Source organism: Sediminihaliea albiluteola, from assembly GCF_014077625.1.
In the GTDB taxonomy this organism is placed as follows: Bacteria; Pseudomonadota; Gammaproteobacteria; order Pseudomonadales; family Halieaceae; genus Sediminihaliea; species Sediminihaliea albiluteola.
In genome coordinates, this window is record NZ_JACFXU010000013.1 from 692,057 (window position 1) to 749,727 (window position 57,671).

The 57,671-nt window shown below is 49.6% G+C and carries 50 protein-coding genes and 2 pseudogenes (2 of these 52 running past the window's edge); 19 read left to right on the forward strand and 33 right to left on the reverse strand.

Annotated elements, in window-relative coordinates:
• The 16 genes and pseudogenes from H2508_RS14970 to H2508_RS04165 form a co-directional block, all read right to left on the reverse strand.
• A pseudogene (locus H2508_RS14970) lies at window positions 1-865 on the reverse strand (CapA family protein); it reaches 236 nt to the left of the window's first position.
• A gap of 329 nt (window positions 866-1,194) precedes the next feature.
• A complete protein-coding gene (locus H2508_RS04095) occupies window positions 1,195-1,572 on the reverse strand; it encodes a glycosyltransferase (RefSeq protein WP_182169100.1) in 378 nt (125 codons plus the stop codon).
• A 1,455-nt stretch (window positions 1,573-3,027) separates the two neighbouring features.
• The gene (locus tag H2508_RS14865; RefSeq protein WP_220463575.1) at window positions 3,028-3,165 is read right to left on the reverse strand and encodes a hypothetical protein; all 138 of its coding nucleotides are present in this window, start codon (window positions 3,163-3,165) and stop codon (window positions 3,028-3,030) included.
• Between the two features lie 93 nt (window positions 3,166-3,258).
• A pseudogene (locus tag H2508_RS15295) lies at window positions 3,259-3,741 on the reverse strand (UDP-N-acetylglucosamine 2-epimerase).
• A gap of 497 nt (window positions 3,742-4,238) precedes the next feature.
• A complete protein-coding gene (locus tag H2508_RS04110) occupies window positions 4,239-4,565 on the reverse strand; it encodes a glycosyltransferase (protein ID WP_182169102.1) in 327 nt (108 codons plus the stop codon).
• A gap of 1 nt (window position 4,566) precedes the next feature.
• Complete coding sequence (locus H2508_RS04115) at window positions 4,567-5,775, reverse strand: glycosyltransferase (RefSeq protein WP_182169104.1); 1,209 nt, start codon at window positions 5,773-5,775, stop codon at window positions 4,567-4,569.
• Window positions 5,772-6,887 (reverse strand): glycosyltransferase, encoded by a 1,116-nt coding sequence (locus H2508_RS04120; RefSeq protein WP_182169106.1) that lies wholly within the window; start codon window positions 6,885-6,887, stop codon window positions 5,772-5,774. The genes H2508_RS04115 and H2508_RS04120 overlap by 4 nt, the downstream gene beginning before the upstream one ends.
• A 911-nt stretch (window positions 6,888-7,798) precedes the next feature.
• Entirely contained in the window at window positions 7,799-8,638 is an 840-nt protein-coding gene (locus H2508_RS04125; RefSeq protein ID WP_182169108.1) for a glycosyltransferase, read from the reverse strand.
• 14 nt (window positions 8,639-8,652) lie between these two features.
• Window positions 8,653-9,306 (reverse strand): sulfotransferase family 2 domain-containing protein, encoded by a 654-nt coding sequence (locus H2508_RS04130; RefSeq protein ID WP_182169110.1) that lies wholly within the window; start codon window positions 9,304-9,306, stop codon window positions 8,653-8,655.
• 25 nt (window positions 9,307-9,331) lie between these two features.
• The gene (locus H2508_RS04135) at window positions 9,332-10,615 is read right to left on the reverse strand and encodes a flippase (RefSeq protein ID WP_182169112.1); all 1,284 of its coding nucleotides are present in this window, start codon (window positions 10,613-10,615) and stop codon (window positions 9,332-9,334) included.
• 358 nt (window positions 10,616-10,973) lie between these two features.
• Entirely contained in the window at window positions 10,974-12,233 is a 1,260-nt protein-coding gene (tviB, locus tag H2508_RS04140; RefSeq protein WP_182169114.1) for a Vi polysaccharide biosynthesis UDP-N-acetylglucosamine C-6 dehydrogenase TviB, read from the reverse strand.
• A 63-nt stretch (window positions 12,234-12,296) separates the two neighbouring features.
• The gene (locus tag H2508_RS04145) at window positions 12,297-12,638 is read right to left on the reverse strand and encodes a MarR family EPS-associated transcriptional regulator (protein ID WP_182169116.1); all 342 of its coding nucleotides are present in this window, start codon (window positions 12,636-12,638) and stop codon (window positions 12,297-12,299) included.
• 399 nt (window positions 12,639-13,037) lie between these two features.
• Window positions 13,038-13,367 (reverse strand): H-NS histone family protein, encoded by a 330-nt coding sequence (locus tag H2508_RS04150; RefSeq protein WP_182169118.1) that lies wholly within the window; start codon window positions 13,365-13,367, stop codon window positions 13,038-13,040.
• Between the two features lie 956 nt (window positions 13,368-14,323).
• A complete protein-coding gene (locus tag H2508_RS04155) occupies window positions 14,324-15,244 on the reverse strand; it encodes a glycosyltransferase family 2 protein (protein ID WP_182169120.1) in 921 nt (306 codons plus the stop codon).
• Window positions 15,245-15,631: 387 nt separating this feature from the next.
• Window positions 15,632-16,597, reverse strand: a complete 966-nt coding sequence (locus H2508_RS04160; protein WP_182169122.1) for a glycosyltransferase family 2 protein — start codon at window positions 16,595-16,597, stop codon at window positions 15,632-15,634.
• Window positions 16,598-16,661: 64 nt separating this feature from the next.
• A complete protein-coding gene (locus H2508_RS04165; RefSeq protein WP_182169124.1) occupies window positions 16,662-17,597 on the reverse strand; it encodes a glycosyltransferase family 2 protein in 936 nt (311 codons plus the stop codon).
• A 310-nt stretch (window positions 17,598-17,907) separates the two neighbouring features.
• Between H2508_RS04165 and H2508_RS04170 the strand changes: the two genes are divergently transcribed.
• From H2508_RS04170 to H2508_RS04185, 4 genes are read left to right on the forward strand one after another with little or no spacing between them, the layout of a single operon-like run.
• Complete coding sequence (locus H2508_RS04170; RefSeq protein ID WP_182169126.1) at window positions 17,908-18,600, forward strand: glycosyltransferase family 4 protein; 693 nt, start codon at window positions 17,908-17,910, stop codon at window positions 18,598-18,600.
• Between the two features lie 54 nt (window positions 18,601-18,654).
• Entirely contained in the window at window positions 18,655-18,948 is a 294-nt protein-coding gene (locus tag H2508_RS04175) for a hypothetical protein (protein ID WP_182169128.1), read from the forward strand.
• On the forward strand, window positions 18,945-19,445 hold the full coding sequence (rfaH, locus tag H2508_RS04180) for a transcription/translation regulatory transformer protein RfaH (protein ID WP_182169130.1): 501 nt from the start codon (window positions 18,945-18,947) through the stop codon (window positions 19,443-19,445). The genes H2508_RS04175 and rfaH overlap by 4 nt, the downstream gene beginning before the upstream one ends.
• A gap of 4 nt (window positions 19,446-19,449) precedes the next feature.
• The gene (locus tag H2508_RS04185; protein WP_182169132.1) at window positions 19,450-19,887 is read left to right on the forward strand and encodes a VanZ family protein; all 438 of its coding nucleotides are present in this window, start codon (window positions 19,450-19,452) and stop codon (window positions 19,885-19,887) included.
• Here H2508_RS04185 and crcB read toward each other — a convergent pair.
• The 4 genes from crcB to H2508_RS04205 form a co-directional block, all read right to left on the reverse strand.
• Window positions 19,868-20,242, reverse strand: coding sequence for a fluoride efflux transporter CrcB (crcB, locus tag H2508_RS04190; protein ID WP_182169134.1), 375 nt, complete (start codon window positions 20,240-20,242; stop codon window positions 19,868-19,870). The genes H2508_RS04185 and crcB overlap by 20 nt on opposite strands.
• Complete coding sequence (locus tag H2508_RS04195) at window positions 20,239-21,588, reverse strand: replication-associated recombination protein A (protein WP_182169136.1); 1,350 nt, start codon at window positions 21,586-21,588, stop codon at window positions 20,239-20,241. Before H2508_RS04195 ends, crcB begins: the two co-directional genes overlap by 4 nt.
• Before the next feature lie 174 nt (window positions 21,589-21,762).
• Entirely contained in the window at window positions 21,763-23,418 is a 1,656-nt protein-coding gene (locus H2508_RS04200; protein WP_182169138.1) for an FAD-dependent oxidoreductase, read from the reverse strand.
• A gap of 100 nt (window positions 23,419-23,518) precedes the next feature.
• Window positions 23,519-25,819, reverse strand: a complete 2,301-nt coding sequence (locus H2508_RS04205; protein WP_182169140.1) for a TonB-dependent receptor — start codon at window positions 25,817-25,819, stop codon at window positions 23,519-23,521.
• A gap of 243 nt (window positions 25,820-26,062) precedes the next feature.
• On the opposite strand from H2508_RS04205, the gene H2508_RS04210 reads away from it, so the two are divergent.
• Window positions 26,063-27,523 carry an FAD-dependent oxidoreductase gene (locus H2508_RS04210; protein ID WP_182170795.1) on the forward strand — a complete coding sequence of 487 codons (1,461 nt, stop codon included), beginning with the start codon at window positions 26,063-26,065 and terminating at the stop codon, window positions 27,521-27,523.
• A 70-nt stretch (window positions 27,524-27,593) separates the two neighbouring features.
• On the forward strand, window positions 27,594-28,124 hold the full coding sequence (locus tag H2508_RS04215) for a nuclear transport factor 2 family protein (RefSeq protein ID WP_182169142.1): 531 nt from the start codon (window positions 27,594-27,596) through the stop codon (window positions 28,122-28,124).
• A gap of 11 nt (window positions 28,125-28,135) precedes the next feature.
• Here the strand turns inward: H2508_RS04215 and H2508_RS04220 are convergent, their stop codons facing one another.
• Window positions 28,136-29,164 carry a LuxR C-terminal-related transcriptional regulator gene (locus H2508_RS04220; protein ID WP_182169144.1) on the reverse strand — a complete coding sequence of 343 codons (1,029 nt, stop codon included), beginning with the start codon at window positions 29,162-29,164 and terminating at the stop codon, window positions 28,136-28,138.
• A 567-nt stretch (window positions 29,165-29,731) separates the two neighbouring features.
• Between H2508_RS04220 and H2508_RS04225 the strand changes: the two genes are divergently transcribed.
• Window positions 29,732-30,373 (forward strand): SatD family protein, encoded by a 642-nt coding sequence (locus H2508_RS04225; RefSeq protein WP_182169146.1) that lies wholly within the window; start codon window positions 29,732-29,734, stop codon window positions 30,371-30,373.
• Complete coding sequence (locus H2508_RS04230; protein WP_182169148.1) at window positions 30,363-31,109, forward strand: hypothetical protein; 747 nt, start codon at window positions 30,363-30,365, stop codon at window positions 31,107-31,109. The genes H2508_RS04225 and H2508_RS04230 overlap by 11 nt, the downstream gene beginning before the upstream one ends.
• Before the next feature lie 41 nt (window positions 31,110-31,150).
• On the opposite strand, the gene lolA is transcribed toward H2508_RS04230, so the two are convergent.
• Together lolA and H2508_RS04240 are read right to left on the reverse strand one after the other, a co-directional pair.
• Window positions 31,151-31,777 (reverse strand): outer membrane lipoprotein chaperone LolA, encoded by a 627-nt coding sequence (lolA, locus tag H2508_RS04235; RefSeq protein WP_182169150.1) that lies wholly within the window; start codon window positions 31,775-31,777, stop codon window positions 31,151-31,153.
• A 96-nt stretch (window positions 31,778-31,873) separates the two neighbouring features.
• Window positions 31,874-34,189, reverse strand: coding sequence for a DNA translocase FtsK (locus tag H2508_RS04240; RefSeq protein WP_182169159.1), 2,316 nt, complete (start codon window positions 34,187-34,189; stop codon window positions 31,874-31,876).
• A 192-nt stretch (window positions 34,190-34,381) separates the two neighbouring features.
• Here H2508_RS04240 and trxB point away from each other — a divergent pair, with 192 nt between their 5' ends.
• The 4 genes from trxB to infA all read left to right on the forward strand — a co-directional run bounded on the left by trxB (window position 34,382) and on the right by infA (window position 37,099).
• Window positions 34,382-35,329 carry a thioredoxin-disulfide reductase gene (trxB, locus tag H2508_RS04245; protein WP_182169161.1) on the forward strand — a complete coding sequence of 316 codons (948 nt, stop codon included), beginning with the start codon at window positions 34,382-34,384 and terminating at the stop codon, window positions 35,327-35,329.
• Between the two features lie 23 nt (window positions 35,330-35,352).
• Window positions 35,353-36,066 (forward strand): leucyl/phenylalanyl-tRNA--protein transferase, encoded by a 714-nt coding sequence (gene aat / locus H2508_RS04250; protein ID WP_182169163.1) that lies wholly within the window; start codon window positions 35,353-35,355, stop codon window positions 36,064-36,066.
• A complete protein-coding gene (locus H2508_RS04255) occupies window positions 36,063-36,782 on the forward strand; it encodes an arginyltransferase (RefSeq protein ID WP_182169165.1) in 720 nt (239 codons plus the stop codon). Before aat ends, H2508_RS04255 begins: the two co-directional genes overlap by 4 nt.
• Before the next feature lie 98 nt (window positions 36,783-36,880).
• Window positions 36,881-37,099 carry a translation initiation factor IF-1 gene (infA, locus tag H2508_RS04260; RefSeq protein ID WP_007227938.1) on the forward strand — a complete coding sequence of 73 codons (219 nt, stop codon included), beginning with the start codon at window positions 36,881-36,883 and terminating at the stop codon, window positions 37,097-37,099.
• Window positions 37,100-37,167: 68 nt separating this feature from the next.
• On the opposite strand, the gene clpA is transcribed toward infA, so the two are convergent.
• The 4 genes from clpA to icd all read right to left on the reverse strand — a co-directional run bounded on the left by clpA (window position 37,168) and on the right by icd (window position 42,761).
• Window positions 37,168-39,453 carry an ATP-dependent Clp protease ATP-binding subunit ClpA gene (gene clpA, locus H2508_RS04265; RefSeq protein ID WP_182169167.1) on the reverse strand — a complete coding sequence of 762 codons (2,286 nt, stop codon included), beginning with the start codon at window positions 39,451-39,453 and terminating at the stop codon, window positions 37,168-37,170.
• Between the two features lie 19 nt (window positions 39,454-39,472).
• Entirely contained in the window at window positions 39,473-39,829 is a 357-nt protein-coding gene (clpS, locus tag H2508_RS04270) for an ATP-dependent Clp protease adapter ClpS (protein WP_408014914.1), read from the reverse strand.
• A gap of 779 nt (window positions 39,830-40,608) precedes the next feature.
• A complete protein-coding gene (locus tag H2508_RS04275; RefSeq protein ID WP_182169171.1) occupies window positions 40,609-40,815 on the reverse strand; it encodes a hypothetical protein in 207 nt (68 codons plus the stop codon).
• Between the two features lie 692 nt (window positions 40,816-41,507).
• Complete coding sequence (gene icd, locus H2508_RS04280; protein WP_182169173.1) at window positions 41,508-42,761, reverse strand: NADP-dependent isocitrate dehydrogenase; 1,254 nt, start codon at window positions 42,759-42,761, stop codon at window positions 41,508-41,510.
• Between the two features lie 149 nt (window positions 42,762-42,910).
• Between icd and H2508_RS04285 the strand changes: the two genes are divergently transcribed.
• The 6 genes from H2508_RS04285 to H2508_RS04310 all read left to right on the forward strand — a co-directional run bounded on the left by H2508_RS04285 (window position 42,911) and on the right by H2508_RS04310 (window position 48,383).
• Window positions 42,911-43,552, forward strand: coding sequence for a pseudouridine synthase (locus H2508_RS04285; protein ID WP_182169175.1), 642 nt, complete (start codon window positions 42,911-42,913; stop codon window positions 43,550-43,552).
• Between the two features lie 89 nt (window positions 43,553-43,641).
• Window positions 43,642-44,733: a tRNA 2-thiouridine(34) synthase MnmA gene (gene mnmA, locus H2508_RS04290; RefSeq protein ID WP_182169177.1), complete on the forward strand. Its 1,092-nt coding sequence runs from the start codon at window positions 43,642-43,644 to the stop codon at window positions 44,731-44,733.
• Window positions 44,734-45,378 (forward strand): high frequency lysogenization protein HflD, encoded by a 645-nt coding sequence (gene hflD, locus H2508_RS04295; RefSeq protein WP_182169179.1) that lies wholly within the window; start codon window positions 44,734-44,736, stop codon window positions 45,376-45,378.
• 48 nt (window positions 45,379-45,426) lie between these two features.
• A complete protein-coding gene (gene purB / locus H2508_RS04300) occupies window positions 45,427-46,797 on the forward strand; it encodes an adenylosuccinate lyase (protein ID WP_182169181.1) in 1,371 nt (456 codons plus the stop codon).
• A 10-nt stretch (window positions 46,798-46,807) separates the two neighbouring features.
• Window positions 46,808-47,956 carry a JmjC domain-containing protein gene (locus tag H2508_RS04305; protein ID WP_182169183.1) on the forward strand — a complete coding sequence of 383 codons (1,149 nt, stop codon included), beginning with the start codon at window positions 46,808-46,810 and terminating at the stop codon, window positions 47,954-47,956.
• A complete protein-coding gene (locus H2508_RS04310; protein ID WP_182169185.1) occupies window positions 47,940-48,383 on the forward strand; it encodes a GNAT family N-acetyltransferase in 444 nt (147 codons plus the stop codon). The genes H2508_RS04305 and H2508_RS04310 overlap by 17 nt, the downstream gene beginning before the upstream one ends.
• A gap of 89 nt (window positions 48,384-48,472) precedes the next feature.
• Here H2508_RS04310 and H2508_RS04315 read toward each other — a convergent pair whose 3' ends face one another.
• From H2508_RS04315 to H2508_RS04340, 6 genes are all read right to left on the reverse strand, one after another.
• Window positions 48,473-48,802, reverse strand: coding sequence for a Rieske (2Fe-2S) protein (locus H2508_RS04315; protein WP_182169187.1), 330 nt, complete (start codon window positions 48,800-48,802; stop codon window positions 48,473-48,475).
• Window positions 48,803-48,806: 4 nt separating this feature from the next.
• The gene (meaB, locus tag H2508_RS04320; protein ID WP_182169189.1) at window positions 48,807-49,772 is read right to left on the reverse strand and encodes a methylmalonyl Co-A mutase-associated GTPase MeaB; all 966 of its coding nucleotides are present in this window, start codon (window positions 49,770-49,772) and stop codon (window positions 48,807-48,809) included.
• 16 nt (window positions 49,773-49,788) lie between these two features.
• Window positions 49,789-51,948, reverse strand: a complete 2,160-nt coding sequence (scpA, locus tag H2508_RS04325) for a methylmalonyl-CoA mutase (protein ID WP_182169191.1) — start codon at window positions 51,946-51,948, stop codon at window positions 49,789-49,791.
• 81 nt (window positions 51,949-52,029) lie between these two features.
• Window positions 52,030-52,443, reverse strand: coding sequence for a methylmalonyl-CoA epimerase (gene mce / locus H2508_RS04330; protein WP_182169193.1), 414 nt, complete (start codon window positions 52,441-52,443; stop codon window positions 52,030-52,032).
• A 3-nt stretch (window positions 52,444-52,446) separates the two neighbouring features.
• Window positions 52,447-55,266: an ATP-binding protein gene (locus H2508_RS04335; RefSeq protein WP_182169195.1), complete on the reverse strand. Its 2,820-nt coding sequence runs from the start codon at window positions 55,264-55,266 to the stop codon at window positions 52,447-52,449.
• Window positions 55,267-55,319: 53 nt separating this feature from the next.
• Window positions 55,320-57,053 carry an acyl-CoA carboxylase subunit beta gene (locus H2508_RS04340; RefSeq protein WP_182169197.1) on the reverse strand — a complete coding sequence of 578 codons (1,734 nt, stop codon included), beginning with the start codon at window positions 57,051-57,053 and terminating at the stop codon, window positions 55,320-55,322.
• A gap of 312 nt (window positions 57,054-57,365) precedes the next feature.
• On the opposite strand from H2508_RS04340, the gene pabB reads away from it, so the two are divergent.
• On the forward strand, window positions 57,366-57,671 hold the start of the coding sequence (gene pabB / locus H2508_RS04345; RefSeq protein ID WP_182169199.1) for an aminodeoxychorismate synthase component I. The gene runs 1,083 nt beyond the window's last position; 306 of the gene's 1,389 nt are visible here — the first part of the coding sequence; its start codon is at window positions 57,366-57,368; the stop codon falls past the right edge of the window.

A 57,671-nucleotide genomic window follows, 5' to 3' on the forward strand; every position in this document is an offset into this window, starting at 1 on the left:
GAGTTAATAATTCAAAAGCAATATCTCCAATTTTGAACCAAAACAATTCAACCTTGTGTACTAGATTGTTTGTGATATTTAAAATTGGGATTAAACATATTTTATTCTGCTCTGACATTGTTACTAAAGGCTGGGAAGAGACTTGACTGTATACATCATCAAAACAAAAGTTTCCAAGGCTATAAAAAATGTGAGAGTCATCAATAGTTTCGTAGGATTGGGGCACGTGGGGATGATGGCCATAGTGGATATAAGGGACCTTTTTTGAGATTCTCCTAGCAAATAGATAGTCCATTTTACCGGGCAAATGGACATGCTCCAGTCCACTATGAAATGACAGTATATTTAAGAATCCATCCGCGTGATTTTTAGATAAGGCGGACTCTATCTCTGGTACGCATGCTACATTTACCCCTTTTTCCCCAATATCATCATGCATATAAAGATAAACTGGATTTTAATCCATGTTACAATAACCAGAGAGAGCAATCTTGGAATTACCGAACTCTATAAATGCTTGTTTATTAGCAACTCCAAAGTATTCAATACCTAGGTTTTCTAAAAGATCTATTGTCAGGTCATACCCTTCTTCACCATAATCACCAGTATGATTATTGGCTAAATTCACATGGGTTAATTGCAATGATTTTAATTTAAATATGTCTTTTTCATCTGAAAAAATACACGCTGACTTTTCTCTAAATTCCTTCCTTTCCTTTGAGAAAGGAACCTCTAGATTACCTACAACAAAATCGCAGTCATGGATTATATTTAAATACTCACGATAATATTCAGTAAATTGCTCGTCACTCATTTGAGCAAAGCGACCGAATATGCCTATGTCGCCTAGTAATGCAATCCTCATACTACAGTTCTCTTCAAACTTATTGATAAGATTTGGTCTTTAAAATTTCTGTAAGTAAGTGTTTCAGCCATGATTTGCCTATTGTATCGACTACTATCTAACAACATACTATTATTTTCTAAACAATAACGAATTTGATTCTCCATATCATCAAGATCCGAGGGTTTATATAGACGAGCGAAATTTCCTATAACATTAATTTCTTTCACAGAGTCGAACCCCGCGCAAACTAGTGGTCTATTCGAAGCAACCGAATCAAAATATTTTAGGTGTACAATTAAATTAGAATATTCATTGTTTTTATCAGGACAAACGACCACATTGGCCATCTACTGAAGGGTGTATAGCTTTTCATAGGGTTGCCTGCCTAACTGGATCACACTTTCTTTTATATTTAGTTCGTCAACAAGAGTATCAACAGAAACTTGATTGAACCCATCACCAATTAAAACAAGTTGTATGCCAGTGATCTGTTTTCTTAATTTTGAAAAGACATAAATAAGATCATGAACGCCACCAATATCCTTATAACCACCCGCAAAAAATACAATAGGTTTTTCAGTGTCAATTTTATAAAGAGAAATAATCTCCTCATAATAAACTGGATCAAACTTCGAACTCAAGCATCTGGCATTAGCTGCATTGGGAATTACAAATGCGGTTTTATTTTTAAAAGTAGTATAACTTTCATTAAAATAACCCTTCATTGCTTTTGATGCAAAGATGTGTCCACTAGCTGCAGAAAGAACCTTTTCGTCGTGTTTTTTTGCGACAAATAACGACAGAATTTTTATTATTACGCTATTAAATCTTTTGTATTTTAGTTCCAGGGTTGATACGCCATGAATATCATTTATATACGAATCTATTAAGCCTTTTTGAAAAAATAATAACCTAAGCTATTATCAAGATATTCACAAAAAACAAGATCACTTTCTTTCTGTAGTCTATTATTAAGTATATTTTCAATGGCTTTAAGTTTTGTACTAAATAACAGTGTCGTAACGAATAAAGGTAAAAAGGTTAATGTGAACTGAAGCACCCTTTTATCGAATGATGAAAATGCTATTCCTATGTGATGGTGATTTATTCCTGTCAAATATTGGGTGTTTGAAATTACTGTGACTTTCCGATTTTCTTTAAGTATATCAATTAAGCTGTTAATCCTAATTGATCCTCCTCCAGAAGAAGTTAAATCACGTAAAGTAAATATGGTTATTGGATTCACATTCGGCCCGGCGACTACGATAGATTATGGACTATTTAAATGAAAGCAGCTCAAACTTGAGGAGTTGAGTCCTAATGAACTATTAATTATCTAATATGTGTCGATAAACAGCTCTGTAGGAATCAGTACCACTCTCCAGTGAGAAAATATCTTCTGCTACTCTTCTACAACGATCACTTAGCTCTGGGTCTTTCATTAATATGGACAGCTTTTTAAATACCTGATCCAGGTCTTTTTTAGACCGTCTCTTAGCTAAAACTCCAACGTGATATATCCTCAATGATATGAGCTATATCCCTAATTACGCCTTAAGCCACAAAGACTTGCGGCCTCGGCCTGACCAGGCCCCTGAGGTCTTATCAGGGTTACGACACTTAGGCTCAACTTTCTTCTGCCGTAGCAATCTAACTTTATGCTACTGGCTTTTTTCAGGCCCATTAACTCTATTACTGACATACTCACCGAATAAGCAATTTTATCATCCTGCTCACGAGCTTCTTTAATTTTGATTTGCCACTTTTATTCGACCATCGCAGCAGCCTGAGCCTGCGGTTTTTTTAAGCTCTTTAATACTCAGTGATTCGAGATGAATAGTCATAGGGCTCCTGATTTTTGATTGAATGTTAAATATATTAATGAGTTATCAATATATTCTGCCTGCTTTATTTCGTTGAATTCCATTATTGACAAGTGGTTCTGAATTGCGCTCTAGTAACACCAGATATTATACCAAACGACTTTGCGGGATGCCTTCATTTGTAATCCCCCGTTTTTTAAGCCTCCGTTTGAGTAGAGGGTTGTACTGCCTATGGCAACAGGATGGAATACAAGAGATGCCTCGCTCTATTTTGGGCTTGATAGACCAGACATTGGTAGAAAATAATAGCTATTAGAATGGTGACCTTACCACTAAGATGAGACAGACTGTGTTAAATCACTCAATGAGCAATCGCTCAAGATGGGCCACAATGCGTTCCATAGTCTTGTCATCCCACAGTGGAGGGTTGATACCAATTTCCAGCTGGCTTGATAGCAGCACAGGATTGGTACCGATCAGCTCATTGGTGCCCATGGTGATGGTTTCAGGGCGCTCGGTATTATCGCGCAGCGTCCGACAGGGCCCCCATCACAGTAGTTTCCTCAGTGATGCCTCCAGAGTCAGTGATCACCATACGGCCTTTCTGACCAAGTAATTGAACTCCAAGTAGGGCTGTGGATCCACAAGCTGAAAATTTCGTAGGCACCTCACCCAGATTAGGCAGAGTTTTTGCTGTCCGAGGATGAACTGAAATACCACTGGTAAATCACGAGCCGACTCATTAATAGCAGCTAAAGGTTGAGCAAAACTGTCACTCCTATCAACATTGGACGGGCGATGTAGCGTGATCAAAATATACTCACCAGCCTGCAAACCTAGGGGTCAAAAACTCAGGCTTTTGTAAGCGCGGCATATTGACCAGCAAAGTATCAATCATCGTATTGCCTACGAAAAAGATTCGCTCATCCACTACCCCACTTTGCGTAGATTCTCGTTGGCCACCTCACTGGTAGTGTAGAAGCAATTAGTGATGCTATTGGTCACCATTCGGTTGATCTCTTCAGGAATACTCCAGTCACCTGAGCGAATACCCACCTCCACCTGTACCACTGGAATAAAGAGCTATTGGGTTGCAATAGCACAAGCAACTGTCGAAGTAACTTCCCCCACCACCAGGCACAACTGTGTTGGCGCCTCAAGCAGAAGCTGTTCATAACGAGTCATAATCGCGCCGGCCTGTTCTGCCTAGGTCCCTGAGCCCACTTCTAAGTTCTTATCCGGCTGTGGAATCCCCAACTGCTCGAAGGCGAGTTGAAGTGCTGACCTATATGAACAGATCGTAAGCGCAGAGACCCAACATTGGCTTCGTGAGCTTATATTGCCTTGATAATGGCTGCCACCTTGATGAAATTGGGGCGAGCACTGGCAATGATGTCAATTAGCATTTATGAGAAGCAAATGTAATACCAGCTTGCTCCAGAGCAGGTAGATACTGTAGAGAGCGTAAGCGACTACTAGCCCCCATACGGGAGTACTTTGAAAATAGGATTACATTCAAAACTCAATCCCACAAGGAGTTAAAGGCGAAGTAAATCAAAAGAAAGGCATCAGCGTTGTTTAGCACTTAAAATATCATCGTATAGCTTGTGATAAGCCTTAGTACCAGTATGAAGTGAGAATATCTCCTCCGCAGCTCTCCGACAGCGGGATGGGAGATCCGAATCATTTAATAAATCATCTAGCTCTCTTAGAGCCTTCATCATTTGTTCAGGCTTGGGGCCATCAACTATAACACCGACTTTATGACTTCGAATTATCTGAGCCACATCTCCCACACCTTCATTGGCTACAACTGGTAAACCGCTACCAAGTATTTCACCCATACGTGTTGGAGAGCTGCCTAAATAACTCAACATATCAAAAAAACTGACCAAGTTAATCCATAGATATATGAGATAAAGCTCTGTGATAGCTGTCAGCGCTGGCTTGTAGGGAAAAATTAGCTTCACCAATTTCACGGCAGTGTTCACGTAAGCTGGCACGATAAGGTAAAACCTGGTCAACGAACCAATTAGCCACACTTCTCAGTTCATGCTCATCCAAAAACTCTAACAAGAAGCCAGCCTTCTTATCTATTGAGTCAGTATCACCTATTCCATTAGTAGCGACCAATGGTAATCCGCATAAAAGATACTCACCAAGTTTAATTGGAGCTACGCCCTGCATAGAAAAGCTAGTCTTTCTAAATGCTAGGCCTAAATCCGCACAAGCAAGATAAGCTGGCACCTCATTTGCAGCGAAACTTTTTATAGTAATGCTTTCAATTAAATGCGACCAATTCTCCAACTCTTGATGAATGATCTCTGGCGAACCAGTTAAAATTAAGAAATGTGCGGTTGGTTGCTTCTCAAGCACAAGCTCGAAAAGATGAAGCATTGCAGTGACGCAATACTGAGGCCCAATAGAGCCAGCATAGACTAAAAGCGGGACATTAATCTCAATACCTAAACTCTCACGCGTACTCGCACGGGTATCCTGCGTTCCCGGATTAAATAATGACATATCTCGACCATTAGTAACTGCATAGAACTTTTCTTGGCTTGTACCTGCACCTGCTCGAGCTAAAAGAATATCAGCAGCTTTTGTAGATCGAACCAGGACTGTATCTGCTCGCCGTACTGCCTGGGCTTCAATATCGCGTAGCAATCTATAGATAGGACCTGAAGGAGAAAGCCCCGCGAAATCGACTCTCTCATCTAATGCTAAACCATCACTATCAAATACAAACTTAGTCTTGAGCCCCCGCAAAGCAAGCAACGTACTTAATGCTGGCAAGTTACTACGGGGTAAGACCATATCAATATTATTCTTAAGAATAGCTTTCCGAATATGACGGCACCCTGTTATTGCGGTGAATAAACTACCTAATGCCACAGGTTTTCTAAGAATTGATATAGACTCATAACTGCAGCCAGCCTCAAGACTTGCTTTTTTTCTTGTTGAAATAATTGTTTTATCAGCCCAAGTAAACTGTAGGACATGAAAGTGGAAACCAACTTCATTTAGCTTCTTAAAAATTGGAAGAAAAAGCCCCTCCAAATAAGATGACTGAGGGCCATCCCAAGTAACAAAAAGAATATTCAACGCTTGACCTTTTCTAGTTCACTTATATAAAGCTTTTCTAGCTCTACCATATATGACGCTGGATCGAAACGATCTTTAACTGACTCACGCCCTCGAATACCAACCTCAATCAATTTACTCCCTGGCAAGCTGGATAGTTTAATTAACTTACTAGCTAGGGTTACTGAATCAGTTTTATCTACTAACCAACCTGTTTCTCCATCGCGGATTATTTCAGGTGCGCCGCCAACAGCAGTGGCAAGCACAGGAACTGCACACCCCATAGCTTCTACTAGAGCTAAACCAAATCCTTCTGAAATGGAGGGCTGCACGTAAAGATGGCACTGACGTACAAAATGTGCAGGATTATCTTGGAAACCATGAAAAATAACTCGTTCACTAAGACCTAGTCCTGATGCTAACTCTATAAGCGGATTTTTCTGGCTACCATCACCAACAAAGCACAATTCAGCATCTGTACCTTCGTTTACTAGAATAGCTAATGCTTCAACTAAAGCTAAAGGGTTTTTTACTGGCTCCAACCGTCCTACAAAACCAATTCTAAACCTACCCGAGGGTATATCTTCCACGCACCGGGCTTCAGGAATAGCGACTGGATTGTAAACTCTTATCGCCTTGTGTACAGGAACTTCGCCAGTTTCAATAAGCCAATTAGTCACTGCATCAGATATACCAACAACTTTATTAGCAAATAGGTAACATAACTTAAATAACAATTTAGCTCTAAAACTATGATTAGGTATGCCTATTTCCTCGCCGATACGGACAGGCACTCCAGCTAGCCAGGCAGCTATTAAGCCATGAAAGTTAGCTTCAGCTCCTCGTGTATGTACAATATCTGGGCGGATCTTTTTGAACTCTCTATATAAAGATAATATGACTTTAGGTGACGGTATCGTAGGCTTCTGATTTAACAAAATCACTTCATTGCCTTCTAGTTTAATTTTTTTTGCGGCATCACCACCTTGATAAACGGCCAGAAATAAATATTTAACTACACTAGTTTGAGAGTTTCGACTAATTATAACAGCACGACTCTCCACCCCGCCAAAATCTAAGGATGTAAAAACGTTATACACTTTAAAATTTTCTTTCATCATATTTTTTAACATTCTGATCTTTGATCCAAGTCAGCCCACTCTACAAGTGTAATATTGGCTGACAGAGGCTTAACGGGATGAGGTGCAGTGAGGGCAGAATTTGAACTGTAAAAGTCGTTTAGCTATATTCTTGTTTTCACCGTGCAGCCAAAGAACATTTTGATAGCTCGCCCAGAGCAATGATTAGATCACTTCGCATATAAACAGTGTCAGAAACTTATTAACCTTCCGCTTTTTTTTGACAGTTTGATTGTAAGAGTTCGACGGGACATTTACACGCGTGTACTAGGTTTGTTGATTTGTGCTATAGTTTTTTATTCCAATTTACCAGCCGCAATACGAACTACGACTACTTGTTCGAGTCGAGATGGCGTTACAGCTTTCTTATGAACTTGAGTTACAGGAGAGCATCTCAGTAAGCCTCTTTGATCTGAGCTCACTGAGTTGCTTCTCGTATTGTTCGGCAATGCCTATAGGATTACACCTCAGTGCGTTTCCCATGTCTGCCACAATATCGCTCACTGAGCTCTCGATCTCAGCATGTGTGAGATCATATTCCCTAGCTATTTTCGGGACAGCTGTCTATCCACGGTAAACTTGCTTTATTAACTCAGCCTTACGCGTTGCTGTCCATCACCTGATTTCAGGATCTTGAATCATTGTAAATCTCCACAATCGTGGCGAATTTACCATGTGCAGTTATTCACTGGGTCGTTACAAGTAACTTAGCCTTACAATTTATCGTCCGTAGATTCATTTTTGGTTGACTCAACATTAATAATAGCGCAACAATCGAAGCAACTAAGTCATGAGCTGTTATTCAATGAATCGCTAAGATCGACCAAAAATGGTTCGTAACTTCTAAACAATTACCTTCTTAAGAAAGTATGTTCTCTGTCGTTAGTGCTTTTTTGTTATTGATGTTAATCTTTATTTAAGAAGTAATTTTCGATAGAATCATAAGCAATATCATTTCCAATTCGTACTAATTTATAATAATTAAGAGGCTTATCAAGAATATGATATTTAAGCCTAGCTAAAACTCCTTTTACAATAGGCCAATTGTAATTTCCTAAACCATCATTGTGGTGAATGAAATTAATTTCTTCTAAAGCGTCAGGTACAACCAAGACTTTTAAAGCACTCAATTTACATATTTTTGAATACCATAGATCGTCTGCAGTTGGTGCTACTTTTAAATAGTCAAAATTATCAATTAATTCATGAGAGAACCAGTTTCTACAAAGAACAGCACCACCACCATATGTAACAATCCAATCACCATCCATCAACTTTTTTTTTGTAACAATAGGCCAAAAAACATATCCCGTCAGCATATTAAGGGAGTTTTTCTTTTGACCCCTCACCCTAGCAGCATGAATAACTTTTTTAGTTGGGTCAAAGTCTTCTAGCAGTTTTCCAAGCCAATTACTTCCATATAAAATATCATCATCAGCAGTAACAATAATATCAGAGCCATAAGCGTTTTTAAGTGTTGGCATAAGTTTACGGTACGGTCCTGTATTTCTTACCCTTCTTATTTCAACCATTTCCTTATGATAGGAGTCAAAACCTTTCGTTAAAATAGAGAGCAATTCGCTGTCGCTGTAGTTGATACCGTCATCTCTTAAATATGGCTCTTCAGAAATATTCAAAACAACCTTGGTGGGTGATACTTCTTGTGTGACCAAAGAAAAAATTGTCGCTCTACACAAAGATAGACGCTTTGAGGTCGTTGTTAATGTTACTATTATACTTCTCACACTAATCCCTTAATTTATAATCTATCTATCAATATATAATCCTGATAGTAAACTTTTTCAATAATTCCAATTGTATCCTCACTAAAACTAGACTCTAACTTAGCAATAGATTTATTCACATGTGGTAATACACTTTTAATACCAAGCTTATCAGCCACAAACTTAAAGTCTTCATCAATATTTTCATAACTTCCTAAAAAATCTACTTTTATATCTCCAGACCAATCACAAAGATACCAACTTTGCGGTCTAAATATATGATGATTTGTCATAAACCCTGAAAGTATCTCCTGCTCCACAAAAGATTCAAAGTTTTTATACTTTCTCAAGTAATTTGCGACGAGCATGTCATCAGCTTGCTTATTACCGCCATTTCGCAAATATGTATATCCTGAAACCAATCTATCGACAGGGTTCCTGATAAAAGAAAATTTATAATATTTATTATATTTATTCGGGTTAGCTGTTTTATAGACCCACCAAGGCAAATGCTTTCTTCCAGCTTCTGGCTCACCCAAAGCATATCGAATAGATGTTCCCGCAGCTTTGGGAATATGTATAAAAATAAACCTCTTAGAATTTGAAGCCTTTGTAAATGGGTAAATTATTTTATTCTGATAAGCATCATTTAATTTAGCATTAATCTTGTTTAGATAACTCAATTTCATTGCCTGCTTCGCTACTTAATCAAAATTATAAAACTAAGGAAATCACATTAAGTCTTATGTAAACTAAATACGACAAAACACAATTCCAGATCAAAACACTTACACTAATACCAATTGCCGCACCTAGAGCCCCATATTGAGGTATCAATAAACCACACAAAATGATGTTAGATAATAAACCAATAATATGACCTTTTAAAGCATCATTAGCGTAACCACTCATCGAAAGCAAATACCCCACAGACCCAAAAAACACATTAATTAATTGAGCAAGAGCTAAGATAATCATTGGATAATAAGACATAGGGGCATAGTCGGCGCCAAATACTATATCGATCAACCTTTCACCTGCTAATATTAGAATGAAGCATATTGGCAAAGCAATACAAAAGGCTCCTCTTGCTGACTGCTTGGCAAGCCTTTGCAATCCATTTCTATCTTTTGACTGAAACGATCGTACAATATGAGGTGCGATTATAATATTGACGAGCGAAAGCGATAAGGCAACAAAGGTTGCACCTCGATCAGCTATTCTTAGGGCAGCTATTTGATCATCCGAACTTAACAAGCCTAAAACAACAATGCCAATCTGTGAATTAAATGTGCCAACCAAAGCCAATAGTGTAAAAGGTATCAAAGCTGGAACCCATGCTTTTAGCTTATATTTCGCCGATGAAAACTTTTTTTCTAATGGTTGTAGACAATAAAAGATCCAACTTGCTATTAAAAATACGACACCAGCAATTAACACTTGGCTCATAATTGCTGTTTTAACATTAAGAAGGTTAAGACTAGATAATATAAAATAAGTGATAATTACTAGAATAGGTTGGATCAACTGGCTTGGGGTTTCTGAAAATATAGGCTTCCCTAAACCCTTAATTGCACCATCTCTAATCGCCCCTAGCCCCTGAAATAAAATCATAAATATTGCAATACTGAGTAGCTTCCATTTATTTTCTTCTGGAATTACACTTGTAGTTGTATTAATTAAAAAGTATAGGCCAATAATGGCTAAGGAAGATATCAATACCCATAAATGTGCTGTATGCAATACACCACGATAGAGTGCCCAGTTTTTTTGGTTCAAATATGCAGCTATCTCTCTTGTTAACAACTGAGGCAAACCGGCTGAAACCGGCAAAACTATGATGGCGACTAACGACATTATAAATGAATATTGACCAAAACTTTCAGGCCCCAACTCACGAGCCAGAATAACACTGGTCATTAAGCTCAATGGGATAGAAAGAAGCCTAACTGCGCCTAACCCAAAAAAGCTTTTAACTAATGAGCTCTTAATAATCAATCTTTTTTCTTCTCAACATCAGCATATAAAAGGCTTATCTTTATAAGTTTCGCGACGTGAATAATTATCTGTAGATCGTTTTCTGCTGATTGTCTAAGTCGATCACATTAAATACAAAATTAATTAAGTCTTACCAGTAGTCATAATTGACAGTTTAAAATGATGTAGATCAGCTAACAAGCCCTGTCAGACTCACGATTTTTATTTAATCCTGCCACTTTTCGACTCTGTTTTAACATAACTTATAAGATACTAAACCGGATAAAACCAGAAAGCTCTATAATTCAGTAGCCGGTTAACTTTGCTTTTAAAACATGTTGGCTATCTTGTAAATTCAAAGCCATCGAATTAATTTCTCTTAAAGCCGAAGGTCAGATGCCTCAGCCGGCAACAGGTACTTTAGGTCGTATAACACGTGATCTGTCCTACCTAAAGCTCGTATACCTACGGCTCCCATCGCTCTGAACTGCTCGTGGGCCACGGCTAATAGGATACCTTCATAAATACCCTGATCTGGCTCTTCGATAAGCTTGATGCCGTATTCCGCTTCCGCGTCTTGCGGATTCGCCCAGGGGACGTACACATCAACTTCAACGTTGTAAGCTCGTAGCTCTTCGATCACATCTACAACTCGAGTGTTGCGCAGATCTGGGCAGTTTTCCTTAAAGGTCAGGCCGAGTACCAATACTCGAGAGCCTTTCACTGGCAACTCTTGGTTTAGCATGGCCTTAACCAGCTCGCTGGCGACAAACTTGCCCATGCCATCGTTAATACGCCGTCCTGCCAAAATTACATCTGGGTGGTAACCAATGGCCTCGGCCTTGTGAGTTAAGTAGTAAGGATCGACCCCAATACAATGACCGCCCACCAGTCCTGGCCTAAAGGGTAGAAAGTTCCACTTAGTGCCTGCAGCTTGAAGCACTTCTTCAGTGTCGATGCCAAGCTTGCTAAAGATCATCGCTAACTCATTTACTAAGGCGATGTTCAAGTCACGCTGAGTATTTTCAATTACTTTAGCCGCCTCAGCCACGCGAATACTGCTGGCCTTGTGGGTGCCAGCAATGACAATACTGGCATAGAGCTGATCTACAGTCTCGGCTACCTCGTGAGTAGAGCCGGCGGTAACCTTCATGATATTAGTCACCCGGTGCACCTTGTCACCTGGGTTGATGCGCTCGGGACTGTAACCGGCAAAGAAGTCTTGGTTGAAGGTAAGGCCAGATACCCGCTCCAGTACCGGCACGCACTCCTCTTCCGTACAACCGGGATAGACCGTGGACTCGTACACCACAATATCGCCCTGCTTAAGTACCTTGCCAATCGTCTCACTCGCCGCGCGTAATGGACGTAAGTCCGGCTGTTTGTGGCGATCGATAGGAGAAGGCACCGTGACGATATAAATAGTTGCCTGACGCAGATCGTCAGGATCTGAGCTAAAACTTAACTGTGATGCTTGGCTAAGTTCATCAGAACTGACTTCCTGAGTGAGATCGTTCCCAGCTTGCAACTGAGCGATACGCTGAGCATTAATATCAAAGCCGATCACCGGCCGCTGCTTACCAAATTCCAAAGCCAGCGGCAGGCCAACATAGCCAAGGCCGATTATTGCTAAAGTCATGTGATGTACTTGCCTTCTTCTAGCTTGTTCTTGTGCAGCATTCGTATAAACGTAGATACAGGCCTAGCCATTACCGCCTGACTGCCCTACTTCCGTCTGCAATGCCTCAATCTCCGCCTTCAGCGCCTCATACTCCGCCAGCTTGCGCTTCAAAAAACGTGCAGTAAGTACAGTCTTAGCCTTTACCCCACTCGGTGTAAGCAGGTAGCTGTACTTCAGCTTATTCGAGTTGCGACTGAAGTTATCCATCTTCACCCAGCCCTTCTGCACCAAAGCCTTCAGGCAATAGTTTAGCCCACCCAAGCTAATACCCAACTCCCGAGCCATCTGCCGCTGGCTGATATCAGGATTATCCTGCAGCAAACGCAGTACCTTCAGGTGCTGTTCAGAGTCAGTGGTGGACATATCAGAGATGAGAATGGGTTCTATTTACTGGCGAAAACCAGATAATCGTGCAGGCTACCGCACAACATGCACTGAGTTAGTGGACGCCGTGTAGTTAAAAATTGTAGCTTGATGGCGCAAAGCAAGGCCCCGCGTTCAAGACCTGAACACTATAATGATGTCGAGCGATTTTACAAGACTTGAGGCGCGCTTGAGGTAAAGTTAAGGGCTTTGGAAGAAAGGCTGCACTTCTCAGGCTAGATTGTGTTTGAGCCTGACAATTTAGTACCCACGGCGTAGCAGCGCGCTCAGTAAGTAGCCCCAAACTGGCGAATAGCGCTGAGCACTATAGATGAAAAGGTGCTTGCCAGAGAGCAAGCACCTTGTGAAGACTCCAATAGAGTTTATGCTGGCTGTGGCTTAGATAAGAAAGCTTTCCAAGCTCTGCCCTTGATCTAACTTCGCCTGAAGCCACAAAGGCTTACGGCCTCGGCCTGCCCAAGTCTCAGAGGGGTTTTCAGGGTTGCGATACTTAGGCTCTACTTTCTGCCGTGGCGATTTAGCTTTGCCACTGGCCTTTTTTAGGCCCATTAACTCTTCAACTGACATACCCACCGAGTCAGCAATTTGCCGAACCTGCTCACGAGCTTCTTCAATTTTAACTTGCCGCTTTTGCTCAACCATAGCAGCCGCCTGGTCCTGCAGTTTTTTAAGCTCTTTAATACTCAGTGATTCAAGATTAATAGTCATAATGCTCCTGGTTAAAGATTGTATTATAAATACGTTAATGAATTATCAATATACTCTACCTGCTTTATACCGAGGCAGTCATTTATTGATAAATGGTTTCAGATTGCTCTGTAATTACGCTAGATAGTATACCAAACGCCTTTGTCGGATGCTTTCATTCTCAGAGACTATAGCTGTTGTAGCTTTTTTACCCGATAACAAAACACAGTAGTCTCCTGCTGTTACCGGGCTTCCGTGCTTAAGGCATCACCTTTGCATTTGGCACCCAATACTCCACTAGCTTTCACATCAAAAGCAGCGCCGTCAACAGCGTCTTCGCCTTAAACCACTCGACGTGAGTAAATAGCTATATTTCAGCTTATTCGAGTTCGACTGAAGCTATCCACCTTTACCAGCCCTTTTGCACCAGGGCCTTCAGGCAATATAGTTCAGCACACCCAAACTAATATCTAACTCCCAACCATCTGCTACGGCTGATATCAAGATTATCCTGCAGCAAGCGCAATACCTTCAGGTACTGTTCAGAGTCAGTGGTGGACATATCAGAAAAAATAAGAATAGATTTATTTTCTGCCCAAAACCATATAATCATGCAGGCTAGCGCAAGATTTGCAGCGCAATTGGCGCAAATCGTGAGGAGAGTTTAATAAGATAGCTGAACTAAAGGCACAGCGTTCAAGAGGTTAGCACTATAAAGATTTTGGGGGGCTATGCATGGTTGGTCTGCCTTGTTTTTGGTAAAGAGAAATGCTTATTAGGTTAAGCAATACAGTCCACCGAGAGTGAACAGACTGCTAAATCATCAAGTGAATAACTGCACCGCCGAAGTATAACTAGCACCAGCAGTTATTCACAGCGTCATTAAACCCATGTCCAATTCACCACTGGGCCACCACAGATATTAAGATATCATGTTTTTTTTAAAAAATTTAAATCAAAGTTATTTTTAAAACTCATCACTGCTTCCCGAAGAGACATATAAAACATTTTCTTATCATATTGGAACAAATTATATAGACGAATAAACCGATTGAATAGGCCACTCTTATAGTGAATGTTTTTTTATGCCTAAACGTTTTTATATCAAACATTACTAAATTCTTTGCTCGCCCAATGTTTCTTTTCTTTTCTTTAACAGCGCAGCCACTTTCGAGATAAAAGTTTAAAGTGCGTAGCACTTCAAGCATATGTTTAGGGTTATCGACGGCTAAAACAAAGTCACTTTTCCTACTAACATTGTTTTCATGAACCCTACAAAACACTAGAGGCTTAGCTAGATATTTAATACTTCCAAGCAAAATTGCTCGTAGAGGGAGAAGTCTATCTTCATTTATAAATTCGGTTGGATAGAGCCATGGCTGGCTAAAGCACTCTTTTCTATATGAGTATGTTGCACCGGTCCCTACTCCACCACCACCCTTTACAATATCAGATAGTGTAATTGATACATTTTTTATCCAACTTCGGTGTATTATTTTTTTATTTCTACAAAACCTATAGCCCTCAGAAAAAACAGCGTATGTATTAATATCATAACATTGCGCTAAACTAGAGACTCTTTGACTTGAGCTAATATCGTCGCCAGCAGCCATCACAATTATATCACCATTGGAAAGGCTAGAGACCTTCTTAATATGGCCACCGATTCCAAGGTTTCTATCATTTTTATTTAAAATAATACGGTGAGGGCCAGCATAACTCTCAACCATCTCTGTCATTACTTCAAAGGTTCTATCGCCTGAACAATCATCCGACAAAATAATTTCTAAGCTGTCATAATCTTGCCCGAGTGCGCCCTCAACTGCTTCCCTGACAAACCTTTCCTGATTGTAAGCGAAAAGAGCAAAGGTGATTAATGGTTTATTGGTACCTAACATAATTTGAATTCTATGGAAATATTAGGTAAACCATACCATATGAATCTAGTCACTGCTTTGCTAAAAAACTTCGAATAAATTATATGCACTGCCCAACTCATGCAACTACTCGATTAACTTCTACTCCACTAAACTTGCTGTGCAATTAGAGATCGTGTCGAATGAGATAGATAACTTGTGACAAAAGCCTTGAACACTGTCTCGGACATAAACTCCCTCGCTGTCCTGCCGATATATTGGTCATTATTTTGATCATTTATTGTTAAATTTTCATCCTAACAAGCAAGACAGGCTTAGCTAAGAGCTTGCCAACATCGTGGCTCTATTATCAATAGAATGTTCTTTAAATTGCAGTATCAACCTAAAGAGGGGGGATTAACTCATTAACTATACATACTTATTTCTATAACCATTAAGGAGTCGATTTCTCGCATCAATAATTTTTTGAGTAAGTCGAAAACCTAAGAGCGCATAAATTAAGCGATATGAGGTGGACCAGTATCTTCTATAGTCCCTGGACAGACCTTTAGCCATGGCTAGATAGCTCTTATAATCCTCCCCTCGCAAATACTGTTTTCCGGCTATCGACCAATACTTTAATGCTAGGGCAGCTTTTACGTCACCTGTACTTTTCTTTGAAAGCTTTTCTTCTGTCATTTCTAGTTTGGTTACTTCATATAAGTGATTATTAAGCGCCCCTTCTCTTTTGATGGATATTCTATCTAGGGATTGGTGGATCCTATAGTTAAACACCGCAAGAGGTTGATGATGAAAAATAAAACCTTCTGATGATAACCTAATGTGTAGGTTCCACTCTTGACTGCTTTGAAACCTAGTATCAAAACCACCAACATGATCAAGCATCGACCTCCGGTGCAGAGGAGTCGATGTCAAAATGTCATTAATTATCAAGTGCGCTGTTTGATCCCCATCACCAATAAAGGTATTTGTATATTTCTTTTTAGCCTCTCTTAATAAATAATAGTCTCCATATACAATATGCTTATCGCTCAAGGCTTCTGACAACTCAACTTGCTTTGAAATCACGTTCGGCTCAAGAAAATCATCCGAATCTAGAAACTTAATATATTTACCGCTACTACTTATAAAGCCTTTATTTCTTGCGCTGCAAGCACCAGAATTAGGCTGCGTATAAAAATAAATAGTTTTAAACTGCTTTAAAATATTAAGAGTTCCATCTGTTGATCCATCATCAACAGCAATGATTTCAATATTTTCATAATCCTGAGAAAGAACACTATCAATACACTCTGATAGATATTTTTCCGAGTTATAACAAGGAATTATTACAGACACCAAAGGTAACTTTGATAGGCTTCTTTTTTGAATCATTAGTTTTAATCAATAAATAGATATCAAGCTTGAGATAAATCTTTTATAAAAACTTAACGAGTTATTAGTCATATCGGCTTAGGTTTCCAAGTTGATAATAAAATTTCACGAGAAACCCCATATGAACACTTAGAAAAAATAGCGCCAACCTCTTATTGAATGACAAACCTTTGCACTTTGTTAATGCCCTATCTCCAGGCTTAAAATCGTTTACACCGTGTTTAGTTAGTTGCAGCAACTCCAAAACCCTTGATTCACGCTTGACCTCGCAAATAAGGGCATCGGGTACCTCGCCACGATACATGTCACATATTATATTGGTAACTTTTTTAACTGAGTTAATAGATTCCAATGAAAATCTTGATGTAGCCGAATTTTTATGCCGTTGGTAAATATATGTAAGCACAGGCGTGAAAGCGATCTTATATGCACCCCGTCTAAACATCTTAGCTAACAATAGCTTATCTTCCATAAAGTTGATACCTGGCTCGAAGTGAATGCTATTGTACAAGTCCTTTTTAATTAGCTTATTCCATAATCCAGCATGATACTTTCCAGTAAGCACTCCCTGGACAAAGCCCTTGTAGGACTCGTCTAAAGGCGCATTGACTATCAAGTCCGATCTTTTGGTACGTTCCAAATAGCTACCAACGACTATATCTGCACCAGCTTCCATCTGCCTACGAACCAAACTCTCGATTGCATTTTCGGGAAGCAAGTCATCAGAATCAGCATGGATTATCAGTTCACCATTTGCAGCATCAACACCTGCCTGCCTTGCCGATGCCACACCAGAGTTTCTTTGCGTTATCAACAAAGCGTTACGGTGGCGCCTCGAGAAATTTACGGCTAAACGTTTAAACTCTTCACGGGAACCGTCATCAACGAGCACCACTTCGATGTTGGAGTATGTTTGGCTTTCAATGCTCTCCAAAAGCTGTGAGAAGCAAGCATCTGGATTATAAAAAGGCACTATTATAGAAACTAATGGAAAGCTCACTTAGCCCATCCAGTGATGAAGAGTTTCGTCACAGCCATTTTTCCTTTGTTCTCTTCTTTGTGGAACCACCTACTGTGGCGCAATCACGATCTGCTGATATTCAGCCATATATGTGCTCTGATTAAAGCTTAAGCTCATCACTATGCTTCTGGACAGATAATACAGCAGGCTTCTATCCAACTAACAAGTCAAGCACCCAACCCTCCAAAAACAGTACATTTCTGTAACTTAAACAATCCACTCGAGCTTGCTATTATTACATGTTGTCCATGTTGTCCATGTTGTCCAACCCATAGCACTGGAGTAAGGCTTGCTTTTCAACCCACCACTACTTGAGCTGCTGGTTCTAGCTGTATTCTTTAGCTATTTCTCCCTCAAAGCTAGCCATGCCTCGGGGCTGCTGGACAATCCAGACCAGCGCAAGCTGCATGACGGCCTGATTCCCTTGGCTGGTGGGCCGGCGATTTTTCTGACCTTTGCTACGGCTGCCCTGCTCTTTGATATGCCCACAGCAACGACTGGCCTGATACTCTACAGCACGGTGTTTGCAGTGGGCCTGTTTGACGACCACTCCAATGCCTCGGCTATCTTACGCCTGATCATTCATTTAGTCTGCGGGGCCTTGATGGCAGTGCTCTGCGGAATAGTCATTACTAACGTGGGCAACCTGCTGGGCTTTGGCAATATCCCCCTGCTGATGTTTGCCGTGCCTCTGACTGCCTTGGCATTTGCGGGGCTGACCAATGCTTACAATATGATTGATGGCGTAGATGGCTTAGCCAGCGGCTTGGCCTTGGTGCCCTTGGCTATTGTGGTGACACTTATCATCCAACACCAGTCGATGATGCCGATGCCTCTGATCGCCTTGGTGATTGCTCTGTTGGTGTTCATGCTATTTAACTTGGGGCCCAATACTAAGCTGCTATCCAAGATGTTCCTCGGTGATAGCGGCAGCAGTCTGCTGGGCTTTATCATCTGCGCAGTGCTAATTTACCAATCCTAGGGCCCAGATGCCCTAATCCGGCCGGTGGCGGCTTTGTGGTTAGCGGCGGTACCCTTGATCGATATGCTCACCACCGTCCTGCTGCGCCTACGGGCAGGCTTGCACCCGATGAAGCCGGATCGCCGGCATTTGCATCACACCCTGATGGATATCGGGCTCAGTGCACGGCAAGTGACTGCCGCCCTGCTTAGCCTGAGCCTAGTGCTTGGGCTATTTGGTATATGGATCAGTGAGATATCAGAAACCCTGTCCATGCTGCTTTACTGCGTTTTGTTCCTTGCTAACTGTATGTATATCTTTAAGACGCGGCGCAGCCTCGATGCTGGCCCAGACAAGGTGCCCGTATGACTTGGCTGGTGGTCTATACCAAGCCACAAAAAGAACAAGTCGCCGAGCATCAGCTCAGCAATCAAGGCTTTAATACCCTGCTGCCAATGATCACCCAGCGCAAGCGAGTGCGGGGTAAGTGGCAGGATGTGCGCGGCGCCCTCTTCCCGCGCTATTTGTTTATTGAGGTAGCTCTTGGCACCCAGTCCATTGCCTCGGTGCGCTCTACCATTGGCGTGGTGGATGTACTACGCTTCGGCCAGCAGCCGGCCACAGTGCCAGATACAGTAATTAACTACCTCCGGCAGCAGCAAGCGGCACTTGAAGCAGGCAGTGAGGCGAATGCTTGGCCGCATAAACCAGGCGACCGAGTAGAAATTTTTGATGGGCCCTTTGCAGGCCTGCAGGGCGTCTATAAGATGGCCAAGAATCAAGACCGCGCAGCACTGTTAATCGAGCTGCTTGGCCGTCAAAATGAAGTTGTGATTGAGCAACAATTTATAGGGCAAGCTGTATAAGCCTATGCGTTTAAAACCTTTACCCCTTGGCTTTTACAAAGTATTAGCCATTCTCTCCCCCTTGGCTATTTTGATTCTGCTAGCCACGCCCGGCGACATCATCTCAGCCGCTATCCGCTGGCTCAGCGACTTACTCTCCCTCAAGCAGGTCGTGAGCAGCTCGCAATTTAGCAACAGCGATAAAGTAGTGCATGCCTTGCTGTTTTTCTTCTGTAGCTATTTTGTGATTCGGGCACAGTTCTTTGACCGCCTACATTGGCGCTGGATTTTTGCACTACTGGTGTTCTACGCCGGCTTTACTGAGCTGCTGCAGTTTCCGATTGCGACCCGCGGCGCCAGTTGGGGGGATTTCGTCGCCGATACCCTGGGCATCGTCCTTGGTATGCTGTGGACCCTAGCGATTCGGCCTAATCAAGTGGTGTTCAAAGCAAGCTCCGCATAAGCCAGAGCCCGCTGCCCGCGGCTAATACGCAAAGCACAGCGCTGGCTAGCATATAGCCCAAGGCGTTAGCGTATTCCCCTGCTTCGATCAGTGTCACCGCCTCCAGTGAGAAGGTAGAGAAGGTGGTAAAGGCGCCGAGAAAGCCCACCATCAACACGCCGCGCCAGTCTGAGTGAATCTGCTGGCGCTCAATAAGCACAAAAATCAAACCAATCGCGAATGAGCCCAGCAGGTTAACGAGCAGCGTACCGATAGGCCAGCGGCCTTCCCAGAGGCTGTGCACCCAGGTGGAGACCAAGTAGCGTGCAGTGGAGCCAGCGGCGCCGCCTAGGGCAATAAACAAAAGATACTTCATGATGGGTAGCGCTTATTGGGGCTTTGGGCATCGAGTTCTTTCAGGTAAGCCAGTTTAGCGCGGATTTTCTGCTCAAGGCCACGCTCGACGGGCTGGTAGTACTGCCGGTCTTGCAGCTCTTCCGGTAAATAGTTTTCCCCGGCGGCATAGGCCTCTGGCTCATCGTGGGCGTAGCGATACTCTGCGCCATAGTTTTCCGCTTTCATCAGTTGAGTCGGTGCATTGCGCAAGTGCAGGGGCACTTCGTAGCTAGGGCTGGCGGCCACTTCAGCGCTAGCTTTGTTGTAAGCTATGTAGACTGCGTTACTTTTGGGGGCGCTGGCCAGGTAAGTGATGGCTTGCGCGATAGCCAGCTCGCCTTCTGGGCTACCTAAGCGTTCCTGTACCTGCCAGGCATCAAGGCACAAGCCCAGCGCCCTTGGGTCGGCATTGCCAATATCCTCACTGGCCATACGCACCACGCGCCGAGCGATATACAGCGGGTCACAGCCGCCATCGAGCATGCGGCAAAACCAATACAAGGCGCCATCGGGTGAGCTGCCGCGTACGGCTTTGTGCAAGGCGCTGATTTGGTCATAGAACAAGTCACCGCCCTTATCGAAGCGGCGCAGTGAAGCCTGTAAGACTTCCGCTAATGTCTCTTCAGTGATCTGACGAGCGCCCTTAGCCTTAGCACCCTCTTCGGGCTCTTCAGCTAAATCGGCAGCAAGCTCCAACAAGTTTAATGCTCGCCTGGCGTCACCATCAGCTTGCTGGGCGATCAAGTGCAGGCAGTCATCATCGGCAGTCGCTGACGGCTCCAGCGCTGCTAGGCCACGGCGCAGCACGCCCAAGAGCTCATCTGCCTCTAGGGAGCGGAGCTTATACACACGCGCCCGGGATAAGAGCGCGTTATTCAGCTCAAAGGAAGGGTTTTCGGTAGTGGCGCCGATAAATATTAAGGTGCCATCTTCGACGTAGGGCAGAAAGGCATCCTGCTGGGATTTATTAAAGCGGTGTACCTCGTCCACAAAGAGCACGGTATCGCGGCCATGGCTTTTGTGTTGCTTGGCCTGAGCAATGGCATCGCGGATTTCTTTAACCCCAGAGAGCACCGCCGAGATTTGCAGAAAATGGGCATCGGCATTGGCCGCAACAATGCGCGCCAAAGTGGTTTTACCCACCCCGGGCGGCCCCCAAAAAACCATCGAGTGCAGCTGGCGCTTGTCGATGGCCTGGCGCAGTGGCTTACCGGGGCCTAGGATATGGGATTGTCCGGCATAGGCTTCGAGATTGTCGGGGCGCAGTCGCGCAGCTAGGGGCTGATAGCCAGCATCGCTTTGCGCGGCAAATAGATCAGTGGTCATGGGTCCTGCAGGCACTTTGCTTCAATTTGCTGGCAAAGGTATCACAAAGGCGCTTTGAGTGACCAAGCATCACAGCAACCAAGACATTCAGTGCGCCATTTACAATTAATCTATTTGGTTGAATTTCTTATTTTTAACCTGATTGGTTTAAACAGGTAAGCCTAAAAAAAGCAACTAGCTCTTTGCCAGACTCTTTCCAGCTATATATGCAAAGGTCATTGCAGGGCCAATGGTGCCACCTCCACCACCATAGAGTGAGCCTGGTGAACCTACTCCAGCACAATTTCCCGATGCATAAAGTCCTTTGATAGGGTTTCCAAATACATCTATCACCTGTGCCTCGCCATTAACGCGGAGGCCACCGCATGTACCTAGATCAGCAGGGCTGATTTCGGCACCGTAAAATGGAGGTTTAGACAATGCACCTAAGGTTCTTTTTGGATCATTGACACCGTAGGTATCATAAAGACTCTCTCCGCGCGTAAAGTCTTCATCAACACCTTTGGTGGCAAATTCGTTGAAGCGCTCTACCGTTTTTTTCAAGCCTTGTTTATCAATCGATAGTTTTTCTGCTAGCTCCTCAAGTGAGTCAGCCTTTATCACCCAGCTTGGTAGAGCCTCATCGACGGTCTTCCCTGCCAACGGATAGTTTTCTCGATATCTTTGATCGAATATATGGTAGGCAGGCAAATTTTGATAGCCGAGCTCCCCCCAATTTTGCCAGCTATGATAAGAACGCCATGTGGAGTCGTAATCTGCCGCCTCGTTGCAAAAACGTTCGCCATAACGGTTGACGGCAATACAGCCTGCATTGCGACGCTCGATTTGAGCATCCAAAGCAATGCCTCCAAGCAATTGACCATTGGCCTGCGCATCGCCTTTGTAGACAGTGATCCCCCACACTTCATTCATATTGCGCAGGTCGGCACCAGCCGCCATGCCCATATGAATGCCATCCCCAGTATTTGTTTCTGCGCCTAATGTGTAAGGTGATGGGCCACGTAAGAAATGCTTCTTCATTTCTGAGTTTCGTTCAAAACCACCGCTGGCCATCAACACGCCATCGCGAGCTGCAATCGTGATCAACTCGCCTTCGTATTCAGCTACTACACCGGTCACTTCACGATGACCTTGTGAGTTTTCTTTAAATAACAAACGCTTGGCGGGTGCCGCGGTTAACAATTGTCCCCCTGCATCTATAAATGCCTGCAATATACTTGTAACAAGCAAGCCACCCGCCATGCTTACACTCGCCTGCACTGGCTCAAGTGAACGCCCTTTAACATTCGAACCTTTCCATTCAGGGTGATAATCAGCGACCTCCCCCATTAATTTTGAGACGCGAAATTTTAGGGAAGTGTTGGCCTCAATAAAATCCACCATATCGGGGCCGTTATCAACAAAAGCGTCAATAATTTCATCACTCGATTGACCTTGTGCTAACTGATTTAAGTATTGCAGAGACATTTCTCGAGAGTCATGCAATCCTTCGCGTTTCATAACACGATTATTGGGTACCCAAAAAACCCCTCCCGACACAACCGTATTCCCACCTGGCGCAGTATTTTTTTCCAATACCAAGACACGCTTGCCGGCCTTTGCTGCAGCCAGCGCAGCCACAAGTCCAGTACCAGAGCCAATGACCACAACATCAACCTCTCGATCCCATTGTTGAGGTCTTGAATACGAGGAGCTAGCAGTTTCAGCCGGCTCATAAGTGCTAGGTGCAGCGACCACCCTCCCTGCACCCAAGGTACTAACAGCGGCAGTTGCCAACAACGAACCTTTGAGAAGGGAGCGCCGATTCATTTGATCATCTTGGTTGGGCATCAAATAACCTCTACTAGCTATTAATTACCTTTACGCCGTTCAAATGGCGAAGTTTGGTTCGCCTATACAACATCTAAACAGGGCTTAAGTTCAAAAAGGACTAAAACTCATAACCAAGTGTCGCACCGTAGCTTCTCTCCCAGCCAATACGAGCTTGGATATAGCCGGGTTCAGTTCCAACTGGCTGACGAGCAATGTCAGTGAAATAATCTTTATCGGCCAGGTTTTTACCCCACAATTTCAAAGACCAGCCACCGGGAAAGTCAAAGCCAAGGCTCGCATTGAATAAGCCATAGGATTCGATAACTTGCATCGGATCGCCACCAAGCCCAACTGAATGCGCATAAGAATTACCGCGATAGGCATACTCTCCCCTCAGATGCCAGGTGAAATACCCGTCCATCGCATCATCTTCATACTGAAGCGCTATATTGCCAGACCATTTTGGAGAAGCAGGTAGTTCCCTGCCACTGAGATCCTGCGCCCCCTCAACGGGGTTGTTCGGGCAGGTGCCAAAAGCGAGTTGGTAGTTATCGCAGGTTGCACCCAAGTATTTATCGTATTCAACTTCGTTGTACAAAGCATTGACTGCAAGCTCAAGGTTATTCGTAGCCATCCATAGCACCTCTAACTCAACACCCTGCCCTGTTACTTCAGCATTTTGAGTGATAAAGGAAAAAGCCTCAGAGTTGTAAAGCACCGCCTGGTAACCATCGTAGTCTGTATGATAGATAGAAGCTCCAAGCCTTAAAGTTCGATCAAATAAATAGCCTTTCAAACCCGCCTCATAGCTAACAGCAATCTCAGTATCGTAATTGGGTTCACCAAGATTATTAACGCCCCCTAAACGAAAACCGCGATCAACTCCCGCATAGAGCACTATATCGTCATCTAAGTTATACAAAACCTTCAAGGTCCCGCCCCATGCACTCTCTTTAGAAGAGCTTTTATCAAAGACGCTCGTATCAAGTGGCTGCTCACTATATATGCCCTGAAAGTTCTCTAGGCTATTTCTTCCATCTCCTTTTTCTGATGTGTAACGAGCGCCGGCTATAAGCTCCCACTTTGGTGCAAAATGCCATGAGTTATGCGTGAATAGTGAATACATGTCTTTTTCAATCTCAATATACTGAGCGAGAGGAAAGACAAACCCCGGGAAAACGTAGCCAAAATCTCCGCGAGTACCAGGTGAGTCATATCGAGATACAAAAATACCCGACATTGAAGTGAAGTTTTGACTGTCGTAATTTAAACGTAATTCCGACGTAGTGTAATCAATCTCCTGATCACCTTGCGCATAAAACCCTTCTACAACACCATTGCTGGCATTGTAGCCACCCAATAGGGCACTACCGCCATACTTGTCTTGGTTCATCTGGTGCGCAGAAATCGAGGTCAAACTCCAGTTTTCACTAATATCATAATCGATATGCAGTGACACCAGCTCATTTCTCATCTTTTCAGTGAGCGGGAAGAGCATCTGAACTTTTCGATCAAAAGGATCTGCCGATGTTAATTTAATACCTTTATTTTCTGCTTCCGTAATGGTCTGCACACCGTAGCTAATAATATCCAGTCCATCGACCGCCCCACCAGCTTGGCTACTATTTCTTCGGTTGTACTCTAATATCATCCGCAGGCTGTCAATTGGCTCGTACAAGAGCTGAGCAGAAAAGCCATTTGACTCCAGTTTACGGCGAGAATTATCAACAGTATTCTTTACCTGATCCTCCACCTGATTGTCGTAGGCGGCAATACGGAATGCCATAGTATTACTTACGTCACCGCCTAGTGCCCCGCGATACTGTTGATTATCATGGGAGCCATAATTAACAGAAAACTTTCCGTTCCAACCTTCGTCAAGCTGTGGCCGTTGATTGTAGAAAGCTATTGCTCCGGCTGACACAGACTCACCAAATAGTGTGGACTGGGGGCCCTTAAGTATTTCAACTCGAGTTAAATCGCCCAAATCTAGGTCGGAAGCTACTGACTGCCCGCCTTGTAGTTGAGTCATTAAAGGTATGTCATTATAAAAGAAGCCGATTGAGGGCCGTATATTTGAGCCTTCATCTGGCCCCACACCTCTTATTTTGATTTTAGTATTCCTACCTACCTGGTCTGAGTTGATAAAGATACCAGGGGTAATATTAGACAGCTGATTCACCTCAGTAATAGTTGACGCTGATAGCGCCTGAGCATTTAGCACGTTGACGGTAGACGGCACATCTTGCAGGCTCTGCTCACGCTTCTGAGCCGTCACAACTACTTCTTCTAGTGCTTTGACACTGCCTTGCGCCTGCAAATGCGTAGAGCTGAAGGCGCCCACTGCCATAGCTATACTGAGCACCATCGTTTTCTTTTGCATGTTCACTGCTAATCCTCGACTATCTTCATTATTCATTTTTAGTGCCCCCACAGGAAAATAGGTTTTATCTTATCCTTCAAGAACTCGCCGTCCTTAAATAATTATTCACCTTATTATCAAAGAGTTAGTATCACAATGGGTCAATTGACCCATAGCTAAACAGTAAGCTCTTATTTATTGTCATTATGAAATTTGAGTTTTTCGGTACATGACCTGAGTATGTGCCCAAAGTAGCTGGGCGTTGATCGAGGCCAGCCCCGCAATAATAAGATCATAGTGATGGAGAGTATTTTGAAAACCAATCAAGATGAAAAATTTGATGTAGTCGTCATTGGCGCAGGTGCTGCAGGCTACGCTGCTGCGATCGCCGCCCATCAATCAGGTGCCAAAGTCTTGGTTATTGAAAAGTGCACAAGCGATACAGCCGGTGGAAACACGCGAGTTTCGGGCGGTGGCTGGTTTGTCAATTTAGATAAAGTTAAAGCGGCCACTTATCTTCGGTCGCTCTGCGCAGAATACACTTTAAGCGAAGATGTGATTGAAGCCTGGGCGACTGAAACGAAGCGTAACTCAGATTGGTTGCGCTCGCTAGGTGCCAAAGTTGTTACTAGCAAGGATTATCACACAACGCCAGAATATCCCGAACTCGAGGGTAGTGACTGTTACGGTGGCATGGACCTTATTGACGATGAATTAGGCAACTTTTCGCTCTATAACTTTCTCCATTCCACCGTAATCAAGCTTGGCATCAGTGTAAGATTTTCCACTGCGGCTTTGGCACTCGTGCAAGAGCCAGAAACAGGCAGAGTGACCGCTGTCGAAGTTGAACAAAATGGGCAAAAACACACTCTGATGGCGCGCGGCGGCGTGGTTCTTGCTTCGGGCGGATTCGAAGCCAATGAAGACATGGTGCGCAATTATCTTGGACTTGCAGACACTGTCCTATGGGGCTCTCAGGCCAACACTGGTGACGGTCACCGCATGGCTCAAAAAATTGGAGCCGACCTTTGGAATATGCAAAGCATGCTGACGATTACCGGCATAAAAGGCGACGGAAAAGCTGGCTATTACCTAGCACTGCCGACTCCCCAAGGGCCGAATAGTTATCTTTATGTGGCACCCGACGCACGTCGTTTTGCTGATGAATCCGCCTGGCCCCGCCACGGCCATGTCGTTCATCACGGCCGTTACGAAAGATTCCCACTGCATAGCATGCACATGATTTTCGATGAAAAAATGCGCCGCGCAGGACCACTCAGCCCTCCCAGCGACATCCTGCCGATAGGTTGGCAGGCGCTTATGACGGGCTATAACTGGAGCAAGGATAATTCAGCCGAAATAGAAAAGGGCTGGATACTACAAGCAGACTCGATCGCAGAACTGGCAGCGCTTTTGTCTCTTAACAGCGATAGGCTCAAAGAGACAATTCAACAATATAATGAGGCCTGCAGCGCAGGACGCGACACACAGTTTGGAAGACTTCCCAACACTCTGGATCCTATCACTGAGCCACCCTATTACGCCATAGTCAGTCCACCCTTGCTTGGGTGGACAAACGGCGGCCCACGGCGCGATGGTCGCGGGCGCGTTCTTGACCCTTATAAGAACCCCATTCAGGGCCTCTATGCTGCAGGCTCGGTAAGTTCGACTTACAGTTGGGGCAAAGACGGTGGCTTCCATATCGCCGATGCATTAGCATTCGGAAGGATTGCGGGAAAAGAAGCGGCCTCATCTATTTAAGTGCTTATCGTGTTGAGTTTTTAACTTAACAAGAACTTATCTTTACTTACGAAATTATAAAGGCATAAAAATGACAAACCCATCCGAGGCAAGAAATGAAATCCGCGGCTTGATATTTGCCTACACTGACGCACTAGACAGTGGCGATCTCGACGAAGTAACAGCACTCTTTGAACACGCCACAATTCGAGTTGATGGCATCAATGACACGGCGTATGGCAAAGACCAGGTGCGCGCGTTTTTTGCAGCAGTGACGTTTTACCATAATGGCAATAAGGCTGAACAAGATCACACTCATTCCACGCCTGCGACTCAACATTTGACAAGCAACGTGCATGTTGAAATAGGCGCTGATGGTATTACAGCTACAGCGCGATCGCGCTTTACTGTATTCCAAGCTTGCCCAGGGCTAGCGCTCCAAGCAATTATTGCTGGACGTTATCGCGATAGCTTTGAGTTGCACGATGGCCGCTGGCGTTTTTCTGAACGCGTGGAGTATATCGACCTAGTTGGCGACCTAAGCCATCACTTGAATGAAGACTTTAGACAGAAAACAACCCTGGGCGAGAACTCGCAAAGTCAGATAAGAGACATGAGCTAAGCGGCTTAGTTTTAGCCACCCATAACTGCCACGCTGCGATAGACCAACCTGATCAAGTCCACTTGACGGTTCACGCCCGTTTTTTCAAAAATATGTGCTAAATGATTTCTGGCTGTTTTTTCTGCAATGCTCAACATCCTGCCGGCACCAGCCAGTGTCAGGCCATCGGCGAGCAATAGAGTCAGCTTCGCCTCAGCAGCAGTCAAGCCGAAAAGAGCAGAGATCATTTTTTGGTTATCAAAGGTCTCCTCATGACTGGCAAGCTGCAGCCTGGCCAGGTCACTCAAATAAATCACCACCGCCGGTGCCGCAAAACCTGTAAAATACTTGTCGCGAGAGACCGGCTTGAGCAGTATACCAATAGACCCACCAGCTCCACAGTCGATCCGAATAACTCTGGATTCCCGTTCATCGGTGGCTGAGTTCTTCCTGCTTAAGCTTAATAGACTCTGCAGTGTTTCGTTAACGACATTACTGTTGATAGCAAGCTTGCCGTTTTCAACAGCGATCTCTGAGTAACGTTGGGTCAAATGCTCTGCGACTGTGTTACAACTCAGTATCTTCCCATCGGCATCGAGCACAAAAGACCCAAAGTTCATATTTTGCAGAGCCGTGTTGTACAAGAACCTTTCGCTGCTGCTCAACATCACCGTCGCATAATTCTCCAAAGACACTTCGAGATGCGGAATAAGTGCTTGTAGCTTAGCCTTGGCTGCTGAAGAAAAATTACCTTGAGCGCGGGTTTTACAAGCTGATATCCAACAATTACGCCCTGCGGCCGCAAACCCCATCCTCAGTGCGTATTCCACACCTAATGGCTGCAGAAATTCTTGATAATAGGCCGTGTCCTTATGCTCATCGATGGTTTTCAGATCGCCCGGGGCAGTCATCAGGCAGGAAGTGGGATCAAGATCAAGGTAGGTATTAATATACCGTCTATTCACAGCCGCCCAATCTATATCGTACTGCTCATCGCTAGAGATGACGTGAATCTCAACTGAAGATTCGGTATTTGGATAGAGGACTAAGGCCGCAGCCATAGCACCCAACTCCTTCCTGAGGAGGTCTATAAACTCTTGCCAAGGTGGCGAGCACAAAGCGCCCCGATATAATGCCAGAAGCAAATCACTATTTAGGCTACTACTTAGAGCCGCGGCATCCTGACCGCTCTCCCCGCTCTCAAGTGCTCTGAACATAATTTACTGCCGCTATTTGGGTAGCCTTACCCTCTGTAACTGTCACGATTCACTCTGGTTAGCTAAGGGAATTTGAAGTTTTGATCATAGACCGATTCCAGAACGGTTTCCAATTACCGGCAGCAGAGATTCTCTTTGTCGCTGCTTCAACGCTTTACGCAGCATAAACTCAAGGGGTATAGCGTAACTTACAAGCTGTATTGTTTAACTTGCCGGCAAAGGTATCACAAAGGCGCTTTCAGTGAGCTAAAACCAGCTCTACTTAGCCTAGATCTAGCAAATAGCATAATTAACCAAATAGGTTATATTTTGACTTTTACACCATATTGGTTTAAAAACAATTCTATTGGTTAATTATCGCAAAATTAACTGTTATTACTTAAGCGGCTCAAAACCAAGGAGATCCGCATCATGTATTGCCTGGCCCTGATCGGAGATATCTGTGATTCGCGAAGTCTTGAGGCAAAAGACCGAGCTAAATTGCAAAAACAGCTTAAATCCCTCCTCCACTCGCTCAATGAGGAGTTCGCGCCATCGCTACTGTCGCCCTTCACCCTAACCCTTGGGGACGAGTTTCAAGCGCTGTTTGCCGACGCCACGACTCTATGGCCCGCCTTAACCACGCTGCAGGCAGAACTGTTTCCGGTCAGGCTGCGCTTTGGCTTTGGGCTGGGAGAGATTGTCACCGACATCAACCGCGAATCCGCATTGGAAATGGACGGCCCCGCTTTCTATCGGGCCCGGGACGCGATCAGTTTTTTGAAAGGCAGGGAGGATATCTATCGGGTTGAAGGCTTGCCGGATATGGATTTGATCGCCCCCACCCTCAGCTTGCTCTCTGACGCACAAAACAAGTGGAAGAAAAGGCGTTTTCAAGTGTTTAAAGCTTATCTTGCTACAGAACCCGTGGAAGCGATCGCCTTTGATCTGGGCATTAGCAAAGTCGCCGTGTATAAAAACATCAATGATGGCATGCTGGAGAGCATTGAGCAGATTCTCAAGGCCATCAGCCAGAGGATGAACCACGCGATGAGGCTGGGCAATGAACGCTGAATATCAGATTTACCTCTGTTTGATTCTCCTCTCGAGGCTGTCACTACTTTCCCGAGATGAAGCCCTTAGCTGGCGCTATGCAGAGCTGCTGACTGCGATACAAATTGCGCTGATAGTGCTGGCCTTTGGCTGGCAGGGCATGGCCATTCCCGCCATAGTAGCCGTGCTGCTCTTTACACTCCCTTCGGCACTACTCGAAAATAAACTCTCAGTCTCGGGATGGCGTTTAATCTCAGCTATTGGTCTCGCTCTTTTTCCCGCGCTATTTCTTTTCATCTGGGAGGGCTTCACTTTTAGCGCCCTTTCGGAGGCTTTAGGCCAGGGAATCGATAAGCTAGCAGAACTATTAGTTGGCCCAGAGCAATGGGGACAGCTTCATGTTGCCTCGGTATTGCTAGCTTTCCTGGTACTGGCTAACGAAGTCAACATCGCTATGCGCGTTATATTGAAGGCCGTAAACCTAGTACCCAAGACAAGGGATGGAAGCGGTAGCGAAGAAGAGTCAACCGACAACGAGGAGTTTAATGCCGGCCGCGTGATCGGCATTTTAGAGCGCTGGTTAATGTTCGCCGTACTCGCCAGTGGCAATGGTTGGGGCGCCTTGGGCTTTATTATTGCAGCCAAAGGCTTGGTGAGATTAAAGAAATTTGCTGACAATGACTTCGCCGAATATATGCTCGTTGGCACCCTACTGTCAGCGCTATTTGCGATAGCCGTGGCTACTTGCTATGGCTAAACAAGCAGCCCAGTCATGGCTATTAAGCTGAACGCATTGCCTTACTCATCATAGTAAAACAGGTCGGCACCCGGTGGAGGACTGAAGTCAAAGTCCGCAGCGCTGAGTGGGCTGCGATCGAGGCGGGAAAAATCTACCACGACGCGCTGGCCGAGGTTATCGACTATCTCCATGCCGATAAGCTGCTGCTGAGCAAAGCTGACTACTAGGCTCTTGAAAGCGCTTTGCTCGGCCTGTGGCGTCAGTAAGAAGCGCCCCTGGCCTTGGGCGGTGACTTGATATTGCTCGCTGAGGGCCGCGGCATCGCCGCCTAGTACCTGCAGAGGACTCATGGCTTGACTACCGCCCATGGGGCGACGGGTCACGGTTTCTAGATCGCGATCGTGCTGCCAGAGATACTCTGGAGTGGCGATAATCAACTGGCTATCGGGAGACTCAATCTCCCAAGAAAAGTAACCGGGGCGCAGTAATTTGAAGCGGCCTGTGCTCTTAATGGCTACGCTGCTGTCACTGTGGTACTGCTGCTGAATAAAGTTACCCTGCAGGGACTCGGTGCCAGAAAGCTGGGCGAGAAGCGCCTCGCTGTCGTCGGCTGCGGCAAAGAGCGAAGCGCCGAGGGACAGGCAGCACGCGCTAATGAGGATAAGGGGTCGGAAGATCTGCTTCATGAATTGGGCCATTGGTGAGCTTTAGTTTGGAGTGTTTGTTTGGACCTGCAGCAAGCCGTGGGGTTCACTGTCGCTATAAAGAGAGCCTAAGGCCACTTATTCTGGCGGCGGTGGCGCTAATACTTCGCGCTGGCCATTGGTGCCCATTTCGGTGACTACGCCAGCCATTTCCATCGCTTCGATCAAGCGCGCAGCGCGGTTATAGCCAACGCGCAATTTGCGCTGCACTGAAGAGATCGAAGCCCGGCGACTCTGGGTGACATAGTACACGGCCTCATCGTAGAGCGCGTCATGTTCCTCATCATCAGCCGAGGCGCCAGCTTGTAGCTCGCCAGCGGTGACTGGGGTACTGCTGCCCTCGTCCAAGAGACCTTCGATGTACATCGGCTCGGCGCGTTTTTGCCAGTCGGCCACCACGCGATGCACTTCTTCGTCGGAGCAAAATGCGCCGTGTACCCGATTGGGCAGGCCTGAGCCCGGTGGTAAGTAGAGCATGTCACCGTGGCCCAAGAGCTGCTCGGCACCGCCTTGGTCGAGGATGGTGCGTGAGTCGACCTTCGATGAGACCTGGAAGGCAATACGGGTGGGGATGTTGGCTTTAATCAAACCGGTGATCACGTCCACCGAGGGCCGCTGGGTGGCCAAGATCAAGTGAATACCCGCCGCCCTGGCCTTCTGGGCGATACGGGCGATCAGCTCTTCCACTTTTTTGCCGACAATCATCATCATGTCAGCAAACTCATCGATTACCACCACAATGGAAGGCAGCTTATCCAGCGAGGGCGCTGTTTGCTCTTCATCGGTCTCGGCATAAATCGGATCGGGGCTCCACAGAGGGTCGGGAATCGGCTCGCCCTGCTTCTCGGCATCGAGCACTTTGCGGTTATAGCCGGCCAAGTTACGTACACCCAGTGCAGCCATCAGCTTATAGCGCCGCTCCATCTCGGCCACACACCAGCGCAGGCCGTTGGCAGCGTCTTTCATATCGGTGATCACAGGCGTTAGCAGGTGCGGGATACCGTCGTAGACCGAGAGCTCCAGCATTTTGGGGTCCACCAAGATCAGGCGCACATCGGCCGGGGTGGATTTATAGAGCAAGCTCAACAGCATGGCGTTGACGCCCACTGACTTACCCGAGCCGGTGGTACCTGCCACCAGCAAGTGGGGCATTTTGCTTAAGTCGGCCACCACTGGCTCGCCGGAGATATCGTGACCGAGGGCCAAAGTGAGCGGCGAGCGCGATTGATCAAAGGCTTTGGATGAGAGCACCTCACGGAAGTTAACAATCTCGCGGTGCTCGTTGGGAATCTCAATGCCCACCACCGGTTTACCGGGAATCACTTCCACCACCCGCACGCTGATCACGGCAAGGGAGCGCGCCAAGTCTTTAGCTAGGTTGGAAATGCGCGAGACTTTGACCCCTGCCGCGGGCTGGATTTCAAAGCGGGTAATCACCGGGCCGGGATAGACCGCCACCACCTCGGCTTTGACGCCAAAATCCAAGAGCTTGAGTTCCAGCAGCTTAGACATGCTCTCCAGCGCCTCTTTGGAGAAACCTTTGTCGTTGTCGTGGTTGGCTTCATCGAGCAGCTCCAGAGGCGGCAGTTCACCGCTGACCGGTACATCAAAGAGTGGCTGCTGTTTTTCTTTTTGCACCCGCTCGCTAGGCTCTGGCTTGGGCTTGAGGGGCTTGATTTTAGGCGGTTTACGCTTTTTCTCTTTCTCGACGTGCTGCTCAATCTTGATTTTGCGTGCTTCCAGAGCCTTTTCACGCTCGCGACGATCCCGCAGGCGATCGACAAAGGCCACGGTGGCATCGCGGCAGCGCTTGATCAGGCGCAAGGTCCAGGCACCCAAGCGATCCATCAGGCCCAGCCAGCTCAAATCGGTGAAGATGGTCATGCCGAATAAGAACACCGCCAGCAGAATCAAGCGGCTGCCGATGTGGTTAAAGGCTAAGGTAAAGGCATCGCCAATGGCTTGACCTAAGATACCGCCAGCCCCTTGGGGTAGCCCCGATGAGCCACTGTCGTTCATGGCGGCCAAGGCGGTGCCGGCAATCATCACCAGTACCAGGCCTAAGGAGCGAATACCGATGGTCACCCAGTCGAAGGGCCGGCCCTCGTGGCGCTGGATAAAAATCACCACAGCGCGATAGGCCAGTAAGAGCGGAAAGAGATAGGCGGCAAAGCCCACTAAGGAGAAAGTGACATCGGCCAGCCAGGCGCCTGTGGGGCCGCCAGCGTTGAGGATTTTGCCGCCACTGCCAGTGGCCGACCAGCCCGGATCGGAGGGGCTGTAGGTAAAGAGTGCCAGCAAGAGATACAGGCATACTGCGCTCACGCCGATAAAGGCGCCCTCCCGCAGGCGGGGACCAAGAAAACTCTGAGCGTTGCTAGTGGTATCTGGCACGTGTTCGGTCAATTCCTACAAATAGGCCGCTAATAAGCCCCTATTCTGCCACTTTTTGAAGCTTTTCAGAAGCTTATGCGAGTTATTTAGAATCTTCCGAGCGCTTTTTACAGCCTTGGACCAATGCTGCCCTTTAAATTACCATAAGCGGCCCCATCTTCCTTAGACTCCATGCATACAGGAACTGAAACTATGAGCGATGTGCAGCATCATCCACTGATTATTCTTGGCTCTGGCCCTGCGGGTTACACTGCCGCCGTTTATGCGGCGCGGGCCAACCTTAATCCCGTGGTCATCACCGGGATGCAACAAGGCGGCCAGCTCACCACTACCACCGAAGTGGAAAACTGGCCCGGCGGCCCAGCCGACCTGCAAGGCCCGGTGCTGATGCAGCAAATGCAAGAGCACGCCGAGCGCTTTGACACCGAAGTGATTTTCGATCACATCGATGAAGTGGACCTCAAATCACGGCCCATGCGCCTCACTGGCACCAACAATTACACTTGCGATGCGCTGATTATCGCCACTGGCGCCTCTGCCCAGTACCTGGGCCTGCCCAGTGAAGAAGCCTTCCTTGGCAAAGGCGTGAGCGCCTGCGCCACCTGTGACGGCTTTTTCTATCGCGGCAAGAAGGTGGCTGTTGTAGGCGGCGGCAATACCGCAGTGGAAGAGGCCTTGTACCTGTCTAATATCGCCTCGGAAGTGATTTTGATCCACCGCCGCGACAGCTTGCGCGCAGAAAAAATCCTCCAGGACCGTCTCTTCGCCCGGGAAGCCGAAGGCAAAGTGAAATTTATGTGGCACCACACACTGGACGAAGTCCTCGGTGACGACAGTGGCGTGACCGGCATGCGCGTCAAGTCCACCTTGGACGACAGCACCCAGGAAGTTGAAGTGGCTGGAGTCTTTATCGCCATTGGCCATAAGCCCAACACCGATATCTTTGCCGGCCAGCTGGACATGGTAGATGGCTATATCACCATCCACAGCGGTACCGATGGCAACGCCACCGCAACCAGCGTGCCCGGGGTATTTGCCGCTGGCGACGTGGCCGACCACATCTACCGTCAAGCGGTGACTTCTGCAGGCTTTGGTTGCATGGCAGCCCTAGACGCCGAGAAGTACTTGGATAATCAGTAACACTGAGGCAACAAAACCCTTAGATGTCTGAACAGCTGCTTCGGCTACTGGCTCCCGGCGAGGATTTCCCGCCGAGCTCTGAGGCATTTGATCACCCCAACGGCCTGCTGGCCGCTGGCGGTGATCTCAGCCCAGCAACCCTAGAGCGAGCCTATCGCCGGGGCATCTTCCCTTGGTATCAGGACGACGAGCCACTACTGTGGTGGAGTCCTGATCCGCGCTCCGTACTCTTTCCCGATCAAGTGCATATATCGCGTTCGCTGCGCAAAACCCTGCGCCGAGATAGCTTTGGCCTGAGCTGTGATCAACAATTTGCCCAAGTGATGAGCGCTTGCGCGGGCCCGCGCCGCCAGCAAGATGGCACTTGGATTACCAGCGCCATGCACGAAGCCTACTGCGCCATGCATGCCAAAGGCCTCGCCCACTCGATTGAAGTCTACCGCGAGGATGAATTAGTTGGCGGCCTCTACGGCATTGCCTTGGGTGGCGCTTTCTTTGGTGAGTCGATGTTTAGCACTGTCAGCGATGCCTCCAAAGTGGCACTAGTGGCGCTGACGCAGATCCTGCGCAACAATGGCTTTGACTTAATTGATTGCCAGGTGGAGAGTGAGCACATGAACTCTTTGGGCGCTAGGAATATGTCACGACGAGACTTCGAGCAGGCTCTTGCCCAGACGGTGAATAAGACCGTCGGCAATGACTGGCGCCTGCCCCCGAGCTGCGGAGCCCTACTGTGAGCTCATCACTGCGCGATCTGAAGGTTTACACCACCCACCCTCACGGCTGCTCTTACTTGGCCAAGCAAGAGGCTACGACGCTCTTTGTCGACCCGCGGCAGGAGCTCGATATCCACCTCTATAGCAGCCTCTCGGCACTGGGTTTTCGCCGCAGTGGCCGACATGTCTACCGCCCCCACTGCAGCAATTGCCAAGCCTGTGTGCCGGCCCGGGTGCCGGTGGCGCTCTTTGAGCCCAGCCGCAGCCAGCGCCGCACACTCAAGCGCAACAGCGATTTAAGGGTGCTTTGCACAGAGGACATTCAAGACGAAGAGGCCTATCAACTCTACAAAGACTACATTGAGCAGCGCCACGCCGATGGCGATATGTTCCCGCCGACCCGGGAGCAGTACGAATCCTTTTTGAACGATGCCTGGGATTGCACCCGCTACTACCGCTTCTACGATGAGCAAAACAAGTTACAGGCGGTTGCGGTGGTCGATGTAATGCTAGACGGCCTGTCGGCGATTTATACCTTTTTTAACCCGCAAGCGCAGAAGCGCGGCTTGGGCAGCTTTGCAATTTTATGGCAGATTGAAGAAACTAAAGCCTTGGGCCTACCCTACCTCTACTTGGGCTACTGGGTGAAGGGCTGTCGCAAAATGGACTACAAAGTCGACTATCAGCCCCTAGAACTGTACCAAAACAACCTTTGGGCCCTGCATAGCCCGTCCTAAAGCCCGCGAGGGTACTATTTACCCCCTATTGATATGGCGCTTAGCCTGCATTTAAGGCAAAATGCGCCACTGATTTTTTGCTGAGGAACAGCCAACACATGGCAAAGGAAGACCAAATTGAAATGGAAGGCGAGGTAATTGATACCTTGCCAAACACTACTTTCCGCGTGGAACTGGAAAACGGCCACGTGGTGACCGCACATATCTCAGGAAAGATGCGCAAGAACTACATACGCATTCTGACCGGCGATAAGGTTCGTGTAGAGCTGACGCCCTACGACCTGACCAAAGGCCGCATCACCTACCGCGAGCGCTAGCTTGCTCTGCCCCTGACCGAAGCCGATCATCGCTATGCACGATCGGCTCGCTCAGGAAGGCTAATACATTAGCTACTTTCTTCTAAAGCAGCCTCTTCTTGCTCTACCGTTACTTCCAGTGCATCACCGGCCTCGTTGAGTCGCACCTGGGCGGTACCGCCCTGCTTGGCTAAAGCGCCAAACAAGACTAGCTCAGCTAGAGGCTTCTTGATGTACTCCTGAATCACCCGCTCCATGGGTCTTGCGCCCATGTGCATGTCGTAGCCTTTTTCGACTAACCACAAGCGCGCATCTTCATCCACATTCAGCAACACCCGCTTTTCATCCAACTGGCCTTGCAGCTCAGTGAGGAACTTATCGACCACGGTGAGGATGACGTCTTCGCCCAAGGGCTCAAACTGCACAATGCTATCCAAGCGGTTGCGGAACTCCGGCGTGAACATACGGTTGATCGCTTCCATACCGTCGGTACTGTGGTCCTGCTGGGTAAAGCCAATGGTGCGGCGACTGATGCTTTCCGCGCCGGCGTTGGTAGTCATCACCAGGATCACATTGCGGAAATCCGCTTTGCGGCCGTTGTTATCGGTCAAGGTGCCGTGGTCCATCACCTGCAATAATAGGTTAAAGACTTCTGGGTGAGCTTTTTCGATCTCATCCAACAGCACGACGGCATGTGGGTGCTTAGTCACCGCATCGGTTAGCAAACCACCTTGATCAAAGCCGACATAGCCCGGGGGCGCACCAATTAAACGCGATACAGTGTGGCGCTCCATGTACTCCGACATATCAAAGCGAATCAACTCCAGGCCCAGCTGTTTAGCCAGTTGCTTGGTCACTTCAGTTTTACCGACCCCTGTGGGCCCCGCTAGGAGGAAGGAGCCAATGGGCTTATCGCCAGAGCGCAAACCCGCCCGAGCCAGCTTGATGGAGGTGGCCAGGCTGCTAATGGCCTGATCTTGACCAAAGACCACCATCTGCAGATTCTTTTCCAGCTTCTGCAGGGTTTCTTTGTCGTCGGTGCTGACGGTTTTTGGTGGAATACGGGCGATTTTGGCCACTACCGCTTCAATATCGCTCACGCCAATGACTTTCTTGCGCTTGGAAGGGGCCTGCAACTGCTGGAAGGCACCGGCCTCGTCGATCACATCGATGGCTTTGTCGGGCAAGAAGCGATCGGTGATATAGCGCGAGGCCAAATCGGTCGCAGTGCGCAAAGCCTTATCGGTGTAGCGCAAGCCGTGGTGCTCTTCAAAGCGCGACTTTAAGCCTTTGAGAATCTTGTAGGCGTCATCGGGGCTGGGCTCCAGCACATCGATCTTCTGGAAGCGACGGCTGAGGGCTTTATCCTTGTCGAAGATGCCGCGGTACTCTTGGTATGTGGTGGAGCCAATGCAACGCATTTGACCGGAAGTCAGCAGCGGCTTAAGCAAGTTACTGGCATCCATCACCCCACCGGAAGCGGCGCCGGCACCGATAATGGTATGGATCTCATCAATAAAGAGAATCGCCCCTTCACGTTTTTTCAGGTTGGCCAGCAAGCCCTTAAAGCGCTTTTCAAAATCGCCGCGGTACTTGGTGCCAGCGAGCAGCGCGCCTAAATCCAGCGAATAGACCACACTGTCTTGGAGAATCTCAGGCACATCGCCATCGACGATCATCTTGGCCAAGCCTTCGGCGATGGCAGTTTTGCCCACGCCGGACTCACCGACTAACAAGGGGTTGTTTTTGCGGCGGCGGGCCAATATTTGCGCCACCCGCTCCACCTCGGGAATACGGCCGATCAGCGGGTCGATACGCCCGGCTTTGGCTTCTTCGTTGAGGTTGGTGGTGAAGTTGTCTAAAGGGTTGCCATCGGGGCCGTCCTGCTCGCCCTCCTCCCCTTGCATAGCACCCGGCGCAGCGCCTTCGCTGTCGTCCTCCACTTTGGAGATGCCGTGGGTGATGTAATTGACCACATCGAGGCGCGCCACGTTTTGGGTTTTCAGGAAGTAGACCGCCTGGCTCTCTTGCTCGGAGAAAATCGCGACCAATACATTGGCGCCGCTGACTTCGCTTTTACCCGAAGACTGCACATGGAAAACCGCGCGCTGTAGCACTCGCTGAAAGCCCAGTGTGGGCTGGGTCTCACGCTCGACGTCATCGTCGGGAATTAAGGGCGTGGTGGCATCAACAAACTCCACCAAATCGCCCCGCAGGGCGGTAATATCGGCGCCGCAGGCGTTGAGCACACGGATCGCATCATTGTTGTCTAGCAGGGCCAGCAACAAGTGCTCCACCGTCATAAATTCATGGCGCTTGGATCGCGCGCCGCGGAACGCTTCATTCAGCGTCAGTTCCAGATCTTTACTCAGCATACCTACGACTCCCTAGGGCTCAGCCCTCCGATGCTTCGATCTCGCACAACAGCGGGTGTTCATTCTCCCGCGCGTACTGATTTACCTGTGCCGCTTTGGTCTCGGCAATATCGCGGGTGTAAACACCGCAGACGCCTTTACCTTGGGTGTGAACCGTGAGCATCACGTGAGTGGCCTGCTCGCGGCTCATGCGGAAAAACACTTCCAGCACTTCGACCACAAATTCCATTGGCGTGTAATCGTCATTGAGTAACACAACCTTGAACAGCGGTGGCCGTTTGAGCTCTGGTTTGGATTCCTGCAGGGCCAATCCACCGTCGCGCTGCTCATCTTCTCTGGCCAGGCGCCATTGTCTTTTGCTCTGACTATCAATCACAGTACCACTCTCACTCTCTATCTCATACTCTGCTGATGTATTGTGTACCCTAAGCATTAGGATATGGCCCCTAGTATACTGTATTTCAAGGGCGCCGCTGCCCGCCCCTTGGATTCTAGGTCCCTTGGCCACAATCTACCCAAGAACCACGGTAGTAAGCTGATGCGGTGGCGGCGCGGCCAACGGTTTAGGCTTACGGACACGCCGTAAACCCATCCATGGGGGCTCGGTTCGCGCATCCATGCGCTCAACGGTCCTACAGCCTAAGCCGTCGTCCACTCCTTAATATCCAAATACGGCTACTTATTGAGCACAGGAATATAAAAACAAAGCTTCAAGATCCCTTGGACTGTGAATTGAAGACGGCGGGTGGCAGGGCCGCGCAGCGACCGTGCGAGACAAGGATGTCGAGCCCGAGCCTACAAGGACGTACTTGCGGCGTGTCGCGGAGTGATCCTGCCTCCCGCAGGCGCCCCAATCTCTGCAAGAAAGCCAATTGAAATAGATTATGCTAATTCAGTGGCGGCGCGGCCAACGGAATAGGCTTACGGACACGCCGTGAACCCATCCATGGGGGCTCGGTTCGCGCATCCATGCGCTCAACGGTCCTACAGCCTAAACCGTCGTCCACACCTTCTCATTTAAGTGCACTGCCTTAATAAGCAACGGCACAAACACCAACAAGCTTGAATGCTAATTGTTCGACCCAGCTAAGAATCGAAGACGGCGGGTGGCAGGGTCACGCAGCGACCGTGCGAGACAGGACGTCGAGCCCGAGCCTACATGGATGTACTTGCTGGCGTGTCGCGGAGTGATCCTGCCTCCCGCAGGCGCCCCAAAGCGATCCAAAAAAACTCCATAGCGATTTGTTGCGGTGGCGGCGCGGCCAACGGAATAGGCTTAGGGACACGCCGTGAACCCATCCCTGGGGGCTCGGTTCGCGCATCCATGCGCTCAACGGTCCTGCAGCCTAAACCGTCGTCCACACCTTAATATCCAAATGCGGCTACTTATTGAGCACAGGAATATAAAAACAAAGCTTCAAGATCACTCGGAGTGTGAATTGAAGACAGCGGGTGGCAGGGTCACGCAGCGACCGTGCGAGACAGGACGTCGAGCTCGAGCCTACAAGGATGTACTTGCTGGCGTGTCGCGGAGTGATCCTGCCTCCCGCAGGCGCCACCAATCTCTGCTAGAAAGCCAATGGAAATAGATTCTGCTCATGCAGTGGCGCTGTGGCCAACGGCTTAGGCTTAGGGGACACGCCGTAAACCCATCCATGGGGGCTCGGTTCGCGCATCCATGCGCTCAACGGTCCTGCAGCCTAAACCGTCGTCCACACCTTAATATCAAAATACGGCTGATTTTTTGAGCGAAGAAAGAATAAAGCTTCAAAATCACTCTAAGCGTGAATTGAAGACGGCGGGTGACAGGGTCACGCAGCGACCGTGCGAGACAGGACGTCGAGCTCGAGCCTACATGGATGTACTTGCTGGCGTGTCGCGGAGTGATCCTGCCTCCCGCAGGCGCCACCAATCCACCCAAGAACCTCTATAGCATGCTGGTGTAACGGCATGGCAGCAGATTTCTGAGCGGGCATAAAAAAACCCCGATATCGCTACCGGGGTTTTTTGTGTTGGCGCTGCTCGTTAAGCGGGTCAGCGAGCAGCAAAGCCACTTACATGTTGTCGATCATTTTCTGACCGAACTCAGAGCAGCTCACCAAGGTTGCACCTTCCATCAGACGCTCAAAGTCGTAGGTCACAGTGCCCTGCTGGATGGCGCCGTTCATGCCTTTGATGATCAGGTCAGCGGCTTCGTTCCAGCCCATGTGACGCAGCATCATTTCGGCGGAGAGGATCAGCGAACCGGGGTTCACTTTGTCCTGGCCAGCGTACTTAGGAGCAGTACCGTGAGTCGCTTCAAACAAACCGATAGTGTCGCTCAGGTTAGCACCTGGGGCGATACCGATACCACCAACCTGTGCCGCCAGTGCGTCAGAGAGGTAGTCACCGTTCAGGTTCAGAGTTGCAACCACGCTGTACTCGGCGGGGCGAGTCAGGATCTGCTGCAGCATAGCGTCAGCAATCACGTCTTTGACAACGATGTCTTTGCCAGTGTTGGGGTTCTTGAAGGTCACCCATGGGCCGCCGTCAAGCAGCTCGCCACCGAACTCTTCCTGAGCTAGCTGGTAGCCCCAATCGCGGAAGGCACCTTCGGTGAACTTCATGATGTTGCCTTTGTGTACCAGAGTAACCGAAGGCAGGTCTTGGTCGATAGCGTACTGGAAAGCTTTGCGCACTAGACGCTTGGTGCCTTCTTCAGACACTGGCTTGATGCCGATGCCGACGTTCTGTGGGAAGCGGATCTTAGTGGCGCCCATATCCTTGATCAGGAAATCAACGACTTTTTGTGCTTCTTCGGTGCCCGCCTGGTATTCGATACCGGCGTAGATGTCTTCGGAGTTTTCACGGAAGATCACCATGTTGCAAGCGCCGGGATCTTTAACTGGTGAAGGCACGCCTTCAAACCAGCGAACCGGACGCTGACAGGTGTAGAGGTCTAGTTCCTGACGCAGAGCAACGTTCAGTGAACGGAAGCCGCCGCCAACTGGAGTAGTCAGGGGGCCTTTGATGGCCACAGAGTACTGCTTGATCGCATCAAGCGTTTCTTCGGGGAACCAGTCGCCGTCGTAGAGCTCAGCGGCTTTCTCACCGGTGTAAATCTCCATCCAAGAGATTTTCTTTTTGCCGTCGTAAGCTTTCTCAACAGCAGCGTCGACCACATTGATCATCACAGGTGTGATGTCTACACCAATGCCGTCACCCTCAATGAAAGGGATGATAGGATTTGCAGGGACAGTCAGGCTGTTATCAGCGTTAACGGTGATTTTTTCACCGTTGGCAGGCACCTGAATATGTTTGTAGCCCATATATTGTACTCCGTAGCGTCAAGTAGGGTTCTTTGAAATGCGGGGTCCTGTATCCTTAGGCTTGACCCCAGTTAAAGCGGCGCACATTGTAGCAGGTTTGCGCAGCTTCTGTTTAGCCAAGCGAAGATTATTCCCTGTAGTGCTTATCCATGGCAATCCTGATCCTATTTAACAAGCCTTTTCGCGTGCTGAGCCAGTTCAGCGATAAGGAGCGCGAACCGGAGAATCGCCGCCAGACCTTAGCGGATTATCTCTCGGCGCCGGGTTTTCGCGCTGCCGGGCGCCTGGACTACGACTCCGAAGGCTTATTGCTGCTGACCGACCACGGCGGCCTGCAACAGCAAATTGCCAACCCTAAGCACAAGCAGTGGAAGACTTACTTGGCGCAGGTAGAAGGCGAGATCGATGAGCCGGCATTGGCCCAGCTGCGCCGGGGTCTTAAGTTAAAAGATGGCCCCACCCTGCCCGCCAAAGCCCGCGCTATAGCAGCGCCAGAGTGGCTGTGGCCGCGCCAGCCACCGGTGCGAGAGCGCAAAACCGTGCCCGATAGCTGGCTGGAGCTGTCTATTCGAGAAGGCCGCAACCGGCAAGTGCGGCGTATGTGCGCCGCAGTGGGCTTTCCGGTGCTGCGCTTAGTGCGCCAGCGCGTCGCTGACTGGGACTTAGGCGACTTAGCACCTGGGCAGTACAAGCGTGTTGAAATACAGCTGCCGAGCTCTGCAGCAAAAGCGCCCTCGCCGAAGCGAAGCCGGCGCCCAAAGAAAAGGCGCAGAGCGAAAAAGCCCCAGTAATCACAGGCCGCTTGACGAGGCAAAGCGGGGCTTTTCTGCTAGAATGCGCAGCCTTTTAGTGAGCCCAGCTAGGAAGTGAAGCCAAGCCCATGAGTTTGAATTCCAGCAAAAAAGTCATTGTCGGCATGTCCGGCGGTGTCGACTCTTCTGTCTCTGCCCTGCTGTTACAGCAACAGGGCTATCAGGTGGAAGGTCTGTTTATGAAAAACTGGGACGAAGACGACGGCACTGAATACTGCAGCGCCAAGGAAGACTATGCCGACGCCCAGGCCGTGGCCGACAAACTGGGCATCACCTTGCACGGCGCCAACTTTGCCGCCGAGTACTGGGACAATGTCTTTGAGCACTTTCTGGCCGAGTACCAAGCCGGGCGCACGCCCAACCCGGATATTCTCTGCAACCGGGAAATTAAATTTAAAGCCTTTTTAGATTACGCCCTGATGCTGGGCGCCGATTTAATCGCCACTGGCCACTACACCCGCCGGGGCGAACACGAGGGCAAAGCCACTTTGCTCAAAGGCTTGGATAACAACAAAGATCAGAGTTATTTTTTGCATGCGGTGGGCCACGCCGAGCTGGAGAAAACCCTGTTCCCAGTGGGTGAAATTGCCAAGCCCCAAGTGCGCGAACTGGCCCAGCAACACGGCCTGATCACCCACAACAAAAAAGACTCCACCGGCATCTGCTTTATCGGTGAACGGCGCTTTAGTGATTTTTTGCAGCAGTACTTACCGGCCCAGCCCGGGGAAATTCACAGCTTAGAGGGCGAGCTATTAGGCCAGCACCAGGGCCTGATGTACCACACCATTGGTCAGCGCCAAGGTTTAGGCATTGGCGGGCTCGCTGATCACGGCGACGCCCCATGGTATGTGGTGGACAAAGACCTTGAGCGCAATGTGCTCTTAGTGGCCCAGGGCAATGAGCACCCCGCCCTATTCAAGTCCACTTTATATACCGGTGAGGTGTACTGGGTCGCAGGTGAAGCGCCCGCTACGCCCTATGCCTGCAGCGCTAAAGCGCGCTACCGCCAGGCCGACCAAGACTGCGTGCTGCATCGTGATGGCGAGGGCTATCGAGTGGAATTCAGCGCCCCGCAGCGAGCCATCACCCCGGGTCAGTCGGTGGTGTTCTACGACGGCGAGCGCTGCTTGGGCGGCGGCGTGATTGAGCGAGCGGCATAAATGACAGCTAAGCAGCGCAGCAAGATCGAAGAGCAGACTATCGCTTTAGCCGGCGTCATTCAGGCCGCTAAGCTGGTGGACCAAGTGTCCAAAACCGGCAGCTATCCACTGGAGTTTTTAGAGCCCTCGATCAACAGCTTATTTAATTTTGAAGCGGAGCGAGTGGAAGAGGTTTACGGCGGCGTGGCCGGCGTTAAATTGGGCCTGCACAATATGGTCAGCTTGCTATCCAATCGCGAGACTGAGCAGCATCGCGAAGTGGTGCGTTACCTCTTTAACTTGCTGTATTTGGAACAGCAGTTTCGCGCCGATGCCAACATGATGGCTGTGGTGCGCTCACGACTCGAACACACCAGCTTTCGCGCCGAGCATTTTTCTACCCACGTGAACGATCTCTGCGGCAGTGTCTCTGGGATCTATCAGGACACTCTGAGCAAGCTAAAATTCCGCATCAAAGTCAGCGGCAGCGCTCAGCACTTACAAAATACCCAAAATGCCGACATGATCCGCGCGCTATTATTGGCCGGTATCCGCTCGGCCTTTTTGTGGCGCCAACTCGGCGGCCGGCGCTGGAAGCTCTTGTTCCAGCGCAAGGCCCTGTTGCGCTGCGCTCAGCAACTGTCGCGGGACCTTAGCCTGGTGTAAAATCAGCGACCCGCATAGCCCTCTATTATCCAGCACCGGAGTCACTTGATGGACCTCTCAGCCCTCACTGCAGTTTCCCCTATCGACGGCCGTTACGGCAGCAAAACCAGCGCTTTGCGCGAGGTTTTTAGCGAATATGGCCTGATTAAGCGCCGTGTGCTGGTGGAAGTGCGCTGGCTGCAGCAGTTAGCGGCCCTGCCCGGCGTGTCGGAAGTACCGGCCCTATCCGCCGCTGCCAACGAGCTGCTGGAGAACATCGCTAAAAACTTCAGCGAAGCCGATGCCGAGCGCGTCAAAGCCATTGAGGCCACCACTAATCACGATGTGAAGGCGGTGGAATACTTCATCAAAGAGCGCTTCGCCGATAATCAGGAGCTGCTGGCGATCTCCGAATTTGTGCACTTTGCCTGCACTTCAGAAGACATTAACAACCTCTCCCACGCCCTGATGCTGCGCGATGGCGTGAGCGAAGTCATCGTGCCAGAAATGCAGCGCATCGAAGCTGCCCTAACAGACTTAGCAGTCAGCGCCGCCGAAGCGCCGATGCTGTCGCGCACCCACGGTCAGACCGCCTCCCCTTCGACCATGGGTAAAGAAATCGCCAACGTGGTCGCCCGCCTGCGTCGCCAAATTAAGCAAGTTCAAGCCATCGAGTATTTAGGTAAAATCAATGGCGCGGTCGGTAACTACAACGCCCACTTGAGTGCCTACCCAGAAGTGGACTGGCAAGCCAATGCCCAAAACTTTGTCGAGTCACTGGGCCTGACGTTTAACCCCTACACCACGCAGATTGAGCCCCACGATTACATGGCCGAGCTCTTTGATGCGGTGGCACGCTTTAACACCATCCTGCTGGATTTCGATCGCGACGTCTGGGGCTATATTTCTCTGGGCTACTTCAAGCAAAAGACCGTGGCCGGCGAAGTGGGCTCTTCCACCATGCCGCACAAGGTCAACCCCATCGACTTTGAAAACTCAGAGGGCAACCTCGGCTTGGCCAATGCGGTACTCGGACACTTGTCGGCCAAGTTGCCTATCAGCCGCTGGCAGCGTGACCTGACCGATAGCACCGTCCTGCGTAACATGGGCGTGGGCATGGCTTACAGCTTAATCGCCTATCAGGCCAGCCTCAAAGGTATCGGCAAGCTAGAGCTGAACGAAGCACGCCTCGCCAGCGACTTGGATAACAGCTGGGAAGTTTTGGCCGAGCCCATTCAAACCGTGATGCGCCGCTACGGCATCGAAAAACCCTACGAAAAGCTCAAAGATTTAACCCGCGGCCAAGAGATGAACCGCGATACTATCCAGGCTTTTGTCAGCAATTTAGAGCTGCCTCAGGAAGCCAAGGATGAACTGCTGGCACTGACCCCAGCTAACTACATCGGTAACGCGGTAGCTCAAGCCCGCGCGATTAAATAGGCCCGCCGGCATGTCTAGCTCTGGCGCAGACTTACAGCTGAACATCGATGTCGAGGACTTTCTAAGTCACTACTGGCAGCGCAAACCCTTATTGATACGCGCTGCCGATACAGACTTTGTGCCGCCGCTATCGGCCGACGAGCTGGGCGGCTTGGCCTTAGAGGAAGAGATTGAATCGCGCCTAGTGCGACAGCAAGGCGAGGACTGGCTGGTCGAACATGGCCCCTTTCAGGTCGAAGATTTCCAGCGCAGCGGCCCCTGGACCTTGCTAGTTCAAGCGGTGGATGAGCTGATTCCAGAAGTGGCCGAACTGCGCCAATTAGTTAACTTTCTACCCAACTGGCGTGGCGATGACGTCATGGTCAGCTACGCTACTGACGGCGGCAGTGTCGGCCCCCATTTTGATCACTACGATGTCTTTCTCCTACAGGGCGAAGGCCAGCGTCTGTGGCGCTTGGGGCAGCAATGCGATGAGCACACGCCCCTACTGGAAGGCCAGAGCTTGCGTATTCTCCAGGACTTCCAGTGCCAAGAAGAGTACCTGTTAAATCCCGGTGATATTTTATATGTGCCACCGGGCCTGGCTCACTGGGGCATCGCCCAGGGCGAGTGCACTACCTTCTCCATTGGCTTTCGCGCCCCAGCTTACCAAGACTTACTGGCCCGCCGTGTTGACCAAGCTCTGGAAAATTTGCCCGCCGAGCGTTTCTTTGGCGACCCGGGCCGAGAAGCGGCCAACTTGCCAGGAGAGTTAAGTGAGGGCGATATCCAGCGCGCTCTGGAACAGGTCTGTGAGTTAATCATGCGCCCAGAGCGGGCTGACTGGCTCGGCGAACTGGTCACTGAAACCCGCTATATGCAGGAGCCTGAGCCCTTTGAGCAGAGCGATGTCGAGGCGGTGGTCAATGGCGAGTGTCCGCTCTACCGCGAACTCTCTGCGCGCATCGCTTGGCGAGAAGACAATGGCGAACTCTCTGTCTATGCTAATGGCGCAACACTGGTGACTGAGCTGCAGTATCGCGAGGCCATCATAGAGCTTTGCCAAAACGCGCAATTAGACTGCAGCGCTATGCAAAGTGCTCAGAGTGATAGTGCTAGTCTTGCCGAGCTGATCCACTTTTTACTAGAGACGGGAAGCTGTTATGTCGACGACGAATAATGACGCAGCGCTCGAAGTGAAGCGCTGTGAGTGGCAGGAGTGCCGCGACACCCTCACTACCATTCGAGAGGCAGTGTTTATTAAAGAACAAGGCGTCCCCCAGGCGATTGAGTGGGATGGCCGCGACGGCGAATGTCAGCACTGGCTGGCCACGGTGAATGAGCAAGCCGTGGGCTGTGGCCGACTGATGCCCGATGGCAAAATCGGCCGCATGGCAGTGTTAAAAGACTATCGGGGCCGCGGCATTGGCAATGCCCTACTGCAAGCCCTTATTGATGCCGCCCGAGAAATGGGCTTAAAGCGCGTGTATGTGCATGCTCAGCAGCACGCCGCGCCCTTTTATCGCCGGGTAGGTTTTGAGCCCCAGGGCGCCACTTTTGAAGAAGCCGGCATCCCTCACACCACCATGCATTTAGTGCTGGATTAAAGCTGGCAAAATAGAGCTTTAGCAGAGATAGATGGCCAGTGCTGAGACTAGGCCTGCTGTGATAAGCCAAGAACGAGCTTAGCGAGACATTAAAACTCGCTAGGCTCATCCAGCATCACACCCACCTCGTTACCCTCGTAAACTAACTCAAAGGTCCGCAGCCCGCGACAGGGCTCTTCTGTGGCGTGCAGCAAACGGCCATCATCAATGGCAAATTGATACTGGTGCAAGGCGCACTGAATGATGCCGTTGTCGATGCTGGCCGCATCTAAGGGATGGGCGCGATGGGGGCACTGCGCTTCAATTAAGTAACGCTCGCCCTTGCGCTGAATTAAGAGCAGCTGGAAATTATCAATTTTGAACTCACGAATATAGGCATCGTGCAAATTGATCAGCTTTTCCAGGGGATAGAAGCGCATGGCCTTAGCTAGACAATGCGCTCATGATTTTACGGGCCGCGATATAAGCGGTGGTGTTGCCCGCTGACACATCCTGCTCCAAGGCGGGGATCATTTCTCGCACTCGAACATTAGAGGTCAGCGTCATGTGCAACATTTCGTTGACTAGCTGATGCATCCACTCGCGGTTCTGCTTGGCACGTTTGCTCTCGAAGGCGCCCTGCTCCAGGGACTGGAAGTAGTAGTCCAGCACCATGCCCCAGATCTCGGCAATGTTATTGCCCTGCAAGGCTGAGCAAGTCATTACCCGCGGCGTCCAGAAGGAAGTGTGGCGCAGGAGGTTCATGGCATTGTTGTAATGCTGGCGGGCTTTCTTGGCCAGCACCACACTATCGCCATCGGCCTTGTTGATCACCAGCGCATCGGCTAGCTCCACGATACCTTTTTTGATGCCCTGCAGTTCATCACCGCCGCCGGGCAGCATCAACACCATGAAGAAGTCGACCATACCGGCGACCTGATACTCGGACTGACCGACGCCGACGGTTTCCACCAGAATCACATCGTAGCCGGCCGCTTCGCAGAGCAGCATGGTTTCGCGGGTTTTCTGCGCCACGCCGCCCAAGTTACCCTCGGAAGGCGAAGGCCGAATAAAGGCGTTCTCTTCCCGGGACAAATCTTCCATACGAGTTTTGTCACCGAGAATTGAACCGCCGGCAATCGGCGAACTCGGGTCAACCGCCAGCACAGCGACCTTCTTGCCCTCGGCAATCAGGTGCTGACCAAAGGCTTCAATGAAGGTCGATTTACCCACACCGGGCACGCCACTGATACCGATGCGGATACTCTTGCCACTGTGTGGCAGCACCCGCTCCAGAATCTCCTGAGCCTGCTCGCGATGGGAATCGAGCTTGCTCTCTACCAGAGTAATCGCCTTGGCCAGGGCCCGGCGATTACCGTCCAGTAGAGGCTGCAATTGAAAGTCAGTCATAGCGCTTAGCTCAGTCTCACTTCCCCGAGGCTTCGTTAATCGCATCGAGCACTTCGCGGGCACAAACCGGAATCGGCGTGCCGGGGCCGAAGATACACTTCACGCCCGCCTCATAGAGGTGGTCGTAGTCCTGACGAGGAATCACGCCGCCGGCGATGACCACGATGTCATCGGCACCCTGCTTGCGCAGTTCTTCTACCAGTGCTGGCACCAGGGTTTTGTGACCGGCAGCTAGAGAGGAAGCGCCGACCACGTGAACGTCGTTCTCAATGGCCTGACGGGCGACTTCTTCGGGGGTCGAGAACATCGGCGAGAGGTCGATATCAAAGCCCACGTCGGCAAAGGCGGTGGCTACTACTTTGGCCCCGCGGTCGTGACCGTCTTGGCCCATCTTGCAGACCAACATACGGGGGCGACGGCCGTGCTGTTCGATAAACTTGTCGATGTCCATGCTGATACCCTGCCAGTTATCGTCATCTTGGAAAGCGGAACCGTAAACGCCAGAGACTGTTTGTGCCTTGGCATTAAAGCGGCCGAACTCGCGCTCCATAGCAAAGGAAATCTCACCGATGGTAGCGCGACAGCGAGTAGCTTCCACGGCCAGTGCCAGCAGGTTGCCCTCACCGCTCACCGCAGTTTGGTAGATGGCTTCCAGTGCCGCTTCGACTTTAGCTTCGTCGCGGTTTTCACGCACATTGGCCAAACGCTTCAATTGCGCGCTGCGCACGGCATCGTTGTCGATGGCCAGGACTTCGACTTCGCTGGCATCGTCAGTCTGATATTTGTTGACGCCGACAATCACATCGTCGCCGCGGTCAATACGGGCTTGCTTGCGTGCGGCAGCTTCTTCGATGCGCAGCTTGGGCATACCCGTTTCGATGGCTTTCGCCATGCCGCCAGCCTGCTCAACTTCTTCGATCAGCTCCCAGGCTTTATCGGCGATATCCTGTGTCAGCTTCTCCATCATGTAAGAGCCGCCCCAAGGATCGACTACCTTAGTGATGCCGGTTTCTTCCTGGATAATCAGCTGGGTGTTACGGGCGATGCGCGCCGAGAACTCAGTGGGCAAGGCAATCGCTTCGTCCAGGGCGTTGGTGTGTAGTGACTGGGTGCCACCAAAGACTGCCGCCATCGCTTCGATGGTGGTGCGCACCACGTTGTTGTAGGGGTCCTGCTCGGTCAGCGACCAGCCTGAGGTCTGGCTGTGGGTACGCAGCATAGAGCTCTTGGGATTCTTGGGATTAAACTCCGACACAATCTTGGCCCAGAGCAGACGCGCAGCGCGCATCTTGGCGATTTCCATGTAGAAGTCCATGCCAACGCCCCAGAAGAAAGACAGGCGCGGCGCAAACTGGTCAATGTCCAGACCAGCTGCCAGAGCAGTACGGATGTACTCTTTACCGTCTGCCAGAGTGTAGGCCAGCTCCAGGGCAGCGTTAGCACCGGCTTCCTGGATGTGATAGCCAGAGATTGAAATGGTGTTAAAGCGCGGCATGTGATCCGAGCAATAGGCGATAATATCGCCGATGATCTTCATGCTCGGGGCCGGCGGGTAGATATAGGTGTTGCGCACCATAAACTCTTTCAGAATGTCGTTCTGAATGGTGCCAGCCAGTTGATCCTGCGACACGCCCTGCTCTTCTGCGGCGACGATGTAACCGGCCAAAATAGGCAGTACCGCGCCGTTCATGGTCATCGAGACCGAGACTTTATCTAAGGGAATCTCGTCGAAGAGGATCTTCATGTCCTCAACCGAGTCGATGGCCACACCGGCCTTACCCACGTCACCGCTCACCCGAGGATGGTCGGAGTCATAACCGCGGTGGGTAGCCAAGTCGAAAGCCACCGAGATGCCCTGACCACCAGCGGCCAGTGCCTTGCGATAGAACGCGTTGGACTCTTCTGCGGTGGAGAAGCCCGCGTACTGACGGATGGTCCAAGGGCGGCCGGCGTACATGGTGGCCTGGGGGCCACGCAGGTAAGGCGAGAGACCCGGCATGGTATCGGTGTACTCGAGATTCTCAGTATCCGCGGCGGTGTAAAGCGGCTTTACCGGGATGTCTTCCGCAGTTTGCCAAATCAAGTCATCGGGACTTTTGCCTTTCATCTGCTGTTCAGCGAGCTCGCGCCAAGCTTGTGGCGTGGCGGCTTGCTTGTCGTAAATTTTCTTGCTCATGGCTTACTCCAGAAAAATCGCGGTCTTGCCTATTGTATGTGGGAGGCCCGCCGAAGCGGGAGTGACGCACTAGGAGAGTTCCTAGTGCGCCTCATCAGCTGGCTGACTAATTTCGATCAGCACGCCGTCGCAGCTTTTAGGGTGAATAAAAATCACCTTGGAACCGTGTGCGCCGGGACTGGGGCTGTCAGACAAAAACTGATAGCCCTTCTCTTTCAAGCGCGCCACATCTTCTTCAATGTTGTCGCTGCGGAAGCAGAGGTGATGCAAACCGCCACCTTTCTTTTCCAGGTATTTGGCGATTGGCCCCTGCCCTTCTAAGGGGTGCACCAACTCAATCTGAGTCGGTGGCAGCGGGAAAAAAGCGGTCTTGGTCTGCGCCGGGATCACCTCTTCGGTGCCCTCAAAGGGTAAACCGAAGTCTTCCATAAAGCGCTTGATCGCCTTTTCTAAATCGGGCACCGCAATAGCGATGTGGTCCAATGCTGTAATCATGGCTTAATCCTTTGGCAGTTGCTGCAGGAAGCCGGCGGTGATCTTGCGGCGATTAGCGGCAATTTCTTCCGGGCTCTGCACGACAATTTTTTCGTCTGGGGTGATTTTGAACAGCACCTGACCTTTGCTGATAATCACCCCATCGTCCTCTACCAGTACTTCATCAATGGTACCGGAGAACGGCGCATAGACTTTGTTGAACATTTTCATTACTTCAACAATGTACAGTGGGTCGCCTGCTTCAAAGTGGTCGCCCTTGCGCACATAGAGATCGTGCTCTGGGGATTCGCGGCCGTAGAACATGCCACCGCTCGCAGCCAGAATTTCGTCAGACTTGGCTACCGGCGGTGGTACCAAGACTTTCGCCATGCGATCTTGCAGTTCTTTATCGAGCAATACCTCGGGGATATTAATGCTCAGATCAGGGTTCACGGTCAGGTCATAGTAAGCGGTCGACTCGGCGATGCTCGGCAGTACCGCCAAGATTTCGGTACCGGCCTGGAAGCCTTTGTGGGCCGAGCGCACTTGTGACCAGCTCGCATCGCTAAAGCCTGCTGGAGCTTTCTCAGTAGCCAGCAGGGACTGCAGGGCCAGCCAATCTTCGGCATCGACACGGTTGTTCAGCTCGGCGTAGAAATCCAGCGCGCGCTGTAGCAGGTCGTTGTCATGATCCCAGATCACACTGGAAGCGGCGGCGCCTTCCACATAATCCATGTTCAGGAAGTGGTAGGTGTCAGCCAGCAACTCGATGGGGTTTTCATTCCAGCTAATGCGACCATCGATCAAGGTGTAGCAGTCGCGGTTAATGCTGAGCCAGCCGCTGAGGATGTGGGGCTCGTCGAGCAAACGCGATACGGGGCGCAGCAGCAGGGTCTTTTTCAGCTCGTGGGCATCGGCCAGAGCTTTGGCCGCATCGTCGCTGTGATCCTGCAGGGCAGCTTTAGTGATTTCACGCCAGGCAAACTCCAAGTCCAAACCGTTGGCGTGCTCTTTCAACTGACCCACTGCGGTCAGATAAGGCACGATAAAGCCGGTGGTGGGACGGGCGTTGATGTTCTGACCAATAAACCAGTTGACCAAACCGTAGTGGAACTCGAGGTTGGTGGCCAAATCTTTACCGCGCATACGGGTGCGGCGAATGGTCTCAGCCAAACGCTGATAAGTATCGAGGCGGGTGTCACCGACGGTCAGCAGCAGTGCGATGTTGGAATCGTAAGCCCCGGCCAAGGTGTACTTCATGAAAGTGTTGGTATCGGGGTTGTGATGACTGATGCCCTGGTCGTCACGGATCTCGCCTTCGATGGCATCTGACCAGCGCTCGATCACACCACCAGCGCTAGGCTGCAGCGCTTGGTTGGTAGCGTTCAGACGCGCTTCGACACTGTCGTTGTGACGCAGGATGCGCTCTGGGCGCGGCAGTTTGTCGCCGTGGGCGGCCAGCAGCACCATGGCTTCTACCAGGGACTCCACCACAAAGCTTTCAGCGGGATTCTCTGGGTTACTAAAGCGCAGAGCATAGCAGAGCTCGGTGACCCGGTGCTCAACCTGAATACGGGTGTTCATTTCCATAAAGAAGTGCTTGTCGCGATCGACAATACACTCAAAAGTGGACACGGAGTCCAGACCTACCGCGGCACCAAAGCGCGCCGCTTCGTCTTCCATGGTCTGCAGTGTTTTGAGGTCCTGCTCTAGGACGCGCAACTCGGTCTCGTTGCCGCTGGCCTTGGCTTGCTCGATGGCAGTTTGCAAAGACTCCACGGTGACCGACACTTCCAGCAGCTTCTGTTCGTGCATCTGCAAGGAGCAGTCGCGACCACCCATGGTGATGCACCAGTCGCCGTTACCAATGACCTGAATCTCTTGGTGACGGGTGGTTTCGATGTTCAGCTCAACCAGTACGTTCTTGTTGTCACCAACACCGGTGGTTTTAACTTCGTTGAGAATCTCACGCACCAATTCAGGGGTGCGGTCCGCTTCACCAATACCCAAAATACGCTGGCCTTTACCGCCACCGCCGCTGATCGCTTTCAGGCGGACACGGTTTTGCGGGTACTCTTCCGCCATGCGCTTAACAGCTTCAGTCAAGGTCTCGCTGAGCTCATCCACAGTGTAAAGGTCGATGCCTTTCTCGTAAGACGCGGACAGTACGATGTCGGCTTTATCTTCGAGGCTGACTTCAGGATCATCGAGCTGGGCATCTTCTACGGCCAAGCCCTGCTCTGCACAGAGCTTTTTGAGGTCGGCAATTGTCGGGTGCTTTTTCAGCAGGGTCAGCGCGGTACCGTTGTCGATACCCGGGGTGACCGATACGCCAGACTTAAGAGCGGTACGCTTGGCTTCATCTTTCAGGCCAGCATCGTGCACGGTGCGCGAGCAAGGACCAATAAAGTTAAGGCCGGCGCGCTCCATGGCTGCCACCATGTTTTCGTCTTCGGCCATAAAGCCGTAGCCAGCGAAAATTGCGTTGTAGTCATTGTCCCGAGCGATGCTGATGATCTGCTCGATACGCTGATCGCGCTCTTCTTTGTTGGCACCGCTGTAGTCGGGTACCCGGTGTACGCGGTCGGGATTAGACAGTGTGCGCAGCTCAGGAGCCAGGGCATTCTGGTAGACAATGGAGTCTTTCTCGGACAACAAAATGCCAAAGTGCTCAATGTCCATTTCGGCGAAAACATCCATCGCCTCTTTGCGAATCGGGCCGCGGCAAATAATTAAGGGGCGTAAATCGCTGCAATCAAACTGCTTCACCCAAGGCTCTGAGCGCAGAGCAAGACGGCGATCGCGGTGTATCAGGGGGTTGCGCAAATAGTGTTCGTTAGACACGGTATTTCCTCTATTCGGTTACTGCTGTCGTCGGATCGGCCAGCTACAGTGGATTAATGGAACTCACGCTGTACAGAAGACAGCGGAGTCGGCTCGTAGTGGCGCAAACAGAAGTCCATGTGCTCGGCCAGCACTTGACGCAGGTCCGATGGCATCACGATTTGCGAGATCGAACCAAGGCTCAGAGCCTCGTTCGGGTTCATCAGCTCTCTTTCGTAGCGCTGACTTAAAAGTTGCTCTTCAGATTTGACCCAGTTGCCAACCAACTGCTCGGCCATCTTGCGGGCTTCATCCGCAGACAGACCGGCTTGCTCTTGGGCTTGGGCTTCGCGCTCAATCTTCTCGGGCACCGCAGCGCGAATTTTGCGCAGCTCATCTTTGTAGACATACTCCACGCCCGCTGGGCCCATCACCGCCACCCGGGTAGTGGGCAGGGCAACGACAAAGTCAGCACCGGTGGGGTAGTTGTTGTATGAGGCGTAAGCACCGCCGAAGGCGTTGCGTACCAGTACCAAGAAGCGCGGAGTGCGCAGATCGACAATCGCATCCAACATGGCGCGACCGGCTTGCACGATACCGCCCTCTTCCTGCTCGCGACCGGGCAAGAAGCCGGTGGTGTCTTCCAGGAAGATAATCGGAATATTGTAGAGGTTACAGAAACGGATAAAGCGCGCGTTTTTGTAAGCGGCAGAAATATCAATCTGACCAGAAGCCACCGCCGAGTTGTTAGCAACAAAACCGACCACGTTACCGCCCATACGGCCCAGCGCTGTAATGGTGTTGCGGGCGCGTTCCGCTTGGATTTCCAAGAAGTCACCGTGATCGCAGAGCTGTTGGATCAGGATGGTGATATCAATCGGCGTGTTAAAGCCGGTGGGCGAGTTAAAGGCCTTTTTCAGCAGGATATCGATATCCCAGGTCTTGCGGTTAACTGGGTCGGAGGATTGCTGACGCGGGGCCAGAGAAGCGTTGTTGCAAGGCAGGTACTTGAGCAGCTCTTGTACTTTACGCAGGGCTGCCACTTCGTTGGGCACACAGAAATCAGTTACGCCGCTCTGGCTGTGAACACCGGGGCCACCGAGCTCGTCTGGGGTCACATCTTCACCCAGTACAGACTTCACTACGCCGGGCCCAGTCAGACCAAAGAAGGTGTCGTTGGGCTGAATCAGGAAGCTGCCCTGACGGGGCAGATAAGAACCACCACCGGCGTTGAAACCAAACATACACATAATGCTGGGCACTACGCCGCTGATTTTACGCAGGGCAGTAAAGGCGTCGGCATAGCCGTCCAAGCCACCTACCCCAGCGGGAATGTAAGCACCGGCAGAGTCGTTCAAGCCCACCAGAGGGATGCGACGCTTAGCGGCCAGCTCAAAAAGGCGCGCCAGCTTTTTACCGTTGGTGGCATCCATGGAGCCAGCGCGTACGGTGAAGTCGTGACCGTAGATGGCGACATCGCGCCCGCCCACAGTAATCAGTGCAGTAACCAGCGAGGCGCCGTCTAAGTTGGGCCCCCAGTTCTGGAACAACACAGTCGGCTCATCATCAGCGAGGAAGCGAATGCGCTCCCATACCGTCATACGGTTTTTCTGATGCTGGCGCTGAATGCTTTTAATGCCGGCGGCACGGTAGGGGCGCTGCTGCAGCTCCCAACCTTTACGCAGGGTAGTTTCGTAGAGACCCGGTTCTGAGGCGACTTGCCCGGGAACCTTGAATTCCACTTCCTGCTGGCTAGCAAATGGATTGTCCAATGATGCGATGAGCTCTTGTGAAGTTTTTGCTGTCATAATCTCTCGTTTCCAGGTGTCCGCTTTGCCAAATAGGCATCACAGACAGGCCTTTCTCTGCTCCTCGAAGCGTGGGGGAATTGCGTGTCGAGACGGACAGGCTTAGGATGCAGACCTGTCCCAATGTGGGCGATAACAGTAATCCACCCAGCAAAGTGAGTCAATTTCCCCAAGTGACACGGAAATTGACATTCTGGACGCAATTCAAGTGTTTAAACCGCAATTCTACAGCAATTTGCGCAGTTTTTGCTGCATCGTACTACGCAAAGTAGCTGTAAAATCATCGATCCGCCAGCCTGGTACCCCAATCGCATGAGCTTAAGCCTGCATCTGGAAGAATTAGTCTATCAAGCCGATAGCTGTGAACTCTTTGAGCGCTTCGCAGACTTACCCGGCGCCGCTTTTCTGGACAGCTGCCAGGGCGCGCCCCGGGCCGGCCGCTACGACATCATTACGGCCCAACCCGCCAAGGACAGCCCCCAGCCCTTAAGCGCCCAAGCCAGCCCAGCACAGTGCCAAAACTACTTTGCCGAGCTGGGCCAGTTTCAGCGCGAGCGCTACGCCGGCATCAACAGCGCCGCCGACCTACCCTTTTGCGGCGGACTGCTGGGCTACTTG

Bases quoted from the DNA above. Each gene is read 5' to 3' on its own strand.
- H2508_RS04095 (WP_182169100.1), bottom strand. From the start codon at position 1,572: ATGAAGGGTTATTTTAATGAAAGTTATACTACTTTTAAAAATAAAACC.
- H2508_RS14865 (WP_220463575.1), bottom strand. From the start codon at position 3,165: ATGGGCACCAATGAGCTGATCGGTACCAATCCTGTGCTGCTATCAAGC.
- H2508_RS04120 (WP_182169106.1), bottom strand. From the start codon at position 6,887: ATGTTAAAAAATATGATGAAAGAAAATTTTAAAGTGTATAACGTTTTT.
- H2508_RS04130 (WP_182169110.1), bottom strand. From the start codon at position 9,306: ATGAAATTGAGTTATCTAAACAAGATTAATGCTAAATTAAATGATGCT.
- tviB (WP_182169114.1), bottom strand. From the start codon at position 12,233: ATGACTTTAGCAATAATCGGCCTTGGCTATGTTGGCCTGCCGCTGGCT.
- H2508_RS04145 (WP_182169116.1), bottom strand. From the start codon at position 12,638: ATGTCCACCACTGACTCTGAACAGCACCTGAAGGTACTGCGTTTGCTG.
- H2508_RS04150 (WP_182169118.1), bottom strand. From the start codon at position 13,367: ATGACTATTAATCTTGAATCACTGAGTATTAAAGAGCTTAAAAAACTG.
- H2508_RS04155 (WP_182169120.1), bottom strand. From the start codon at position 15,244: ATGTTAGGTACCAATAAACCATTAATCACCTTTGCTCTTTTCGCTTAC.
- H2508_RS04160 (WP_182169122.1), bottom strand. From the start codon at position 16,597: ATGATTCAAAAAAGAAGCCTATCAAAGTTACCTTTGGTGTCTGTAATA.
- rfaH (WP_182169130.1), top strand. From the start codon at position 18,945: ATGACTTGGCTGGTGGTCTATACCAAGCCACAAAAAGAACAAGTCGCC.
- H2508_RS04185 (WP_182169132.1), top strand. From the start codon at position 19,450: ATGCGTTTAAAACCTTTACCCCTTGGCTTTTACAAAGTATTAGCCATT.
- crcB (WP_182169134.1), bottom strand. From the start codon at position 20,242: ATGAAGTATCTTTTGTTTATTGCCCTAGGCGGCGCCGCTGGCTCCACT.
- H2508_RS04195 (WP_182169136.1), bottom strand. From the start codon at position 21,588: ATGACCACTGATCTATTTGCCGCGCAAAGCGATGCTGGCTATCAGCCC.
- H2508_RS04200 (WP_182169138.1), bottom strand. From the start codon at position 23,418: ATGCCCAACCAAGATGATCAAATGAATCGGCGCTCCCTTCTCAAAGGT.
- H2508_RS04205 (WP_182169140.1), bottom strand. From the start codon at position 25,819: ATGAATAATGAAGATAGTCGAGGATTAGCAGTGAACATGCAAAAGAAA.
- H2508_RS04210 (WP_182170795.1), top strand. From the start codon at position 26,063: ATGGAGAGTATTTTGAAAACCAATCAAGATGAAAAATTTGATGTAGTC.
- H2508_RS04215 (WP_182169142.1), top strand. From the start codon at position 27,594: ATGACAAACCCATCCGAGGCAAGAAATGAAATCCGCGGCTTGATATTT.
- H2508_RS04220 (WP_182169144.1), bottom strand. From the start codon at position 29,164: ATGGCTGCGGCCTTAGTCCTCTATCCAAATACCGAATCTTCAGTTGAG.
- H2508_RS04225 (WP_182169146.1), top strand. From the start codon at position 29,732: ATGTATTGCCTGGCCCTGATCGGAGATATCTGTGATTCGCGAAGTCTT.
- H2508_RS04230 (WP_182169148.1), top strand. From the start codon at position 30,363: ATGAACGCTGAATATCAGATTTACCTCTGTTTGATTCTCCTCTCGAGG.
- lolA (WP_182169150.1), bottom strand. From the start codon at position 31,777: ATGAAGCAGATCTTCCGACCCCTTATCCTCATTAGCGCGTGCTGCCTG.
- trxB (WP_182169161.1), top strand. From the start codon at position 34,382: ATGAGCGATGTGCAGCATCATCCACTGATTATTCTTGGCTCTGGCCCT.
- aat (WP_182169163.1), top strand. From the start codon at position 35,353: ATGTCTGAACAGCTGCTTCGGCTACTGGCTCCCGGCGAGGATTTCCCG.
- infA (WP_007227938.1), top strand. From the start codon at position 36,881: ATGGCAAAGGAAGACCAAATTGAAATGGAAGGCGAGGTAATTGATACC.
- clpA (WP_182169167.1), bottom strand. From the start codon at position 39,453: ATGCTGAGTAAAGATCTGGAACTGACGCTGAATGAAGCGTTCCGCGGC.
- icd (WP_182169173.1), bottom strand. From the start codon at position 42,761: ATGGGCTACAAACATATTCAGGTGCCTGCCAACGGTGAAAAAATCACC.
- H2508_RS04285 (WP_182169175.1), top strand. From the start codon at position 42,911: ATGGCAATCCTGATCCTATTTAACAAGCCTTTTCGCGTGCTGAGCCAG.
- mnmA (WP_182169177.1), top strand. From the start codon at position 43,642: ATGAGTTTGAATTCCAGCAAAAAAGTCATTGTCGGCATGTCCGGCGGT.
- hflD (WP_182169179.1), top strand. From the start codon at position 44,734: ATGACAGCTAAGCAGCGCAGCAAGATCGAAGAGCAGACTATCGCTTTA.
- purB (WP_182169181.1), top strand. From the start codon at position 45,427: ATGGACCTCTCAGCCCTCACTGCAGTTTCCCCTATCGACGGCCGTTAC.
- H2508_RS04305 (WP_182169183.1), top strand. From the start codon at position 46,808: ATGTCTAGCTCTGGCGCAGACTTACAGCTGAACATCGATGTCGAGGAC.
- H2508_RS04310 (WP_182169185.1), top strand. From the start codon at position 47,940: ATGTCGACGACGAATAATGACGCAGCGCTCGAAGTGAAGCGCTGTGAG.
- H2508_RS04315 (WP_182169187.1), bottom strand. From the start codon at position 48,802: ATGCGCTTCTATCCCCTGGAAAAGCTGATCAATTTGCACGATGCCTAT.
- meaB (WP_182169189.1), bottom strand. From the start codon at position 49,772: ATGACTGACTTTCAATTGCAGCCTCTACTGGACGGTAATCGCCGGGCC.
- scpA (WP_182169191.1), bottom strand. From the start codon at position 51,948: ATGAGCAAGAAAATTTACGACAAGCAAGCCGCCACGCCACAAGCTTGG.
- mce (WP_182169193.1), bottom strand. From the start codon at position 52,443: ATGATTACAGCATTGGACCACATCGCTATTGCGGTGCCCGATTTAGAA.
- H2508_RS04340 (WP_182169197.1), bottom strand. From the start codon at position 57,053: ATGACAGCAAAAACTTCACAAGAGCTCATCGCATCATTGGACAATCCA.